Raw genomic sequence first — 57,671 nt, forward strand, 5'->3', positions numbered from 1 at the left:
AGTTTGCCGCTCTTGCTGGCGACCAACGCATCGGCGTCACCCTTGCTACCCAGAACGGCACGTTCGACGGCGCGCACCAAAGGGTTGTCGTCGGTGAACTCACGGGCGGCGGTCACTACCGCCACGGCATGCGGACCACTGAGGTGGAGACCGAATCCTGAAGCGCGATCCAACAATCCGACGACGTCAGCGCCGCCGGTCAACAAGTCGTCGACGAACTCGCGGCGTGCCGATACCTGCGAGCGGACCAGAGAACGTCTGGCCAACTGAAACCCTTCGGCCAGTTCGGCGACGGCATCGTCGACGGCACGCAGCATCACTTCGCCGGCCGCGACGACGGCATTCGGATCCGATTGTGCCGCAATAACAGCAGGCAGTTCACGCCACAGACGCCAGGCCGAGGAGAGATACAGATCGAGCAGGGCTCGCAAGGCGACACCCTGCTGCGCTGCTTCTTCCCCGCGAGCGCGGAAGCGGTGCAGCTGGCGACGCTGCAGCGGTTTCCCTTCACAGACAGCGTCGCTGAGCACGTCCAGGAAATCACCCAGCAGTTCGACGGGTAGGCCACCGGCGTCATCGGCCCCCGCCGCGGCAACCCGGCGTATGGCGTCGTCAGGTACCCCGGTTCGGCTCACCCTCGCATTCTCTCACTGCCGGCAGCATTGCCTGGCGTCACGAAAGGCGCATCGAACCCGTGTCGATGTACCGCTGATGGAACGAGAATGCCTCGCCCAGGATGTGCGGCGTCTGCCCCGCACCCGGTTGAGCGTCGGCGCGAGCGATGTAATCGTGGAGCAGTGGCCGGAACTCCGGGTGAGCACACTTGTCGACGATCAGGCGCGCGCGTCGCCGCGGCGACAGACCGCGCAGATCCGCCAACCCCTGCTCGGTCACCAACACCTGAGTGTCGTGCTCGGTGTGGTCGACGTGCGGAACCATCGGCACGATCGCCGAGATCTCACCGCCGCGGGCCGTCGACGGGCTCAGGAACATGGACACGTAGCCGTTGCGGGCGAAGTCCCCCGAGCCGCCGATTCCGTTCATGATCTTCGTCCCCATGACGTGCGTCGAGTTCACGTTGCCGTAGATGTCGGCCTCGAGCATGCCGTTCATGGCGATGATTCCGAGCCTGCGCACCACCTCCGGGTGGTTGCTGATCTCCTGCGGACGGAGAGTGATGTGGTGGCGGTAGAAGTCGATGTTCGCGGTCAGTTCTTCGATGCCCTCTTCGGTGAGCGCCAAAGCCGTCGAAGACGCATGCGCGACCGTTCCGTCCTTGATCAGCTTCAGCATCCCGTCCTGGATGACCTCGGAGTAGCAGGTCAGGCCGCGATACGGCCCCCGATCGAGCCCTCCAAGCACCGCGTTGGCGACATTGCCGATGCCCGCCTGCAGCGGAAGCAACGTATCGGCCGGCATCCGTCCGGCGCGCACCTCGAAGTCGAAGAATTCCAGGACGTGGCCGGCGATCGCCTCACTGACGGCGTCGGGTGCAGTGAGAGGGCTCGCGCTGTCACGGCAGTTGGTCTCGACAACGGCCACAACCTTCGTGGGATCCACTCGGAACGTGGTCTGGCCGATCCGGTCCTCGACACGAATGATCTCGAGCGGCTTGCGATGCGGCGGCAGCGCGGTGCCGTAATAGACGTCGTGAATACCTTCCATCGCCTCGGGCACCCACGAGTTGACTTCGAGGATGACCCTGTCGGCGACGTCCAGCCAGGTCTTGTTGTTGCCAATCGACGCGGAGGGAATCAACTCCCCTGATTCGGTGATACCGGCGACCTCGACCACCGCGACGTCTACGTTGCCGTAGTAGCCCTCCCACACCTGCTGAGCCACGTGGGAGAGATGGATGTCCACGTAGTCCATACGACCGTCGTTGATCCGGCGACGTGCGGTGGCCTCGGACTGATACGGCATGCGCAGCGCGATTCCGTCGACCTCCGCGAGCAGCCTTTCGGTCTCGGTGGACACAGAAGCGCCGGTCAGGAGATTGATCGTGAAGTTCGATCCGTTGCCGCGGGTCCGGTGAATGCGCTCGGCCAGGGCCGGAATGACAACCTTGGGTGTACCGGCGCTTGCGAAACCGCTGATCGCGACGGTGTCGCCCGGGTTGATGAACTTCACGGCGTCGGACGCGGACATCACCTTCGACGCAAACGCTGTGGCGCGAATGCGGTTGGAGGTGGCGTTGTGCCCGGTCTCACCGAAGGTTGAACTCACGGCACCAGGATAAACAGGGCACGTCGAAGCGATTTACGGGGATAACCCAGACAGAATCGCTCCGACGTGCTATGAGCACCGATCAGTTGACGACGCCGTACACGCCTTCGCCGACCAGGCTCGCAATTCGATATTTCTGGATCTTGCCCGACCCTGTCAGTGGGAACGCCTCCGCGCTGAACCACTCCTTGGGCGCCTTGTGGCGCGCCAGTCGCTCGGTGCAGAACTCGACCAGTTCAGCGGCGGTCGGTTGGTCGGACTCGTCCTTCCAGCGGATGACGGCGACAACTCGCTCACCCCACACCTCGTCGGGCACACCCACGACCGCCACGTCGAGAATCTTCGGATGTGTGAAGATCACGGACTCGACCTCACGCGGATAGATGTTCTCACCGCCGCGGATGATCATGTCCTTGAGGCGGCCGGTAACCCGGACGTATCCACGTTCGTCCATCGTCCCCAAATCGCCGGTATGCAACCAACCGTCCTTGTCCACGGTGTCGGCCGAAGCCTCCGGATTACGGAAGTACTCGGTCATGACGAGGTACCCGCGCGCGCAGATCTCGCCTTGTTCGCCGAGCGGCACGCTGTCCCCGGTCACGACGTCGGAGATCTTCACCTCGACCTGCGGCAACGCGAGTCCGACCGTCTCCGACTTGTCTTCGTGGGTGTCGGCCGGGCTGGTCTGTGTGATGACGGGGCTGGCCTCGGTTTGTCCGTAGACGATGCTGAACCCCGCCCCGAAGGCCGACTCCACCGTGCTGACGAGTTCGGGCGGGACCGACGACCCGCCGGATACGACCACCGAACAGGCCGAGAAGTCGCGGCTCGCGAAGCTGGCGTCGTTGATCATCGCGATCAGCATCGTCGGCACTCCACTGATCACGTCAGCGTGAAAGCGTTCCGCCGCATCGAGAACCGCAGTCGGATCGAAGTACTGGATCAGGCCGATGGACATTCTTCGCTGCGCGGCGCCGAGAACCAGGATGCCGCACCCGGCGGTGTGGAACAGCGGCATGGCCGACACAACCGAACCCCGCTCAGGGAATCGGCCTCTCCGACTCACGAAATCGGCATTGTTGACCAATCCTCGGTGATGCAACAGAGCACCTTTGGGAACCCCGGTGGTTCCCGACGTGTACTGGATCTGCGCATTGTCGTCAGGCGAGACTTCGGGCAGAGCGCCCCGCTCGCCCGCCCAACCTCGAACCTGGCGATCCCACTCCTCGAAGTTGACTGCGAGAACTTCTTCTCCCGAAATCGAAATCGCCTCGGATGCAACCGCTGCCATATCGCCACCGCGGAACTTTCCGGTGTGGAAGAGCCCCCGAGACTGGGACTGCGACAGGACGTACGCGAGTTCCTCCGCACCCAACGCCGGATTGGCGGTCACCAGAACCATCCCGGCGAGCGCGGCGCCGTATTGCAGAATCATCCATTCCGGAACGTTCGGAGCCCAGACAGTGATCCGATCTCCACAGTCGAACCGAGACAAGAGGTAGTGCGCACACCCCTCTGCTTCGTCGAGAAGCTCCGCGAAGGTCCACGTGCGATCGGTTTCAGCCGCCCCGGAAAGCGAATGCGATTGCGTCGGAACCACTTCTCTGATTGCAATCAGATTCGGCGAGTCCGCGGCGCACTCTCGCAGCAGCCCACCCACCGTTTGCTCCTCTATCGGGTCAGACACGTCAGCGGGGAAGTACGACGTTTCGAGAACACTGCTCATCTCACATCCACTTTCTATCGAGGAGGGGTGTCGGACGCGGGGAGCGGCCCGCCTCCGTCTGGAATCTTGCGTCCGGAATCGCGGTACTGAACCGCGGCATGGAATCCGTCGCGCTCGGCAAAATCCTTGAACCAGCGCCCCTCCGGGGAGTGACGCGTAATTCCGTCGAACAGGGTTGCCAGTACCTGGGTGCCTTGCAATCCCATGTTGTCGTACGCCTGGTTGATCATCATCTTCTGCATGGCCAACTGATTGAGCGGAACACCGGCGATGCGATCCGCCAACGCTTCCACCGCCGAGTCCAATTCGTCGGCCGGCACCGCTTCGAGCGCCAATCCCCAGTCAGCCGCAGTGACACCGTCAATGGTGTCTCCCGTCAACAGCATTCGCTTGGCACGCTGGGCTCCGAGCCGGTACACCCACATCGCCGTCGTCGGGCAACCCCACACACGCGCAGGCGGGTATCCGATGCGAGCGTCGTCGGCCATGATCAGCATGTCGCAGGACAGCGCGATGTCACTCCCACCGGCAATCGCATATCCCTGAACCTTGCAGATCGTCGGCTTGAGCGATCGCCAGAGCGTAAAGAAGTCGTCGGTGTTCTGCTTCATCCCGCGAAAGTCCTTGATGGGGTCCCAGACCGGGCCCTGGTTCCACTTTCCGTCAAGGTCGCCTTCGGCAAACTTCTTGAGGTCGTACCCGGCACAAAACGCCTTGCCCGCACCTTGCAAGACGATCACACGGACCTCGTCGTCGTCATTGGCTGCTGCCACCGCGTTTCGAATGTCCGACGGCATCCGGTCGTCGATCGCGTTGAGCCGATCGGGACGGTTGAGCGTGATATACGCTTTACCACCGGACGTCTCGTACTTCAGGGTCGCAAAATCCGTCATCATCGGTCCTGTCGACAGAGCGCGCCTCGCTCGGAACGAGTTGCGCTAGTTCTGGGTGAGGAGCAGGCGAACGACGCCTGCCCATTGACTGATCGAACGACGCGCAGACGCGTCGCTCTTCTGCACTGCCCGGGACAGCGCCAAACCACGGAGCATCAGCACCGTCAGATCTGCAATCTGCGAATAGTTCTCGGAAGCAACAATTTCGGGACCGAAAGCGTCGTGGACAACTCGCCGCAGATCCCGTCCGGCGATTCGCTCCGATTCCCGGAGCACCTCGGCCAACACCGGATCCGTCCGCGCTGCGGACCACAGTTCGAGTTCCGCTTGAAATGGCGGCTGAGTCAACGCCGAATACAGAGCGGAGATCGAGTTCTCGATCGTGTCAACCGACGAATCCTGCCGAGACATGGCAGCTCTTACCGCCACCTCGTTCCGTACGACGATGTTCGAAACCAACGCCGCAGTGAGCTCCTGCATGTTCGGAAAGTGGTGCAGCAGAGCGCCCCGACTGACTCCGGCAGCGGTTTGCACCGACTGCGCCGTCAGAGATGAATAACCGTCCGCTATCAGTAAATCCGTTGCCGCATCGAGAATCCGGTGGCGCGTCGCTTCGCGCTGCGCATCGCGCAGGGTCACGGTCTCACCTCCAACTTCTCGAGTGGCATGGATCACAGTTTCACAGTCCATTCAGACTGTCAATGGCCGAAAGCCTCCGGCGTACTCTCGATGCACCGGCCCTTCGGACTGATCGGAGCAACACGTGACGACCTCACCGCCGACCGTCTCGCTGACGCTCGACCAACTTGCTTCACGCGCTGCTTCCCTGATCACCGACGACGGTCGGAGAATCCTCGGCATCACGGGCGCACCGGGAGCCGGAAAGTCGACGGTGTCACAGGCAATTGTGCGGAAATTAGGTTCTCGTTGCTCCATCGTCGAGATGGACGGTTTTCATCTTGCCAATCGGGAACTCGACCGACTCGGCAGGCATGAACGCAAAGGCGCACCGGACACCTTCGACGTCGACGGCTACGCGGCTCTACTACGCCGACTCCGAGCCTCGAACTCGACGGTCTATGCTCCGGTCTTCGATCGCGAGTTCGACGAATCAATAGGCAGCACAACGGCTGTCGATCCATGTACACCGCTGATAGTCACCGAGGGGAACTATCTCCTCCTACCCAGTGGTGGATGGCAGGAAGTGCGAGCAGCACTCGACGAGGTCTGGTATCTCGACGTTCCGGAGGAAACTCGGACGAAGCGCTTGGTGAAACGCCACAGCCGCTTCGGAAAGAGTTCCGAAGCGGCTGCAGAGTGGGTGAAACGGGTAGATCAGCCGAACGCCGAGTTGATCAGCGCAGTCAGGCCACGCGCGGATCTGATCGTCAGAATCGAACGGTCCGAGCCTCACTGATGTCAGCTGAAAACCTAAGAACCGCCGCCGGTTCCGAGAAAAGTGGCCAGCCCGGCAACTCCGGCGATTCCGCCGAATATCGCCGCCAATGCACCGGCGACGGTGATAACGCTGTCGAGCGCTTTGAGATCGGTGTCGGATGAACCCATGGCAGTCTCCTGGAGTCAGAATTGAAAGTGGGGTTGAATGTGCGCCGAAGTGCGCAATGTTGCACACGTCACTTTACCGGCATTCGCGACCCGAATCAACGAAAATTCTCTCTAAACATGTTGCACTGCAACATATTCAAACAGCAGCTTGCAGGTCCACCGAGGCACGACGACGGCCACCGTCCCGCAGCGCGGGCAGGTGGCCGTCGTTGGATATTGCCGAGGAGTCAGACGCTCGTCACATGCATGACGTGCTTGGCCCTCGTGTACTCCGCCAGTGCGAGCTCCGACAGATCCTTGCCGTAACCCGACCCGGCGAAGCCACCGTGAGGCATCTCAGCGGCGAGCATTCCGTGGGCTCTCACCCAGACGCAGCCGAAATCCAGTTCGGCCGTCATCCTCATCGCGGTGCCGTGGTCGGACGTCCACACGCTCGACGCGAGAGCGTACTTGGTCCCGTTCGCAAGTTCGATCGCTTCAGCCTCGGTGGAGAACGACTGTACGGTGACAACCGGCCCGAATATCTCTTCCTGGACCAGTTCATCTTCCTGCTGCACCCCGGAAATAACAGTCGGCAGATAGAAAAACCCTGGTCCAGCTGGCTTTCCCCCGCCAATACATACGTTCGTATTTGCTGAGCGTCTCTCTACCAACTCCGCCACTCGATCACGGTGAGCGCGGCTGACCAGGGGGCCGAGACAATCGCCCGATTCCGGTCCGCCCAACCTCAAGTCCGCGGCCGCAGCCGTCAACTTCTCGGTGAACTCCTCCGCAACCTCCTCTTGAACGAGAATCCTCGTCGCAGCGGTGCAATCTTGACCGCTGTTGTAAAAGGCCCCGGCAACAATCCCCGCGACTGCGCCGTCGAGGTCCGCGTCGGCGAAAACAACGGCGGGTGCCTTGCCTCCGAGTTCGAGATGCAACAGCTTGACGTCTTCCGACGCGGCCTTTGCGACCGAAATACCCGCTCTCGTCGATCCCGTCAGCGCAATCATCCGAGGAACCGGATGAGCGACGAGCGCGGCTCCGGTATCGCGATCGCCGCACACTACGTTCAACACCCCGGGCGGATAGATCTGCGCTGCAAGCACTCCCAGCATCACCGCGGTTTCCGGCGTCTCCTCGGCCGGCTTGAGCACGAGGGTGTTTCCCGTCGCGAGTGCCGGCGCGATCTTCCAGACCGCCATCATCAACGGGTAGTTCCAAGGAGCGATCGCACCGATCACGCCAATGGGTTCACGTCTGACATAAGACGTAGCACCCTCCGTGTACTCCATTGCGGCAACGCCCGGCAGAGAGCGGGCAATACCCGCGAAGTACCGCAGAAAGTCAACACACTGCGGGATCTCGTCGTCTCGCACCTGCCTGAGAGGCTTGCCGGTACTGCGGCATTCGACCTCGAGGAAATATTTCGCGTTTGCTTCCAGCGCGTCCGCGAGGGCCAGCAGCAACTCCTGACGGCGCGCAGGGGTGGACCGGCGCCAGGACCGCGCAGCCTTCTCGGACGAACGGCAGGCTCGGTCGACGTCATCGGCGGAACCGACGGCAGCACGGGCGTATACATTGTCGGTCACCGGATCGACCAGCACGGAAAGTCTACCTGCCGGGCTCTCGCACGTTCCGTTGATCACGTGACCAAACGCTGCGACAGTCATCGAAGTTTCCACCGTCATGAGCGCGATCCGGGGAGCGCGACGAAGAACTTCTTCGACGGCTCAACCGTCTCCCAGGTACCGCGAAACGACTGCGGCACGAAAAATGCTTCCCCAGCGGAGAATTCGCGACGGTTTCCATCGAGGTCGATCAGCGCCACCCGGCCGCTGATCATGATGCAGACCTCGTCGTACGGATACGGGTCGCACAAGAGCGTGCCGGGCTCGCCTTCCCAACCACCGCCGAAGTATTCCCCGTTCGGATCTCCGAACGACCTCCATTCGGATTCCGACCAGTTCGGGCTCGCGTCGTCACCCCACTCCGGGATGAACCGCGTCCCCTGCCCTGGCCCGAACATTCGAATGTCGTTGACACTCATGTCATTTTTCCTTCGTGTTGGAGCTGGAAATTCGTGCAGCAAACAGATTCAGTACGTTTGCAGTTATTCGTTCGGTGAACGGATCGTGATGGATCAGCCCGTTCACCCATTCGGTGGAACCTGCGTTGAACACGGAGCCGAGACCTCGCTTGTGACAGGCGACCATTCCCGATCCGTATTCGAGATCACGAAGGTGATCTGGAGGCTCACTGCCATAGAAGCATTCGATGATTCCCTGCACTTCGGCGAAAGGCGCACCGATCGGAACTTTCCCGTTCCATTTGTCCCGCGAACCCGAAACTGCCGGCGCCATCGCGATGATCTCCAGATCCTCGGGAGCGCCGTCGACGCCGGTCGCATACGGCTGGCCCTTCCGGAACGTGAAATCCACGCCGTCCATCTCGAATCCGGCAACACAGATCGGGGCGATCCCGAAGTTGTCTCCGTAGTACAGGTCGGTTCCGTTCAACGCCCAATGATCCGGCCGGTATACCGTGAAACCGCCCGAAGACCTGGGAGTTGTTGCACCGTAACGATTGTAGACACCGGCCATGCCGGTCAATCCCATCGTCCACGCCCCCGGTCGGGCAACCTCGGGCGAATCCCACGCCGTCGTCACCCGGGTCGGGTCGACTTCTCGCATCGGATCGTCGAACGGATTCTTGTAACAGACTTGTGCGTCGTTTTCGAGGCGTACCTGCCACAGGAAGTTCCCGCCGAATCGCGCCAGACCACCACCCTCTTCGACGAAATCATCTATGCGGTCACGCATCTCCCAGGACCAGTACTCGTCGTGACCGACGACAACTGCGCATGAATATCCATGCAGCGCTGACGGATCGTTATGCAGATCGTGTTGTGTCACGTGGTGGACGCGGAACCCCTGCTCTTCCGCCCAGACCGTGAACGGCCTCTCGTAAGTGGCCCAGAAGGCGTCCGCATGGTGACGCGAGTAGCCGTTCACCCACGCCCATTCGTACGGCGGGTGACGGGGTATCCATCCGATTCCCGGTGTGTCGGTGTGGATGTTGCGTGCTGCGCCCTCGGGTTTGCGCAACATCCCCCGCGCGACGGGACGCTGCGTCGAGGAAATCGGTGTCGGCACATCGCCGGAGCCGTCCGGAACACCTCGGTAGTGGTTTGCCCCACCCCAGTCGTTGTAGGCCAACATCGTGCTGGTGGTGTGAATGAGTACGAAGTCGGCATGCTCGGGTTCGCGCGCCTTGACGACGAAGAAGCCCTCCCGCTCAATAGTCACCCCTTCGTGGAGCATCCGGACCAGAACCAAGTACATGCCGGACGTCCATTTCGGATCTATCTCGACGGCAAGGGATTCCGACCAGTCGCAGCCCACTGCGTACGCGTCGGCAGGCGTCTGCTGCTGCTTGCCCGGCAGACCGACGTATTGCGCGACCTGTTGCGGCCGGGCGCCGTCTCGAACAATTTCGAGGTCGTATTCTTCTGCGGTGGTATGCACTCGGATCGAGACGGTGTCACCACCGAAGTACGAGAACCTGTCCGCATAGACCCATATCTCGGGAGCGCCCGGAACAATTCCGGGACGTTCGACCAACCCTCCGGGGACCGACCATGCGTATTCGCTCATGCCGACAACTCCTCGACCGAGTGTTCACGTACGCGCATCCCGCGTCCCACGCCGAATGCGAAAGCCAACAGCAATGGCACTGCCAACAAGAAGTTTTGCGCGGTGGTCAACCCGGTCAGGTCACTCATGTTCATCAAGAGGTATCCGAGCGCGACGATCAACGCCACTGCAGCGAGCGAGGGTGCAATCAACCTCTGCCACAGACCTTCACCGCGAGAATCCTGCGAGAAGAACCTGAGCACGGCGACGGAAGTGAGAACCTGCAACACCAGCACACCGATGATCGTTGGTGTATTCGTCCACACGACTACTTGGGTGTACGGGTCTGCGGGCGTCAGCGCAAAGCCGGCGATTGCCGCGAATACCAGTGCGCCTTGTGTGATTCCGGCGACGCTCGGCGTTCCAGTGGTCGGCGAAACCCGTGCAAGCGCGGCAGGAAAGACTTTCGCGCGCCCCATGGTGAGCAGATAGCGACTGCAAGCATTGTGGAGGGCAAGGCAACCCGCGAAGAAGCTCGTGACGATCAACAGATGCATCACGTCGGTCATCATGGAGCCGGCAAATTCATTGTTGAGATCGAAGATCAGCTCGGACGGGTCACCGCCGAGTAGGTCGCCCATCCGACTCGGGCCGACGGCCTGCACGATCACCCAAGCACAGAATGCGTAGACCACAGCCAGAACAGTGACTGCTGTGTAGGTCGCACGCGACACTGTGCGTTTGGAATCGACAACTTCCTCGCTGTAGATCGCCGTTTGCTCGAAACCGACGAAGGAGGTGAAGGTCAACACGAAGACGCTCGCCAGTCCGGCTGTCATGAAGGTCGACGGCGAAAAACTGTCGAGCGACAGTCCTTCGTGGCCGCCTTTCAACAGAACCGCCACACAGAAGACTGCGAGGACGCCGAGCTCGAGCGCCATCAAAACGGCCAGCACCTTCGCGCCGATATCGACCCTGCGATATCCCACCACCACGACCAGAACTGCGACCGCCAATGCGCAGGTGTAGACGGAAACGGTTACTCCCAAGAACAACTCGATCGTCGACGAGAGAAAGATGCCGCAAGCGACGACGAATCCGATCTGGCCACCGAGATAGCCGATGTAAGCCAGCACAGAGGCGCCTGCGCCGACTGTTTTTCCGAGCCCTTCGGTGATGTAGGCGTAGAACGCGCCCGCGCCGCGGATATGCCTGCTCATCGCTGTGAAGCCGACGGCGAACAGTAGATAGACGATCCCGGGAACGACGTACCCCACCGGAAGCGCAGCGCCGGAAACCATCAGGCCCAGTGGCGCGAATCCCACCAGGATCGTCAGTGGCGCCGCTGCGGCGATGACGAAGAAGACCAGATGACGGCTGTTGATAGTTCCGGCGCGCAGGCCCGAGGATGACGTGGGAGAACCGGATTCAGAATGCGTTCCTGCACCGGGAGGGTCGGTTTTTTCGGTCATGGGGAGGCTCCGCGAGTTAAGGCAAGTATGCGCCTGCCTGGTCAGGTTTCCCGAGGTTCGCCCGAATTTCTCTCGACGTTCGCCCGGTGTTCCTAAGAGAGTGCCGAATCGTTTCATCAGTGTCAATACCTGCGCTGAAACGATTCGACGTTTTGTTTTGAGGTGCCCCTCACCGGTGCACGCAACATGCCGAAACGATTGATCGATAGGCTGGAGACAAACCGACCAACGAGTAGAAACGATCCGCAGTGGCTACCCCTGTTTCGCCGACGCTTCGTGATGTCGCCAACGCCGCCGGCGTCGCGGTGTCCACGGTCTCCTATGCACTCAACGGCAAGGGCCGGGTCGACGCGGCCACTCGCGCTCGGGTTCAAGAGGTTGCCGACCGCCTTGGATACCGTGCCAATCGGTCGGCCCAGAATCTCAGGTCAGGCCGGACTGCCACCCTCGGGTTGATGCTCCCCGCTCCCGACCAACTGTCATCGGCCGAGTACCTCAATTTCGACTGGTACGGGCGCGTGGCGACCGCCGCGACCCAGGCTGCATTCCACGCCGATCACTCACTCCTCCTACTGCCGTCGATGAAAGATCCGAACGGACTGCGGCGCATCGAGATGGACGGCGTACTGGTCGTCGACCCGATGGTCGACGACCCGCGCGTCGAAGTTCTGCAGAAGATCGGAATCCCCTCTGTCGCAGTGGGTCCTGGACAATCCGGGCAGTTCGGATACTCCACCTCACCGGACCTCGTCTCCACCACGGAGACTCTTCTGAACCACCTCGCCGAACGTGGCGCAAGGGACATTTTCGTCCTCACTCCCGGAATGCATTCGGAGTGGACCCGCGCAACGACTTTCGCTTACTTCGAGTGGTGCCGCGCCCGAGGCGTGGCACCACGCACCAGCGAGGAATTGACGTCGTTTCCGGGCGCCAGCACCGTCGGAGGCCTCATCGGGGCCGCGTATGCGGCCACCCGCGAGGCCCTCGACTCCTCGACTCCGCCTGACGCGATCCTGTCGTTGATTCTCGGTTGCGCCCCGGCAGCGGCGCGAGCGGCCCTCGATCTCGGGCTGTCGATTCCGGGTGACGTCTTGATTGCACAGGACAGTGACGAACCCGCCCTGCTGGTTTCCCAGCCCCCGATCACTGCCTTCGACTTCTTCCCCCAAGAACAGGCGGCAGCGGCCGTAGATGCACTGTTGGCTCTGGTCAACGGTGACGAACCCCCAGTTCAGAGCTATACGCGTAGCGAACTCCGCGTGCGAGCGAGCACGGCCCATTCGCTCACACCATAAATTCACCTGGCACCGATAGACTGATTTCCGAATTATCGTCCGTCGCCTGCCGAGAGGAATCAGGTCATCGCGCACCGCTCCCGCGACCGCTTGGCCGGGTATCTCGCCGTAGTGCTGGTCTGTGCACTCGCCCTCCTCGCATCTGTCAGCAGTGCGACCGGCCTCGACCGCGACGTCGCTCCGGTCCGCATCGCCTACGCCGCGGCCGCAGACACTTTCGGCGATCTGTATCTTCCAGAAGGATCGGACGGTGACCTGCCGGTCGTCGTACTCATTCACGGCGGTGGATGGGCCCAGAAGAGCAATCTCGAATACGCGGGCGCGTGGGCAAAAACCCTGACCCCGTACGGAATTGCGGTCTGGAACATCGAATACAGACGCGTCGGCGGTCAGGGTGGTTGGCCGACCACGCTCTCCGATACCGTTACGGCCACCAACGCCCTGGCCGGCATCGTTCAGGAAAAGGCCTCCGGGCGACTGGATTTGAGCCGTGTACACATCGCCGGCTACTCCGCGGGTGGACAACTTGCCGCCTGGGTCGCATCGCGATCCCAACAGGGTGCAGACGCCCCGGAACCAAACCTCTCGGTGCCGGTTCGCTCGACGACGATCATGGCCGGCGTCTTCGACATGACGCTCGCCGCAACCGCGGGCAAAGATCGATTTGTTCGAAATCTTCTGGGCGGCATGCCTACCGATCATCCCGATCGCTACCGCATCGCATCACCGATCGAGCACCTCCCCACCGGCCTCCCCGTCACGGTGATCCACGGACTCGGAGACAAGGTCGTGTCGGTCGAACAGAGTCGGCGCTATGCCCGTGCCGCCCGAGCAGCAGGCGACGTGGTCGATCTGATCGAACTTCCCGGCGTCGGCCACGGCGAGTTCGGCAACCCGACGACCGACGCCTGGGCTACCACCAAGCAAGCAATAATCGGCCACATAAATGCCTCTTGAGCAGGTAATACGGGCCACAGTGCTCTCAGCCGCTCGAAATAGAATTAGCTGAAACTCAATCGATGACGTACGGTGGGGTTATCAGAGGGCAGCCGTCAGTCAGGCAGCCGGTCGCTTCGCCCGGAACAACAGTTCCAGTATTCGTTCCAGGGGCAGACTTCCAGTTCGGTGCAAATCCGCGCCTTTGATCACTACGCACTTTCATCAGTCCCGCAGATTGTTGACCAGGCCGAAGGCTCCGACGGAGTCCGCCGCCAATCGCGTACCGACTGCACCAGTATCAACATGCGCTACACACCGCACGGGCCCAAAGACCCTGCGGTTCAAAGGAATACCTTGATCAACACCATGATTCACCCCGACGACACGAACAACCAGACGAACAGCAACTCGACGAACGGTCTACGGATCCCGACTACTTCGGGCCGGATCCGCGAGCGCGGTATCGAAATCGTCTGTACCCTCTACCGTTGCAGCACCGACGAAGCCGCCGAGCTGTTGCTCCGACATTCTCAGACCAACAACCTCAAGGTCACCAGCCTGATCAAAGCGCTTGTCGCCCTGATCGACGAAGACACGTCCGGCACTGGTTACGGAAGCAGTAACACGCTGGCGTCTCACTTCTGGCTGCGTGAGATCAGAAATCTCAGCCAGGCCCACCGACGCAGCGATCATTTTCATCGCCATCTCGTCGGCGCGTAACCGGCGCTGAACGACAACTGACCTGAAACGACAGCTGGGGCAGTACACGGAAATCGTGTACTGCCCCGGCTGTCGTGTTTTCAGTTGTCAGGCGGAAGCCGACTCTCGGCAATCAGGCGGAAGCCGATTCCTTGTTCAGGCCCTGCGGAGCACCGTCGGTATCTGTCGCCTCGTCCACATGCTGCGGAGCGAAGAGCAGGCAGACGATGCTCAGGACGCACATGCCGATCAGCAGTGCGATGACCGGCCAGATGCTGCCGGTTGCCTTGTACATCAGCGTCGACACCAGCGGAGACAACCCACCGAAGATCGCGCCTGCACCCTGGTACGCCAACGAAATGCTTGTGTAGCGGGCCTGCGGCTTGAACATCTGCGACAGGACGGCGGCGATCGGGCCGTACGTGGCCGCCAGCACCAGTCGCATGACAGCGAAGGTCAGGAAGATCAGGAACACGGATCCGGACTTCAGCACCAGGAACTGCGGCGCTGCGAGAATCGCGACTGCCGCAAGGCCCCAGATGACGACGCGGACGCGTCCCACCTTGTCGCCGAGCCACGCCACGCCGAGAGTCGCGATCAACTCGACCACTGCAGCGACACTGAGCGCGTTGAGAATCAACGTCTCCGACAATCCGACATCGGGGTCGGTTGCGTATGCCGTGATGAAGGTCGTCACGAGGTAGTAGCCGCCGACTGCGACGGGCAGAATGCCGATGCCCAGGATGATCGGGCGCCAGTTGGTCACCAGCGCGTACTTGAGCGGCAGCATTTCCGGTACGTCCGCGGACTTCACCTCGGATTCGAAAACCGGGGACTCTTCGACCTTCAGGCGAACGACCAAGCCGACGAGAATCAGCAGCGCCGAGCAGAGGAACGGCAGTCGCCAAGCCCACTCGCGCAGAGCGTCGTCGCCGAAGGTGGAGAGAATGCTGAAGAAACCTGTGGCCAGGAGCGCGCCGGCCGGGTTGCCCAGCTGAGCGAAACCGCCGTAGAAGGTCTTCTTGTCCTCGGGTGCATGCTCGACGGCCATCAGGACCGCGCCGCCCCATTCGCCGCCGACGGCAAAGCCCTGGACGAAGCGGAGCAGTACCAGCAGTAACGGCGCCCAGAACCCGATCGACGCGTAAGTGGGCAACATGCCGATGAGGAACGTGCCTGCACCCATCAGCGTCAAAGTCACAACCAAGGCGGTGCGTCGGCCCATCTTGTCACCGACATGGCCGAACACGATTCCGCCGAGCGGGCGAGCGAAGAAACCGACGGCGTATGTCGCGAACGCCGCCGCAACGCCGGTCAGGCGGTCGGTTCCGGGTGGGAAGAAGATGTCACCGAACACCAGGGCGGCTGCCGTGGCATACACGTAGAAGTCGTACCACTCGATAGTTGTACCGACGAAGGCTGCAAATCCCGCCTTGCGGGCCTTCACGATCTGTTGCTCTCGGTTCATTACTTTTCCTCGGTGGTCGAAGTGCTCGACAATAGGTGGTTATGACCTGAATGTGCGAGTTCGCCGTCGATCCAGGTCTCTCGGACCTCGATCTGCGCAATCGCGTCGGCCGGAACCTCGAGGGGATCCGCGCCCAGAATGACGAAGTCGGCCCGCTTGCCGACCGAGATGCTGCCCAGCTCTGCTTCGCGGCCCAGCGCACGCGCACCGTTGAGGGTATGAGCCTGCAATGCCTGGTCGGCGGTGATGCGGAGTGCATCGGAGCCGAGCTGATGGCCCTGACGCGTCACACGAGTAACGGCTGCCTGAATTGCTTCGAGCGGCTTCGGCTCTGCGACGGGGGCGTCGGAGCTGATGGTCACGGGAACTTCGGCAGCGATGAACTCGCCGAGCGGGTTGAACCGCTCGCCCGGAGTGCCGATCGCAGCGGTGACGCCCTCGCCCCAGTTGTAGTAGTGCTGTGGCTGGTTCACCGGGTAGACGCCGGCCAGGTTCATCCTTGCGATCTGCTCGGCCGTCGGGAGTCCGCAATGCTCGATGCGGTGACGAGCGTCGGCGTCGGGGTGAGCCTTCTGCGCAGCTTCGATGGCATCGAGCACCATGTCGATGGCGGTCGGTGACTGAGCGTGCGTGGCGGTCTGCAGACCCACCGAATGTGCCTTGGCAATCAGCTCCGAGTAGTCCGCCGGCTCGTGGTAGAGCTGCCCGGTGCGACACGGGTCGCCCACGTAGCCGTCGGGGAAGTATGCGGTCCAGCCTCCGAGTGTGCCGTCGGCGTAGAACTTGATGCCGCCGAACGCGAGCCGCGAATTGCCGAAGGCTCCGTGCATTCCCGTGTCGATGACGTGATCGAGGAGGTGGCTGAGCATGTACATGCTGACGCGGGTCTTGAGCTGATCCTGCTCGGCCAGACGCAGGTACATGTCGAATTCACGCCGGGTCACCTGGCAGTCACCGATGGTGGTGACGCCACCGGCCAGGAACTTGTCCTGAGCGACCGACAGCTGGCGAAGGTGCTCTTCCGGCTCGTCCTCGAGATGGAAGTTGGGGCCGTGATGGCCGACCTTCACTCCGTTGACGCCGGTGAGAATGTTGCACGCGGCGTCGGAGAGCTCACCGGTGAGTTCGCCGTCTTCATCTCGGAAGAACTCGCCACCGGCCGGATTCTCGGTGCTCGCGTCGATACCGTGCTTGTCGAAAGTGAAGGAGTTGACGACGCCGCCGTGACCGCTCGCGTTCATGAGGTAGACCTCGCGATCGGTGGCCACCTGATCGAGCTCTTCCTTGAGCGGGTGACGCCCTTCGATCAGGTTGCGGTGCTCGTAGCCGTATCCGCGAATCGGGACGCCCGCAGGTGCTGTGAGCGCCGCTTCCTGAAGTAGCGCAATGATTCCGGGGATGGAATGTGCCTTCTCCGGCCCACAGTCCACCCAGCTGAGCATCTGCCCGTACATCAACGGGTGTGCATGTGGATCGACGAAGCCGGGGACGACGGTGGCGCCGTCGAGTTCGACCACCGCGGTTGTGCGAGTGCTCAGCCGACGCGCCTCGGTGCGGCATTCCTCGAGCGTTCCCACCGCTGCAAAGCGGTTTCCGAACACCAGGAACGCTTCGGCTCCCACCGTGCTGTCGTCAACGGTGTGGATCTTGGCGCCGGTGAAGATCGTGCCGGTGGCGTCGAGAGGCGAGGCTTCGTGCGTGTGCAACTTGCGCATGGTGGTCCTTCGTCGAGATGGTGGTGCAGGTCACTGCGTGTTGAGCGAAAACTACGCCCTGACCTGGAGCTATGCAATGCATCAAAGTTTCAGACCAGGCGGTATACAACTTTTTTGTATGAGTTTTCGAGCATTTCTGCACTTATCCACATCATCCATGGCCACATGCGACTGTTCTAATAGGAAGCTCATACAGAAAAATCTTTGGAAAAGTTGGGGCAACCATGACGGTCGATCTCGATTCCAAGCTCATTGCCGCACTTCAGCGCAACGGGCGAGCGACGTACCGCGAACTGTCCGTGGCGGTCGACGCCCCACGAGCGGCGGTGTCCACCAGAGTGCAGGCGCTACTCGACTCGGGAACGGTGTCCGTAGTGGCCGTCGCGCACCCCGAACTTCTCGGGCTGAAGGCGCTTGCACACGTCTCGATCGCAGTGTCCGGACCGATGACCCCGGTGCTGGACGCGTTGATCGCATCCGAGGCCGCCGTCTACATCTCGGCAGTCAGCGGGCAGTACAACGTGATTGCGGAACTTCGGGTGCCCAGTCACGACGATCTGTACCGTGCCATCGCCGAACTCCGCTCACAACGTGGCGTTCGATCCGTGAGCACGCTGGTCTACGTCGACGTCATCAAGGGAATCTTCATGCCCGAGACCGCTTTACAAGCCGATATCCGACTCGACTCGACAGATGTCGCGTTGATCGAACTGCTCGAGCGCAACGGGCGAATGCCCTTTCTCGAGCTGGCCGAACACACCGGACTGTCGCCGAGCGCCGTGCGCAACCGGGTCAATCATCTGATCGCGAGCACGGCACTGCGCGTCGGCGCTGTCGTAAAGCGGCGAGGTGGTGGCCGAACGCTGGCGATGGGCATCGGCGTCAATCTGGGCTCACGGGACGACAACGCGGTATCGGAGATCGAGTCGCTGCCCGGAATCGAATTCCTCGCCCGGACCCTCGGACGATACGACGTGATCGCGACGGTCGCCGCCAACTCCTCGAGCGACCTGCATGCGCTGTCCGAGCGAATCCGCGGGATCGACGGTGTCAGCGGCTTGGAATCTTGGGCACATCTCGAGGTATTCAAGGAGCACTACGCCCGCAGCCTGGACGTACGCGGGTAATTTCCGAGTCATTGACCCACTTGGTCGGGCTCGCTAACCTCGATCAAGTCATTGACCCACTTATCCGAGGTGACATACATGGCCGATTCCGGACGCAAGGTAGACATCGTCGCCGCGGCGATCGAGGAGGCGATCTCGACCGGTCGATGGCCCGTCGGATCGAAACTCCCGCCGGAGACCGCATTGGTCGAAGAATTGGGAGTCGCCCGAAACACCATGCGCGAAGCGGTACGGGCGCTTGCACACGCCGGAGTTCTGTCCGTACGCCACGGTGGCGGCGTGTACGTCATGGCGGCGTCGCCGGTCGAAGGACTACTCGGGCGCAGGCTCGCCAGAGGTGACGTTCTCGACGTACTGAGCCTGCGACGCGGACTCGAGGTCGAAGCCGCGCGACTTGCAGCGCAGCGCCACACCCCCGAAGATCTCGCGCGGATACATGCAGCCTGGAATGCCCACCCCGGTCATGTCGGCGGCTTCACTGTCGAAGCCGGCATGGCCCTGCACCTTTCGATCGTCGAGGCGTCCCACAATTCCGCACTGATCGACGTCTACCGGGGAGTCCTTGCCGCCGTGACGGATTCGCTGTCCGCAGTCAGTGTCGGTCCAGGTTTCCACGTCGACGAGCACCGACCCTTGATCGCAGCCATCGAGGAACGCAACCCCGACGAAGCAGCGCACGCGGCAGGCGCAGCGCTCGACACGGTCATCGACGCCGTCGAAAGGAGCTTGGCGTGAATCGGGGAAACTGGAACGGTACGACCTATTCGCCTCTTGCCGAGCAACTCTCACCGGCATCGACGGAGGCACTGCGCTCGATCGGGCATGTGAGCACGGTGTACGACGTCTGCGCCGGAACCGGGAACTTTGCGCTCCCGGCGGCTCAGTCAGGCATGACGGTCCACGCACTCGACCTCTCCGCCAGCCAGCTCGAGGTCGCACGCGAACGCTGGATTCCCCACCCCGGCACTACCCAACCCAACTTCACGATCGGCGATGCGCAGTCTTTACCCTGGCCGAATTCGAGTGCCGACGCCTGCGTCAGCATCTTCGGGATCATCTTCTGTCCCGACCCCTCGATTGCCCTCGCAGAGATGATGCGGGTGACCCGGCCAGGCGGAAAGATCTGCGTCGCAACGTGGTCGGAGAACGGGTGGGCAGCAGCACTCCGCCGGGAGGCCGCCTCGGCGTGGAATGGCATCACACCACTACCGACGACATGGTCGAGCTCGAGCGAATTCGAGAAGGCAGCAGCCGGATTGGAGTCGGTGAGCTCGGCCTCGCACCTGCTCGAGTGGCAACTACCAGCCGGATCGGATCCCGTCGAGGAACTGTGCGACCAGGCACCGGCGTTGAAGAACTTTCGCGAGGCCGTTCGAAGCACAGGGAATTGGGCTTCGATGTCAGCGCACCTCCGCTCGACGCTCGAGCCCTATCTCAGGTCGAGCGCGGCCGGCCCCGTCGCCACCAGCGAATACGTCCTCCACACGGGCACTGTCCCGAACTCTGACACCGCGCTCTTCCGAACGCGCGGGTAACCCTCTTGGCCGGATACGGTCTCTTCACCGTCCACCGAACCGAAGAGGCCCGCTTGATGTCTGAATCGAACTCCCTACCTGAATTGAAGCAAGCATCGCAGCAAGCATCGAAACAAACCTTGTCCATGTCCGTCCTCATGACGCCGGACATGTCAAACTTCTCGGGCAACGTGCACGGCGGAACGATTCTGAAGTTTCTCGACCAGGTTGCCTATGCGTGCGCGAGTCGATATGCCCAGACCTACGTCGTGACTCTGTCGGTGGATCGTGTGGTGTTCCGCGAACCGGTGCATGTCGGCGAACTCGTCACGTTCAGCGCTTCCGTCAATTACACCGGGCGCACCTCGATGGAAATCGGAATTCGAGTCGAAACCGAAGACATTCTTCTCGGAAAATCTCGCCACACCAATAGTTGCTATTTCACGATGGTGGCGATGGGAAGCGACGGGAAACCGGCTGAGGTACCCCAACTCCGGCCGACCGGAACAATCGCCAGGCAGCGATTCGAGGCCGGGCGACGGCGTCGTGAACTGCGCAGAGAGAACGAGCTTCGTGAACAGTCCATCCGGGCCGCAGTTCGGGACTTAACGCCCGAACACGATGACTGAATCCAGTCATATTTAAGTTATAATCTTATGCATTAAGCTGATCGAGTGACTTCGAAGGCACGGGAAAAGTATGACGTTGTGATTGTCGGCGCGAGCATCGCGGGATGCGCGGCCGCAATCATGTACGCCCAGCAAGGTCTGCGGATAGCGCTTCTCGACGCTCGCTCCGACATCCGGGCGCACAAAGTCCTGTGCACTCACCACCTGCAACCGTGCGGTGCCCCGATCTTGCAACGACTCGGCGCCACGGAAAAACTGCTCGCCCTGGGAATGGTGGAAACCGTTCCGACATTCTGGACCCCGTGGGGAATGATCACCCCTGATGCCGCAGAGAACTCACCGCCACCTGGGTTCAACGTCCGAAGGGAAACTCTCGACCCCCTACTGCGCCAACTCGCGAACGACTACCCGAACGTCGACCTTCTTCTCGGGCATCGCGTTTCCGGACTACTGACCGAGAACGGCACTACTGCAGGCGTCTACGGCACCGAACAGGGTTCGGTCTTCACTGTCGAAGCACGATTGACCGTCGGAGCGGACGGCAAGGATTCGACCGTCGCACGATCCGCTCGTTGTGACTCCGTGACTGCATCCAACGGGCGTTTCAGCTATTTCGCCCAACTCTCCGGACTTGAACGACCCGGCGGAGAAACGTCATTGTCGTGGTTCATGGATCCCGACGTCGCCTATCTGCTCCCCAACGACGGCGGAATCAGCGTGCTGGTGGTCTTCCCTGCCCTCGACAAGCTCGGCTCGTTCGCTGACGACCTGTCTACTGCTTTCCTCGAGTACGCCAACGCATTACCCGGCGCTCCGCTTGTTCGGCGAGAGCACATCGTCGGAAAGATCGTTGGTACCAAACACTTCTCCACAACCCTCACCGAACCCGTAGGTAACGGGTTCGCACTCATCGGCGACGCTGCGGCAACCAACGACCCGTTGTGGGGTATCGGATGCTCGTGGGCACTCGAGACCGCTCAGATGCTGGTCGATGCGACCGCGCACATGCTGACGGAGACGCCGGCAGACACACTCGACTCACATCGGAACGTGAACGCTGCATTGACCGAATACCGTAGCGCCAGAGCGAGTATGACGAATCACATCGACTACATGAGTGGTTACGCCGGTGGGCGAAAGTTCACCGCGATCGAACGTCTGCTCATCTCCGCGGCCACCCACGACCACGACGAAGCCCGAAGGTTCTACTTGTTCGGTTCCCGGTTGATACCGGCCGAACAGTATCTCTCGACTCGCTCGGTCGCGCGGGCAGCACAAAAACATCTCAGGCACCGTCTGCGTCGTAGATCTGTGGCCGGGACGTAATCTGACAAGCGTTTTTTCGGCGCCGGCAACGGGGAACCCTCCGATCGCAACCGAGCCGGAGGAGCGACCATGCGTGCACACATCGCCATTCCGAGTGAATCGACTTGTCACAGGTACGTAGTCGCCGTCGCCAGCTCCACCTTCGCCGAATCGGTCATCTGGTGCGACGGCCCCGCGTTCGACGCAGTACTCGTTCTGGGCAGCGAGATTCCGCAGCACAGTGGCCACCGAGCCGTACTCGCCTGGAATCACTACTTCGGGTGGGCGCTCGGCGTGGAAACCACACCGGATGCGTCGTTCGCCGTTGTCGAATGCCTCGGTATCGGGAGAATGCCGGATCCTGAACTGTGCGCCGACCGCGCTGTCGAGTTGATTGCCCAGGCGGGTAGTTAAGGAACTCGTCGCGCGGCGCACAATCCGGCGGGCATAAGATCGAGCGCGAGTTTCGCACGCCCGACGAAAGAGAGCCCGACATGGACCCGCTGAACAGGCCTGCCGGTCAGCTGGCTCTCGAGAACGAACCGGACGGCAGGGCGACTTTGCGGGCGCGTCAGACGCCCCGCAGTGAGCGTCGCAAGATCGGGAAAGGCCTGCGCAAGCGAGTGGCGCGATCGTCGCTCGGCGACTGGACGCCCCCATCCGATCGACGTGACCCGGTCGATCAGGTCAACACGGCACACGAGGGAAGACTCGACTGGTTGGTTCCGATCCGTGTGGGGCGAATGGTCGCTTCGCCATACGGATTCCTGCGCGGTACCGCCGGATTGATGGCAGAGGACATGGCGCAGCTGCCGTCCACCGGCATCACTCCCGTCATCTGTGGAGATGCGCACGTCGGAAACTTCGGGTTCTACGGATCTCCGGAACGCGAACTTGTCATAGACCTCAACGATTTCGACGAAGCACATCCCGGCCCCTGGGAATGGGATCTACGAAGGCTGGCTGCGAGCATCTGGGTGGCCGGTCGGCAGAACGGTCTCACCGAAGCTCAATGCGAAACAGCAACAACCTCGTGTGTGTCCGCGTATCGCCTCCACTTGGCGAAGCTGTCCGAGCGTCCACTGTTCGATCGCTCCTTCGACCGGGTCGATCTCGACGGACTCACCGACCACGTCACCGATCCTGGGTTGCTGGCCGAGATCAGGCGCGCCGCGGAGCGCGCCCGGCGGCGTACGAGTGACCATGCGGTGCCGCGGTTCACCGTCGAGGATCACGGACGGCGCCAGTTGGTCGAGAACCCGCCGCTCACAACACGACTCACGCCGCAGGACACCGACTTCCTCCTGGAGGGTCTGGACGAGTATCTCGAAACCCTTGCACCACACTGGCGCCGAGTCGTCTCGGGATACAACGTCATCGACGTCGCGCACCGGGTTGTCGGAGTCGGGAGTGTCGCTCTGCGCGCCTATGTGGCCCTGTGCGAAGGGAGCATCCCGGACGACGTCATCTTCTTGCAGCTCAAGCAGGCTCGCCGATCCGTCGTTGCACCCTTCGTGCACGGTGACTCGGCCTGGCACGACCACCAAGGACGACGCGTCGCGGAATACCAGCAGGCTCTCCAGACAGTCAGCGATCCACTGCTCGGGTGGTGCACCGTGGACGACCGCCAGTACTACGTCCGTCAGTTCCGGAACATGAAAGGTTCTGTGGACCTGAACAATATCGATGCAGCAGCCTTGACCGACTATGTCGCGATCTGCGGTCGCCTACTGGCCAAGGGACACGCACGAACCAGTGGCGCGTCACTGATTTCCGGTTACCTGGGAACCTCGGACACGGTCGACACCGCCCTCACCCGGTTTGCTCGGCTCTACGCCGATCAGACCGAGCGTGACCACGACGCTCTGTGCCGGGCGGTGTCGGCCGGCACGATCGCCGCGGAGCCGGGAATCTGATCCCTCACGCCGCGACAATCCTGCCCTGCTCGAACTTCACTCCACCCCAGATTCCGGTCTGACCAGTGGCAGAGGCGAATTCACGACACGAAGCCACAATCGGGCACCTGTTGCACACGTCGGTCGCGTAGTCGTATCCCTCGGACGGAAAGGGAAACCACCGGTCCGGCTCGGGGTCTCCTCGGCATTCCGCCTGCCACCACGTCCGGTCGTCCGAGATCGGCAAAAGCTCAGCCAAATTGGAGATTTCGTCAGCGCACATCACTGGCTCCCTTCGACTGTCACGTCCGACTCAATTCGCGCCAGATCTTCTGCTGCACTTTCTCGATGCGCCGAGGTGCCTTCGGCTCCCACAGCAGCCGCATACCGGCCTCGGCCGGAGTGCGATCCGCCTTGCGCTGATTGCAGGAACTGCAGCACGCCACCAGATTTCCCCACGTGTTGGGCCCGTTACGGCTCCGCGGCTGGACATGGTCGATGGTCGTTGCCCGGGCGGCGCAGTACGCACATTGACGACCGTCCCGGTCGAAGACACCGGCAAAAGTGGCCCGACTGGAATCGGTGACCGTCACCCGGTGAGCAACGTACACGTACTCGGCGAGCAGGATCGTCCTCGGCAGTGGGATTTCGACGTGCTTGGAGCGCACCGGAAATATCGGGGTCACGTCTTCGGTGGACTGCGCGGAGCCGGTGGCGATCAGGACGACCGCACGATCGGCGCTCACTTCACCGAGGTACTCGTACGTGGCGTTGAGTACCCGGACGGGGCGGTTCATCCAACTGTGAGCAAGTGCGCGGTTCGGGTTCCGCATGAGAGTTCTCAGTTCGTGTCGAGGAGTGAAACTCCTGGACACGAAGACGGGTCAGGAGCAAATGCAAGAAATGGGGAACGGCATATATCCAGCGCCGCTCTGTTCCCCGAATGCGGGATGGGAAATACCGCGGGGTGAGTGCCCGCGCAGGTGCAACGCTTGCTTCCAGTCGCGCATGCCTGTCCCCTTCCACTTCTTGTTCTCGTCACCGGCGATTGCCGACGCTCATCATCACACGGAAGGCATCCTCAGCGATATCGATTTATCAGGCCGGAAGAGCCGTCCTGGAAATACCGCGGTTTGACGCCGGAACACGCGGCTTGATCGAATGAGCCATGACTTCGTCGTACATCGACCTACGCTCGGACACCGTCACCAAGCCTGATGCGGAGATGCGGAAGGCGATGGCCGACGCCGAGGTCGGTGACGACGTCCTCGATCACGACCCGACCATGGCGGCGCTCGAGGAAGAGGTGGCGCACACTCTGGGTTTACCGGCGGCACTGTGGGTGCCGAGCGGATCGATGGGCAACCTGATTGCGCTGATGCTGCACCTTCACCGCGGCGATCAGTTCCTGGCACCGGAACACTCTCACGTCTTGGGCTCCGAATTGGGCACCGCGGCCTGGCTCGCCCAGGGAATGCCGATGGCGTTGCCGCACGACGGCGGACCCGGACGTCCCACCCCCGAGACGGTCGTGAAGGCGGCGGGCTCCCCCGGCCCGTACTTCGCGTTGAACACCACGCTGCTCTGTCTCGAGAACACTCATAACTTCGCCGGCGGTGCCGTCATGAATCCGACCGAATGGACGAAGCTGGTCGACGCAGCGCGATCACGCGGCTTGAAGATTCACCTCGACGGCGCCCGTCTCTGGAATGCCGCTGTTGCACTCGATGTTTCGCCCACCGAATTGACTTCCGGCGCCGATACCGTTCAGGTGTGCCTGAGTAAGGGACTCGGTGCGCCGGTCGGCTCGATACTCGCCGCATCACCCGAATTGATCACCGAAGCCCGAAGGATCCGCAAGATGCTCGGCGGCGGCGTTCGTCAGGGCGGAGTGCTGGCCGCAGCCGGCATCGTCGCGTTGCGCTCACAAGCTCGCCTCTCCGACGATCACGACAACGCGCAGCGCCTCGCGTCGGGGCTTCGTGAACGCGGTTGGGCCGTCGACGAACCTGCCACCAACATCGTTCTGGCCGCGACAGCCGATCCGTCGGTCACCGTTGCTCAGCTCGCCGCTGTCGATGTCGGCGCGGTCACCGTTGCCGGGAAGGTTCGGTTCGTGACACATCGCGACGTGAGCACTGCCGACATCGACGCGGTTCTGTCCAGAGTAACCTTCTGAACTACGCCACCAGGGGTTGAACCTCCTGCGCGACAAAGCGAATGAACTCGCGGACATCCGGCTCGTCAACAGTCGGTTGGAGTACCACGGTGGTTGCACCTGCTGCAACCCATCGCCGTGCTGCTGCCGCGACTTCGGCCGCGTTGCCCACGGCAATCGCATCCTCCGGCGACTCGCTACCGGACGCTGCGGCCTCGGCAAGGGCGCGCTCACGACCGCCGGAACCGAAAGCACAGATGACGTAGACGACGACCTCGTGATCCGACGCCCCGATGTGAGCGATCGCCCGACGCACGCCGTCCGGGGTCGTCCCACCCGAGAGCACGGTGCCCTGCGCCAACTCGCCACTGAGCGCCAAAGTCTTTGGCCCCGTGGCGCCGACGAGCAACTGCGGCACCGTCTCCGGTGGCCACGCCAGCGTGACGTCCGTGAGATTCACGTATCGACCGGACACCGTCACCGACTCACCGCCCAGTAGCCGCTCGACTGCTCCGAACTGCTCCCGCAGGAGGGTCAACGGCGATTCGGCTTTGGCCCCGATCTGCCGCATCCAACTCTGAACGCCGTGACCGAAGCCAACCCGTAGTCGATCCGGATGAACTCTGGCCAGCGCTGAAATCTCCATCGCCGTGATCGCGGTGTTGCGCATCGGCGTCGGCAGCACACCGATCGCCACACCCATGCGATCGGTCTCAGCCAATACAGTTGCAGCAGTGGCTATTCCTCCGCCGAAGAAGCAGTCTTCCCACAACCAGACCTCGTCGATACCGACTTCGTCTGCATACCTGGCATGTCGAACCAGATCTTCCGGAGATTGCTCCGGGCGCACGACGACGGCAATCCGTGCGGCGCTCATGCCGTCACCAGAAACGCGGCGATCTCGTCGGCGGTTCGACGGCCCTGTTCGCGGCCGAGTTCGGCTGCGGGGCGCCTGGTTGTCGGTGAAAGCGAGTTCGTTCCGATCGCTTCGACGACGGCGTCGTCGGCGAAGACAGGCAGCACGGGCAAGGGCGTCATCACGTCGATTTCCTCTCGTAGGCTGCCGCCAAGCAGATTCGGGGCGGGATCGGCAGCAGGTGAAAGAACCACGACCACATCGCAGTCGGCAGCCAGATGAACATTCGAGCCACTCGCCATTCCGCCGTCCATGTACCGGTGACCGTCGATCGTGACTACCGGCCACACCCCGGGGACAGCGCAACTCGCTCCGACTGCGTCGATCAGGTCGACGCCGGAGGCATTGCCGAACACCCTCAACTCACCGGTCTGCGCGTTGATCGCCGGGATGCGCAACTCCCGGTCGGGCCACAACCGATTGGGCAGCCGCGCCTCGATGACCGCACGACGCACGGCGGGTTCGACGGTATCGGCTCTCATCGCTGCCTCGCCGAGCAAACGGAGCTGCTCGGCCCGGTCCTGCGATCCTGCAATCGCGTCGACGAACATCTGACCGAGTACCTCGACATCGACCTTCGGGTCGATTTCGCCGGTAGCCTCCGCTGTTTGTGCGTCGAAAAGTTCTTGCAGTGTCACGCCGCTCGCTATCTGAGCGCTCACCGTGGAACCTGCGGAAGTGCCGATCAACACGTCCGCCGTCAGCAGCGCAGCGGCAGTGTCCGGTGATTTGTCCTGAAGGCCCAACAGAAAACCTGTTTCCCAGGCGATTCCCGCAACGCCGCCACCGGCAAGTACCAACCCCAATTTCACGCCGTCCACCTCTCGTCGATCGTGATCCGTGCCCGAAGTCGACGTTAGACCTACTCTGAAGTGATGTTCATGCGCAGCGCAAAGACATTTGTTCCCGACGCACTCCGTGGGTTGATCGCATCCACCGACGACATCGCGTGGAATCCCGATCCTGGGTACCTCACACGCGCAAGGCCACTTCCCCGCGGACGGGTCGCGCTCGTCTCCGGCGGCGGATCAGGCCACGAACCCATGCACGCCGGATTCATCGGCGAAGGAATGCTCACAGCCGTCTGCCCCGGATTGGTCTTCAGCTCACCCAATGCACTTCAGATCCACGAGGGGTCCAAGGCTGCCGACGCCGGCGGCGGCGTCCTTCACATCGTGAAGAACTACACCGGCGACGTGATGAACTTCGGTATCGCCCGAGAGTTGCTACGCGAGGACAAGATCGATACGGACGTCGTCCTGGTCGACGACGACGTCGCGACCGAACGCGCAGACGGCAGTGGCCCGGGGCGACGCGGTACTGCGGCAACCATCGTGGTGGAGAAGGTCTGCGGCGCATCCGCCGCCCGCGGCGACGACCTGGCCGAGGTGACCCGGATCGGACAACACGTCGCGCACTCCGCTCGGAGCATGGCCGTCGCTCTTCGCCCATGCACTTTGCCGGGGGCTGACGAGCCGTCGTTCGACTTGCCGGCGGGTCAGATGGAACTCGGTATCGGCATCCACGGCGAACGCGGCACAGAACGCGTGGATGCCCTGCCCGCACCGGAATTGGTGCGGCGGCTGACAGACCCGATCATCAAGTCCCTGAGTCTCGCCGAAGGCGACCGCGTCATCGCCGTCGTCAACGGTCTCGGCGCCACCCACCCGCTGGAGTTGCAACTTCTGTTCGCCGAACTCGGAGATTATCTGGACGAACAGGGAATTCACATCGAGCGGACACTGATCGGAACCTTCGTCACTGCATTGAACATGGCAGGCGCGTCCATCACCCTTGTTCGCACAGACAAAGAAATCCTCGAATTATGGGACGCACCAACAAAAGCGCCCGCCTGGCCGAATGCTATAGCGCGTGAGTACACCGGCATGGGCACGCGCGAATCTTTCGGTCCCACATTCACACCCGACACCTCACGCACCGCCGAAAGCAGCTTCGTCGGAAGCTGGATTGCGGACTGGGCCGAGAAGGTACTGGATCAGGAACCGGCACTGACCGATCTCGACCGACGAGCGGGCGACGGCGATTTCGGGACCAACATGGTGGCCGCACTGGATCAACTCGACATCTCGGCGATCCGTGACACGTACTCCACCGCAACGATATTCGATGCAGTCTCACAGGCGTACCTCGGCCACGCCGGTGGCACCTCCGGCGCATTGTTCGGCATCTGGTTCCGGCATTTCTTCCGCGTTGCCGCAGACTCGGCGGACTCCGAACTCGACCTCGGCGCGATCGCGGCTGCAGCGCGAGCGGGACTCGACAACATCACCTCGCTCGGCGGCGCACGCGTCGGCGACAAGACGATGGTCGACGCGATAGTTCCGGCGGTCGAGTCGTTGGAGCAATCCGTGAGCTCGGAAGCCGATCGAGATGCTGCGCTGGCGAGCGCAGCGGAAGCCGCAGCGGCCGGGGCGGAGTCGACCGAAACCATGCTCGCGAACCGCGGACGTGCAAGTTATGTGGGCGAAGCCGCTCGCGGAGTAGTCGATCCGGGAGCGCTACTCATAGCGTGGTTCTTCGCCAGTGCAGTGGGTCACTAGCGAGCACTTCGGGGCTGTGACTAATCTGGCAGCCACAGCACATCGTTTGTGACGACCCGTGGGCAAAAGCACCGGTCTCACACACCACACAGGAGCAGCCCATGCTGAGCACCATGCAAGACGCCCCCCTCTCCATTGCTCAACTTCTCCGCCACGGTGCCTCCGTTCACGGCGCCTCCGAGGTTGTCACGTGGACCGAGTCCGGCCCGCGCCGTGTGTCCTACGCTGACGTCGGCAAGCGCTGTGCTCAGCTTGCGCACGCCCTGCGCGGGCTCGGCGTCGAGGGTGACGAGCGAGTCGCCACGTTCATGTGGAACAACTCCGAGCACCTCGAGGCGTACCTGGCGATCCCCTCGATGGGCGCTGTGCTCCACACCCTGAACATTCGTCTGTTCCCCGAGCAGTTGATCCATGTCGCCAATCACGCCGAGGACCGCGTGATCATCGTCGACCCGTCCCTGATTCCGCTTCTCTCTCCGCAGCTTCCGTCGCTGACCACCGTCAAACACATCGTCGTCACCGGCTCCTCCACTGCAGGACTCGAAGCTCCCGAGGGAGTGCAGGTTCACACCTACGAGGGCTTGATCGCCGATCAGCCCACCGAGTTCGACTGGCCCGAGGTCGACGAACTGAGCGCTGCCGCAATGTGTTACACGTCCGGCACCACGGGTGACCCCAAGGGCGTCGTCTACTCCCACCGTTCGATCTACCTGCACTCCATGCAGGTCTGCATGAGCGACGGCCCCAACCTCGCGCAGGGCGATCGTGCACTCGCCGTGGTGCCTCAGTTCCACGCCATGTCGTGGGGACTTCCCTACGCCGCGTTCATGATCGGCGCCTCGCTGATCATGCCCGACCGCTTCCTCCAGCCTGCCCCGTTGGCTGCGATCATCGCCAGCGAGCAGCCGACGTTCGCCGCGGCCGTACCCACCATCTGGCAGGGCCTGCACCTCTACCTCGAGCAGAACCCGCAGGACATCTCCTCGATGCGTGAGGTTCTGATCGGCGGCTCCGCGGTACCGCCGGCCCTCATGCACGCATTCGAAGCCGACCACAACGTCTCCGTCCTGCACGCCTGGGGCATGACCGAAACCTCCCCACTCGGATCCGTCGCCCGCCCGCCGGCCGGTGTCACCGGCGACGCGATGTGGAAGTACCGCTACTCTCAGGGCCGCTTCCCGGCATCCGTCGAGGCACGTCTCATCGACGATGACGGCAAAGTTGTTGCACACGACGGCGTTTCCGTCGGCGAGCTCGAAGTGCGCGGCCCCTGGATCACCGGGTCGTACTACGGCGTCGATGCGGAAGACAAGTTCAACGACGGCTGGCTCAAGACCGGTGACGTCGGATCCATCACGGCCGACGGCTTCCTGAGCCTGTCCGACCGCTCCAAGGACATCATCAAGTCCGGCGGCGAATGGATCTCCTCGGTCGACCTCGAGAACGCCGTCATGGGTCACCCTGACGTCACCGAAGCTGCCGTCATCGGCGTGCCGGACGAGAAGTGGGACGAGCGCCCGTTGGTTGCGGTTGTTCTTCGCGCTGGTTCCGAAACCACCATGTCCGAACTGCAACAGTACCTTTCGGACAAGGTTGCCAAGTGGCAGCTGCCCGAGAACTGGGCCGTGGTCCAGGAAGTCCCGAAGACGAGCGTCGGCAAGTTCGACAAGAAACGCCTTCGCGCCGACTACCACGAGGGCGGACTCGAAGTTACGCGACTCTGACACCGAGTGAATGCCGAAGTATGAATACTGAAGGTGGGCAACAGGTTTTCACCTGTTGCCCACCTTCGTTCACGAGCGATGCACTTTACGGCCGATAGCCGACCGTGTGAAAAGCGATATCGACGTACTTCTCCGCCAATTGCGACGGTGACATCGGACCGCCGGTCTGGAACCAACGCGGCAGTGACTGCGCCATACCGAGTATTGCCCGGACGGTCTCTTCGGTATCGGTGACCGCGAAATCTCCCGATGCCACACCGTCGTCGACGATCCTGCGCATCAGCAACTCGAGCCGCTTACGACTGGCGGCGTATCGACTTCGGCTTTCCGGTGAGACATGCCGAATCTCGGTGTCCAACGCAGCATGCCGCGACCGGTGGGTCATATAGAGAACTATCGCCTCCACCACCAAGGCGAAGCGTCGTACCGGATTTTCGCCGGCCTCCGCTTCTGCCGCTTCGGTTCTGGTATTCAGCTCACTCATCGAGACCTCGAACAAAGCGACGAGAATTGCCTCTTTGTTCGCGTGGTGATAGTAGAGCGCGGGAACGGTTACCCCGACATGATTGGCAATCTGGCGCACCGTCGTGCCGTGGTAACCATTCTCGTCGAACAGCTCGAGCGAAGCCATCAGGATGTCGGTCATCACCAGCGGCGGGAAGGACCTCCAGTCCACTGCCACCGAGCTCACCGACTCCACCTCGCCAGTCATGTGATAGCCGAAATTACCGCGGTGCCATACGGATTGCACCGTCGAGGCGGATCGTCTCACCATTGAGCATGGGGTTGGAAACGATGTGCGCAGCAAGCGCGCCGTACTCGCTGGGATCACCCAGGCGAGAGGGGTGAGGCACCTGCTGACCCAACGACGCCTGGGCTGCTTCGGGCAGTCCGGCCAGCAACGGGGTCTTGAACAAGCCTGGTGCAATGGTGTTGACGCGGATCAGCAGCGACGCGAGGTCACGGGCGATGGGAAGCGTCATACCGACGACGCCGCCCTTCGACGCGGAGTACGCAGCCTGCCCGATCTGGCCGTCATACGCTGCGACCGAAGCGGTGTTGATGATGACACCGCGTTCACCGTCGATCGGCTCGGTCTTCGAAATACGTTCCGCAGCAAGACGAAGGACGTTGAAGGTGCCGATCAGATTGACGTCGATGACCTTCTTGAACGCGTCGAGCGGGAAAGCGCCCTTCTTGCTGACCGTCTTGACTGCGTTGCCGATTCCGGCGCAGTTGACTGCCACGCGCAGGGGTCCGAGGGATTCGGCCACGTCGAGTGCCGCGGTGACCGCAGCCTCGTCGGTGACGTCTGCAGCCGCGAAGCGGACCCGGTCGCCAAGTTCCTTGGCGATGGCTTCACCGTTGGACGACGGAAGGTCGATGATGACGACGCTGGCGCCGTCGGCAAGAAGGGCTTTGGTGGTGGCCAGGCCGAGGCCGGATGCTCCACCGGTGACGACGGCGACGCTGTCGTTGACGATCATGAGAGTTCCTTTCGAAAGGTTATGTGTTTCAGATGCGTTCGATGATTGTGGCGTTGGCCATGCCGGCGCCCTCGCACATGGTCTGCAATCCGTAGCGTCCGCCGGTGGCCTCGAGGTGGTTGACCATCGTGGTCAGCAGGCGAGTACCCGAGGACCCCAGGGCATGGCCGAGTGCAATCGCGCCGCCCCACGGGTTGAGCTTTGCCGGGTCGGCGCCGAACTCGTGAGCCCAGGCGAGCGGTACGGGAGCGAAGGCTTCGTTGACCTCGTAGGTGTCGATGTCGTCGATGCTCAGACCCGCGCGAGCGAGCACCTTGTGGGTGGCTGGGATGGGTGCGGTGAGCATGAAGATCGGGTCATCGCCCGCAACGGAGAAGGAGTGGAAACGAGCTCGCGGCGTCAGCCCCAGCTTCGACGCCATTTCTTCGCTCATGATCAGTGCTGCGGACGCGCCGTCGGTGAGCGGCGACGAGTTACCGGGAGTGATCGACCACTGCGCCTCGGGGAAGCGCTGCGCGTACTTCTCCGAGTAGAACGACGGCTTCAAACCGGCGAGTCCCTCGGCGGTAGTAGACGCGCGAACCGTCTCGTCGACGATATGCGAGACGGTCTCACCGGCGGCGTTGGTCACCGAGATCGGCAGAATCTCCTTGTCGAAGAGCCCCTTCGCCGCTGCCTCTGCTGCCCGCTGGTGGGACTGCGCGGAGAATGCGTCGAGAGCGTCGCGGTCAAGCTTCCACTTGGCGGCGATCAATTCTGCAGAGATTCCCTGGTTGACCAGGCCTTCGGGGTAGCGAGCCGCGACGCCCGGACCGGAAGCGTCCTTCCCCATCGTCGTGGTACCCATCGGGACACGACTCATGGATTCGACGCCTGCCGCGATCACGATGTCGTAGGCCCCGGCGATCACGCCCTGCGCCGCAAAGTGCGCAGCTTGCTGACTTGATCCGCACTGGCGATCAATCGTGGTGGCGGGTACCGACTCGGGGAACCCTGCCGACAGGACCGCGCTGCGGGTGATGTTGAGCGCCTGCTCACCGGCCTGGCCGACGCAACCGCCGATCACGTCGTCCACCAGGGCGGGGTCGAGGCCGTTTCGCGAGGTGATGGAACGCAGAACGTGGGCCATCAGTTCGACAGGGTGCGTCCCGGACAGTGCTCCGCCCGGCTTTCCCTTGCCGGACGCGATCCGGACTACATCGACGATCACTGCCTTGGTCATCTTCGTTCCCTTCGAGGACGTGCATTGCTGGGGCGGTCCGGCATCCGAGTTTCGTGGCGCCGGGTACCGGACCGAGATCGAGGGAGCACCCTGACTTAGCGCTCGCTAAAGAACTACCACCGACTTGATCCTCTCGTCAAGAGGGGACCTCCGAACTCGAAACAAATGCGGCCGACTAAAAGCTGGGCGATCAGTGACCTCGCCTGGCCCACGCCATTCATTAGTACTTTCGAATGATAGGTTTTCAATCTTCGCCCGAAATGTCCGGAATCGGATAACCTTCCGCCACAAGCAATCCAAGCCACAGGGGATTCGGGGCGTGGCACCAATCGATGACAACCGCAGGGGGACTGACCGGGAGGTTTGGCGTGGACCTGCGATACGTTGCCTTCACGCGTGCCGACCCGCATTTCTACGACCGAATCAGAACGGTCACCCGACCAGATACATCAACTGACCAGCACTTTATCCCCGCGAAGTCGGTGGATTGGTCGCTCTGGCGGCGCGGTCCCCAAAGTGGACCGTGGAACTACTTCCAACCGCCCGACGGTCTGCTGCCAGAACAAGGATGGAAGATTCACTGCTCCGCTACCCGAGCCAACGCGCAGGAGCTGCTCGATACCGTTTCCGTGTATTGCGGTCACAATCATGTGCCGTTCAAATTTCTTCGGACGGCAGCAGACCTCATGTTGTCCAACAGCAAGCAGGCCAATCGAACTTCCAGCGGAAAATTCATCACGATCTATCCGGCGGATGGTGTTGCCACACAACGTGTCATCACCGAACTGGACAAGCTTGTCGCCGGTGCCGACGGGCCGTACATCCTCAGCGATGTGCGATGGAACCGGGGACCGCTCTACTTACGGTACGGCGCGTATCTGCCCATGCAGACCTACGATTCATTCGGCGATCGCGTCCCCGCAATTCGGCGTCCTGACGGATCGCTCGAACCCGATGTGCGCGGCACTTCCTTCAGAACTCCGGACTGGGTACAAATCCCGGACTTCGTTCGCGCGCAGCAAGACAAGCTGAAATCACATGACGAATTCCCCTATTCGATCAATGAAGCCCTGCACTTCAGCAACAGCGGGGGGATCTACTCCGCATTCGACGACGCCGGCATCGATCTGGTCATCAAAGAAGGCCGTCCCTTTACCGCCCCGGACGCAAACGGCCGGTACGCAATCGACCGCATCCGTAACGAGTACGACAAGTTGACTCACCTTGCCGACAACCCGTACACACCTTCTGCGATCAGCTTGTTCGAGCGCGAGGGACACCACTTCCTTGTCACCGAGCGCGCTGCCGGCACTCCCCTGAATCAGGAAGTTGCGCTCCGCCACCCACTGATACGCGCGGACCAGACACTCAGTTCCCGAACGGAATACAGAACCTGGGCACTCGACATTGCACAACAGTTGACTACCGCAGTCGAGAGCTTCCACAACGCCGGAATCGTTCATGCCGATCTTCACCCTGGCAACGTCATGTGCTCACCGTCCGGTATTCGGATCATCGACTTCGAGATGGCCCACAACATCGACGAGCATCCGCCCCGGTCCACCGGAGCCCCCGGATACACAGCACCTCGACAGTTGACAGGAATCGCGGCGGATCGATACTCGTTGGGATGCATCGAGCTGGGACTCTTTGTCCCACTTACTACATTGTTCCCTCTCGATTGCAACAAGATTCCCGAACTCATCGACTATGCGGTGTCTCGATTCGATCTTCCTCGTGCCTTCGGTGCCTCGCTCTATTCGATGCTCGACGTACAGGCGCCGGAACCGGAGAATCGCCCGCATCGTTGGGGCACGTCGCCCGGGGAAAACCTGCAACGGGCGGCCGCTCTATTGCGCTGCGGCATCCTCGCCTCGCTTGATCTCTCCCGCCCTGATCGACTCTTTCCCGGTGACATCGCCCAGTTCGAAGTGAACGGCTACGGCATTGCTCACGGCTCGTGCGGAAACCTGCTCGCCGATGTACTTCCCGCAGACACCTTGGAGTCAGTTCTGGAATGGACTGAACATCAAGTTGATTCGGATACTCAACCAAAGTTCGGCTTCTTCGACGGGCTCGCGGGTGCGGTGCATACCTTTCGGCATCACGGGCGACATTCGACAGCCGACAGGTGGGTCGAGACTTTGCGTCGAGCCCCACTCGACGACATCGACTCCAGCCTTTTCAGCGGCCTTTCCGGAATCGGTTGCCTCCTACTCGAGGAATCGGTTTCACGACCGACTGTGTCACCCACTCTCGCTGTCGTGACCGAGACTCTGCGCGAACGAATTTCAGCTGCTCGCTTGCATGTCCGCGACGCCGGCGGAACACCTTGGGCAGTGGCCGGCCGAGGTGGGCTGATGCGGGGACCGAGCGGACAAGCACTGTTCTGGACTCGCCACTACGAACTGAGTGGTGATCCTCGATCGCTGGAACACGCACGCCAGCTCGTCGACATCGATCTGTCTGTGATGTCGATGTGCCCTGACGGGTCGATGCAGCTGAGAGAGGAGCGCCGGACGATGCCGTATCTCGGATCCGGGTCTGTCGGTGTGGGCCTGGTACTTCTTCAACTTGTTCGACATGTCGACGAACCGCGCTACGCGTCTGCGCTACTTGCCATATCCCGCGCTGCCGCCGTCGAATTCACTGCCCAAGCCGGACTACTCAACGGGCGAGCCGGGCTGATTCTGTTCCTCAGCGAACTCTCCAAGACTCCATACGCCGGCGCCGATTGTGAACAGACGCTTGCACAGCAGTTTCAGCTTCTGGGCTTGCACAGCCTCAATCACGCAGGAGGCCTGCACTTTCCAGGTGAACAGAACCTGAGACTCTCGACAGACTGGGCAACCGGATCCGCGGGAATACTGGCATTGCTCCGTCATGCCGGATTGCCAACTGTCCGACAGTCGTTTCCACTGATGTGCGCGTCGAACTGCCACATCTCCTAGTTGTTCGGAAAGTTATCACCCCGGAAGATTGGAGCACAGAAGCATCAGGCCAAAAATCTGAAATGGAGTCAGCACCGCAAGACAATTCGATCGATCAAATCCATCGGTAAACATGCCGATCAACAAAGGAAATGACAATGGACGCTATTCTCTCCCTTCAAGATCTGTCAGTCGCCGCCGGCAACGTCGGAGACGCAGGCCAGCTCGAGCAGAACGCGGCAATCAGTTCGCTCAGTTTCTTCTGCCTCTGACCTCAGGCCGATACCTCGGAGCAGGTCCGGGGTATCGGCTTTCGGAATCCGGCCGGATCATCAGACGAACAATATTGTTTCATCATGAGACGCATCCGCACTTCACCGAGCTGTATTCGCCGATGATGTGTGCGACCTGGCGGCAATGCCGAGGGTAGATCGCATGGTCACTGGCGACGATATTCCTACTGATCCTGACAGCCGCACTTTCGGGTTGGTTCGTTCAGCGTTGGGGCGAGAGTTGGGACTTCGGCGACATCTGCTCACGCTGGTACGACGGGGGTGGCGGTTGCCGTGCCAACACCGCTCTCACCTTGACGACGCTTCTCGTACTCCTACTACCGTTCGCCTCAGGAATGCTGGTCGGCGTCACCACATTCGCCCGAGACTTCGAGCGGAGGGTCTGGTGGTTTGAGTTTCAATAGCTGTCAACGACAAGATGAGGGAATCGGTACCATCCGCCCCCGATGTCTTCCAGCCGGAGCTGATTGAAGGTCTTGTCGGACACACCATCGGGTGCGTACACCCAGCCGGGATTGTCCAAGATGTCCAATCCATTTCGTGCGTCATAGAAATAGACGTGGCCTTCACTGCTGACGTTGGCATAGGAGATATCGAATCTGCCGATTCGTAGATCACGATGATACCCATCGGAATAGGGATCGTCAGGTTCTTGAAGTAGTTGCTGTGCAACGGTTTCGAAGTCTGCCCGATACTGATCGAAATGTGGCTGCCCCGCGGCCGCGATCCCGAGTGCGATCACCACGAGAACCGGAACAGCGACATCGGACCACAACCATCGGCGTCGCTGCCACCAGCACACTCCGAGCAGCACGATTGCAACACTCGCCGTGAGGACCCAGAGAACGACCGCACCGGCGATCGAGAGTGCACTATCCGCAGGTTCGGGCCAGGTGAGATGGCATTTCGCTGCGACATACATCGCCGACGCCGACGCTGCGATAAGTGCGTTTACCAAAACAACCCAACGAAGAGCACCGGACCTTCTCGTTGCCTGCGAGTTCGACACTGCCTGATCCATTCGATGAGAATAGCGAGCTGTTTGTCGCGGACTAGCAGTAACCACTTCCCCGATCTCACGATCGATTGTTTCTCGGCACGGAGAAAGTGTCCACGGTGCTATCTTTGCTGGCTATGGGAGGCAGGGCTGCGAGGATGGTCGATTTGAACTACCGATGTCAGGAGAGCTCGGCGACTCCCAAAGTCGACAGGTCAATTTTGAGCACGGCTGGATTCGGTGGATCGCAGCAACCAATACCATCGTCACCCCATGATGACGTGACTGTTGCGGGCGAGTCGTGAAGATTCGATTATTACGAGCAAGCCAAGCGTCTCTAGCAATATCGCTGATCGCACTAACCTTGGTCTATTTGTTGGACGCATTTTCTTTGCGCCTCCAACATCAGCCCAGCTGGTGCATTGATCACTATGGAATCCCATCACGATTCAATTATCTCCTTCCCGGCCGGGCGGAGAGGGTAGCGGCAGGAATTACAGACTTCTGGGGATGGTTCCCTCCAGGCATAAGCTGTACATTCACTGATGCAGTGACCAAAGAAAGCGAAACGGTGGCACCGGCCGCGGACAGGTCGTACATCGTCGTCGTTCTTGTGGCGCTGATCATGATCTCGACTGTCGGCGTATTGTTCGGCCGCCGGAAGCGCTGAAGATTGGTTTTGGCTCGGGACTGCAGATGCGCACTCGACACCAGACCGATGAGTAATAAATCGGTGTCCGTCGTGTCCGGCGCTTCCACCACTCGTCGATCTTCGCGAATCCACCAGCCTTGTTCGAGGGCATTTCTTGCGGGTCCTGGTGGTCTTCGTTCCCATCACGCTGGCGATGACACTCCTGGGCCTGGTGCTCGGCTGGACCCATGCGCTTGCCGGGGACAGGCGGCAACATGATCGACGCCGATTGCAAAATGTGCTGGGGCTCAGACAATTCCGACGTGATGCTGTTGCGCTCCGGGTTGATGGTGGCGCTCGCACTCGTCGGCGCACGTGGACTACGTCGGCGACCCGCCTATAACCGACTGTCCGAAATGTCGAAATCGATTTGATAGCAGCAATTTTCGATCCACATTCTCTTGTGTTCGAAACTTTGTTCGATTATGCTTTCGGCATGGACAGTCGGGATGCGTGGCAGCTGGATGGCGAGGGCCTCAAGGGGGAGGTTCTGGATCTGGTGCGTGTCCGGCACGAGTTGCAGTCGCGGTTGGTGTTGCTGATCGTGGAGATGTTTTCCCGGGAGGTTCTCGGTGGGAAGGGTTTTCGGGCGATCGCGCAGTGGTTGCATGGTTCGACGAATTTGGAGATCGGTGAGTGCAGTCTGCTGGTCGGGTTGGCGCGGTTGTTGATGCTCGAACCTGTTGTCGGCGATGCGTTTCACCGCGGGGATGTTGATGCGTTGAAGGCGCGGCAGGTGGCGTCGTTTTGTCAGCATCCGCCGAAGAACATGACCCTGGCGGATGTGGACAAGGCTCGCGGGATTTTGTTGTCGTTGGCGTCGAAGAACATTGCGGATTGCGATGCGGTGCGGGCGGCGATTCGGCGGATCGAGAAGCAGTACGGCAAGCGCGAGGACGGCGTCCCGGTCGGCGAGGATTCCGAACGTAACGAGTTCTACGCCTCGAAAGGCTTGTACGGGCGGGTCACTGTGAAGGGTGATCTGGATGCGATCAACGGGGCCCGGTTGATCACGTTGTTGTCGAGTCTGTCGGCTCCGACGCCGGAGAAGGACGGCGTCAAGGACACCCGCACGCCGGCATTACGGCGGGCGGACGGGTTTTGCGAGTTGTTGCGCCGGTACGAGCGGGCGGGGTTGGGCCCGATCGAAGGCGGAGTGAAACCGCACATCACGGTCACCGCGTCCGCGAAAGACATGACCGACCTTAAAGTTCTGAAAGACCTGTTGCCGTCCACCGAGGAGCTGGGATTTGCGTGGACGGATTGGGTGGGCCCGATCAGCATCGACACCGCCCGGATGTTGGCGTGCGACTGCACAGTCACCCGGATCCTCCTGGATGAGAGTGGTGTTCCGCTCGACTGCGGTAAGGAAGCGAGAATGGCGACCGTTCCGCAGCGGCGGGCTCTTGCGGTTCGGGATGGTGGGTGTGCGTTTCCGGGGTGCGGGACTCCGTCGGGGTGGTGCGATGCCCATCATATTGTTCACTGGAACGATGGTGGCCCAACAGATCTCGACAACCTGGTTCTGTTGTGCGGTCATCACCACCGGACGATGCACCACACCGAGTGGCGTGTCGAGATCGGCCCGGATCGGAAGACGGTGTTCTATCCACCCATGTCGATCGATCCGTATCAACAGCCGATCGGCGGGAACAGCCCACCCACAGCAGCCTGAACCGCGACAATCGAATACATCAGCACCGGGGACGAACCATGCCCCGGTGCTGGTGCACGTTTCTGGTCAGATCCCAACCCCTCAAATCCCAGCCCCTCAGATCCCGGCCCTTCGCACGAGAGCGTCAGTGGCAGAAGGGGATACAACGTCAATCGCTCGTAACAGCCCCGCGTACCGCGGATACAGCTCGACGGGACGCGTATTGATCGCCCTCAAGATCCACGATGCAGCTTGATCGGCCGTCAGCGCCGGCTGGCTCACGTAATCCGCCGTCGGCGCGATCATCGGTGTTCGTATGAGTGGGAACTGCACTGTGGTGACATCGACACCGGTGCCGTGACATTCCGCGCCGAGGCTTCGGCCGAATGCACTGAGAGCAGACTTCGACGCGTGATAGGCACTGAACCTCGGCATCACGCCCGCAGTGACTCCCCAGGTTCCGACGTTGATGATGTGTCCGGACTTCGCCTCGAGCATCGCGGGCAGTAGCCGCAACGTCAGTCTTGTCGGCCCGAAGTAGTTCAGCGCCATGGTGCGCTCGTAGTCATGGAATCGGTCGACCGAATCCAACGCGGTACGCCGGATCGAGCGACCCGCATTGTTGACGAGGATGTCGACCGACCCGAATCGATCCGCGATCGTCTCCGCGAGTTCGTCGACGGCTTCACCGCGGGAGAGGTCCGCAGGCACGATGTGTGCCCATCCTCCCCTGCGGTGAATCTCGTCCCGTACGTGTTCGAGGTTTTCCTCACCGCGCGCGACCAGGATCATCTCGGCTCCCCGACGAGCCAAGAGATGAGCTGTCGCCTCACCGATCCCCGAGGAAGCCCCTGTCAGAACGATCGTCTTGTCGGAGAGCGTGACGCCGCGTGACGGAACAAGGGAGCGCAGACGCGTCGGCGGACTCAATGCAAGATTGCTGAGAATCGATCTGATCACGTCGGCCTCGGTTCGATCTTCGCGTGCGATTCGGTGCGAACCCGTCCCTGAACAGCCCACTTCGGACGCACCGCGGAAATTACTCAAAAGTAAGTTATGGCGCCGTTTCGGCCGTGTCAAGAATTCGTCGGGATTCAGGAGTATCTGCCACTAGCTTTTCCTGATACCTCGGGTTACATTAAATCCAGACCGAGTGCCAGCGATCACACAACCGGCCCTCGATTCCACCGAACACCGCGAGAAATACCAGCGGTGACCGAAACGAAGAGGAGACGCCATGACGCTCACATCGCCGCTCGACAAGCGCGGAGAAGCATCCGACGACTCGTACAACGAGACGCTTCGACTCCTGTCCGAGGGCTCGGTGCACAAGCACTTCGACCCGTACCTCGACATCGACTGGGACTCCCCCGAGTTTGCCGTCGTCCCGAACGATCGCCGCTGGATCCTCCCGGCCGAGACTGACCCGCTGGGTGCACACCCGTGGTACCAGTCGCAGTCCGAGGCCAGGCAGATCGAAATCGGCATGTGGCGCCAGGCCAATGTCGCGAAGGTCGGTCTCCAGTTCGAGAACATTCTGATCCGCGGCATGATGCAGTACGTCTTCTCACTGCCCAACGATTCGGCCGAGGCGCGCTACTGCACGCACGAGTCGGTCGAAGAGTGCAACCACACGATGATGTTCCAGGAGATGGTCAACCGCATCGGTGCCGACGCTCCCGGGATGAGCCGTCCGATGAAGATGCTTGCACCCTTCATTCCCCTCGCTGCGGGTCCGTTCCCCGAACTGTTCTTCGTCGGTGTCCTCGCCGGTGAAGAGCCGATCGACCACATTCAGAAGAGCATCCTGCGCGCCGGCGGCCAGATCCACCCGATCATGCAGTCGGTCATGGCCATCCACGTAGCCGAGGAAGCGCGTCACATCTCGTTCGCGCACAAGCTTCTGAGCCGTCGCATCCCGCTGATGTCACGCCCGAACCGGTTCGTCCTCTCGCTGCTGTTCCCGATCGTCATGCGCATTCTCTGTGACGCCATCGTCATCCCGCCGAAGTCCTTCTGGAAGCAGTTCGACATCCCGAAGTCCGTGAAGAAGGACCTGTTCTGGGATCTGCCCGAGTCGCGCCAGACCCTGCGCAACTACTTCGGTGACGTCCGCATGCTGGCCACCGACACCGGCCTGATGAACCGTGCCTCGCGCCTGGTGTGGAAGGCCTGCAAGATGGACGGCCGCGCATCACGCTTCCGTAGCGAACCTCACCGCAGCTCGCACAACGCCGCCGCGTAGCTCCCGGACAGTCGAGATCGGACTCATAGCGCCATGCCACACGTAGTCACGCAGTCCTGTTGCAGCGACGCCTCGTGCGTCTACGCCTGCCCGGTCAACTGCATCCATCCGACGCCGGACGAGCCGGACTTCCTCACCGCCGAGATGCTGCACATCGATCCGCAGGCCTGCGTCGACTGTGGCGCATGCGTCTCGGCCTGCCCGGTCGACGCCATCGTCCCCGAGTCGAAGCTGACCGACCCGCAGCGAGTCTTCCTGTCCATCAATGCGGACTTCTACAAGGAAGAGCGACCCAGGCCGCTTCTCGCCAAGGTCATCCCGGCAGCCCACGTCGACAAGGGCCGACCGCCGTTGCGCGTTGCGATCGTCGGTTCCGGACCGTCGGCGATGTACGCCGCGGACGAGTTGCTGACTCAGCCTGACGTGCAGGTCAACGTCTTCGATCGCCTTCCTGTGCCTTACGGCTTGGTTCGCGCCGGCGTTGCTCCGGACCATCAGAAGACCAAGCAGGTCACTCGCTTGTTCGACAAGATCGCCGCACAAAAGGGTTTCGAGTTCTACCTCAACGTCGAGATCGGCAAGCACATCTCGCACAGCGAACTGCTCGAAAATCACCATGCGGTGCTCTACGCAGTCGGCGCTTCGTCCGACCGTGGTCTCGGCATTCCGGGCGCTGATCTGCCTGGCACGGCCTCGGCCACCGACTTCGTAGCCTGGTACAACGGCCACCCCGATCACGCCGACGACGTCTTCGACCTCTCACATCGCCGCGCGGTCATCATCGGAAACGGAAATGTCGCGCTCGACGTCGCTCGCATTCTGACGGCCGATCCCGAGAAGTTGGCCGGTACCGACATCTCCGCTCACGCACTCGCCGCTCTGCGGAAGAGTCGCGTCGAAGAAGTTGTCATCGTGGGTCGACGCGGAATCGCGCAGTCCGCGTTCACGGTCCCCGAGTTCACCGGCCTGATGGCACTGCCGGACATCGAACTCTCTGTCGGACCCGACGACATGGTTCTCGACTCGGCCACCGAAGAACTGGCAAAACGCGGCGAACTCCCGCATGCCGTCGAGCAGAAGTTGCGTCTCCTCGAAGCCCTGAAGAACCGCGATCACGTCGACGTCGGCAACAAGCGCATCACGTTGCGCTACCTGCTCACGCCGACCTCGATCACCGGCGACGATCAGGTCAGCGGAATCGAGTTCGCTCGCAACGCTCTTGTCGACGCAAACGGAACCGTGCAGATCGAAGCAACCGGCGATACTGAGACCATCGATACCGGCTTGGTCCTCACCTCGATCGGCTACCGCGGAGTGCCCATCCCCGGCGTCCCGTTCGACGAGCGTGCGTCGGTCATTCCGAACGAGAACGGCCGAGTCCTCGAAGCTCCGAACGGTGATCCCGCCACCGGGGTCTACGCGACCGGTTGGATCAAGCGCGGACCGAGTGGGTTCATCGGCACCAACAAGTCCTGCGCGCAGGAAACGATCAGGATGCTCGTCGACGACTTCAACGACGGACGCCTGACCAACCCGGTCGCCGACGACTCCGCAGTCGATCGTCTGGTCCGGGCGCGACAGTCCGACGTCGTCGACCGCGAGGGCTGGCATGCCATCGACAAGGCGGAACTGGAACGCGGCGCTGCGCACGACCGTGTCCGCGAAAAGGTTCTGGATCAGGTCGAGATCACCTCCATCCTCGACGCTGCGGCCCGGGTGAAACCGACGCGTCGATTCGGTCGACCCGTTCGCGCCCGCTGATCCGCTACAGGTAAACAGCTACTTTCACGCACACGGCCCCGCCTGCAGACTCGTCTGCCCGGCGGGGCCGTCTGCGTTCCGGCAGCGTCCCACTCAGCGAAAATTTTTGCCCGTCAGCGGCCGAAATCGTGTAATACTGCAACCTGTTCCAGTAAGCGGCACAGCGGGCCCACGATCCCCCGGATCAGGCTCGCCAACCAGATGAGGATTGCATGAGCGAGACTGCAACGCCGGCGCCGAACGGGAGTGTGACGCCTGCAGTAGAGGGTTGGTTCACCACCGGCGACGAACCTGCTCTGATCGGCACGAAGTGCCAATCCTGCGGCACCATTTCCTTCCCTCGTGAGGCGACGTTCTGCAAGAACCCGAGCTGCTTCAGCGAGGAGTTCGACGACGTGGAACTCTCCCGCCGCGGCACTGTCTGGTCGTACACCGACGCGCAGTACCAGCCCCCGCCGCCGTACATCCCGCGCTCGGATCCGTACGAGCCTTTTGCTCTCGCAGCAGTCGAACTGCCCGAGGGCATCGTCATCCTCGGCCAGGTGGCCGACGGATTCGGCGTCGACGATCTCAAGGTCGGCAATACCGTCGAATTGGTTGTCGAGCCGCTGTACACCGACGAAACCGGAGTACGTACGACGTGGCGCTGGAAGCCTGTCGCCGCAGCTGATCAGGAGTCGCAGTCATGAGCAAGGACGTCGCAGTACTCGGTGTCGGAATGCACCCCTGGGGCAAGTGGGGGCAGTCGTTCGTGAAATACGGCGTTGCCGCCGCTCGCGCCGCGCTCGCCGATTCGGGCGTGAATTGGCAGGACGTCGACTTCATCGTCGGCGGCGAGACCGTCCGCAACGGGTACGGCGGATACGTCGCCGGAGCCACCTTCGCGCAGGCACTCGGCTGGAACGGCGCTCGCGTCGCCACGTCGTACGCCGCGTGTGCGACGGGAGCCCAGGCACTCGACACCGCTCGCGCACGAATCCTGGCCGGCCTCAGCGAAGTTGCCCTGGTCGTCGGCGCCGACACCACGCCGAAGGGCTTCCTCGCTCCCGTCGCCGGTGAGCGTTGGGACGACCCGGACTGGCTGCGCTTCCGCCTCATGGGTATGACCAACCCGGCGTACTTCGCGCTCAACGCGCGTCGTCGCATCGACCTCTACGGCGCCACCGCGGAGGATTTCGCCAACGTGAAGGTCAAGAACGCCAGGCACGGGCTGAGCAATCCGAATGCGCGCTACCGCAAGGAAGTCACCGTCGAGAACGTGTTGGCCTCCCCCGTGGTGTCCAATCCCCTTCACCTGCTCGACATCTGCGCGACGTCCGACGGCGGCGCCGCAATCTTGCTGACGTCGATGGAATACGCCCGCAAGATGGGCATCGCGGAACCTGTTCGCATCAAGGCTATTTCGACGGTCACGCCGACGTTCCCCCAGACGATCATGGACATGCCGAACTTCTCCACCGATTCCAGCTCCGCCGTTCCCGCTCCGGAGCGCACGTTCAAGGAATCCATCGGCTACGCCGCATACGAAGAAGCCGGGATCTCTCCCGAGGACGTCGACGTCGCCGAAGTCTACGACCTCGCTACCTCCGTGGAACTGGACTGGATCGAAGACCTTGCCCTCTGCAAGCGGGGCGAGGCCGAGCACCTCCTGCGTGCGGGTGACACCAGTATCGGAGGCCGCATCCCGGTCAATCCGTCCGGCGGTCTCGCGTGCTTCGGCGAAGCCGTTCCCGCACAGGCACTTGCGCAGGTGTGCGAGCTCACTTGGCAGCTTCGTGGACAGGCCGAAGGCCGTCAGGTCGAAGGCGCCCGCATCGGTATCACCGCCAACCAAGGTCTGTTCGGACACGGCTCCTCGGTAATCGTTTCCGCCTGACCCTGTTCTACTTTCGTGGCGGTCGCACACTCACCCGTGAGCGGCCGCCACGATCACGTCTGCCACTGCCCCTGGCTGGGAAACCAGCGATGCGTGCGAGGTCGGGAGTTCGCTGGTGTTCGCGCCCATCCGGTTTGCCATGAACCGCTGCGCCGATGCTGGGATCACGCGATCCTCACCGGCAACCAGATACCAGCTCGGTGTGTTCGCCCACGACGGTGGCCCGCCGAGCTCGAGGTTCGCCCACAAAGCCGCAGACTTCTGATGCGCCAACATCGTTGCCGCTGTCTCGTCGGAAACATCCTGAGCGAAGACGGAATGGAAATACTCGTCCGTGACGTAGCCGTCGGCGTTCTTCCCGCCGATCGCGTGAGGATCGTCGACGATCTTCAATCCCAGAGCCGGAGGAAGCAATTGGCTGCCAGGAAACCTGATGGGATCGATCGTGATCTGCACCGGCTCACCCTGAACCGGAGCAAACGCCGCGATGTACACCAACGACTGCACCTTCGGGTCGTGAACATTGGTGATCACCGCGCCGCCGTACGAGTGTCCGACGAGCACGACAGGTCCGTCGATGTCCGCAACCGTCTTCTCGATCACGGACGCGTCGTAAGCGGGCCCGCGTAGAGGATTGTCCGGCGTCACGACGCGATAGCCACGCGAGCGTAGGTCGGCGGCAACGCCGTCCCAACTGGTCGCGTCGGCAAAAGCGCCGTGGACGAGAACGACGGTTGGCTTGGGGCTCGCCACCGCAGCGCCGGAGCCGAAGATCACTCCAGCCGCGACTGTCATGAGTAACGCCAGAACTGCGGTGAATACACGTGAGATCTTCATGCGTTTCCTTCACTCTCGTCGAAAAGCGAGAAACTGCGGTAGGCCGGGACACGCCCGTTTCGATCCTAGAAATACCTGCTGCGACGGACGTGACTGTCCGTGCAGACTTTTGAGCTCACACTGCACAACTTCTGGTTGAGCGTCCGCATCGCGGGGTATCAGGGCTGCATGGCTTTGCTCCTGGATACTTCCGTGTTGGAGCCTGACCAACGCGCGGACGCCTTTGTCGACGCGATGGGTCGTGCCTCGGTCCCGTGTGCAATCCACTTGGAGAACCCGGAACGGGTGAGCGCGAGAATGAACGTGTGGAACCTCGGTGCAGCATCACTGTTCCGCTCCGAGTCGACCGGTATGCGGTTGACCCGAACACCACGTCACGTCCGGTCCGCGTCGATGCCCGTCCTTGCGATTGCCCTGCAGGAGATCGGGATCGGCCATCTAGATCAGCACGACGAACAACGCAGAGTGCCCGCCGGTGAGCTGTTGATGACGGACCTGACGTCGACCTACGATTTCTCCTGGCCGGGAACGGGCGCTTCCCAGTGCCTCTACGTTCCGATGGATCGGCTGGGACTGCCGATCGACACCGTGCGGGACGCAGCTACCCGGCCTCATCACAGCAATCTGTACCCCGTGATGATCGCGCACGTTCGTGAATTGTTCCGCAGCGCCGCTCTGTTGGAGACCGATCCTGCCGCCGAACAATTGGGCGAGGCCTCGATCGAACTCGCACGTGCTTTGGTCGCTTCGATCGCACATGCGAATCCTGACGCATCCGCTCCGAGATCGGCCCTTGCCATGACTTCGATCCGTCGATACATCCGTGAACACCTTCACGATCCGACACTGAATCCCGCACGAATTGCTCAAGCCCACAACATCTCACTGCGACAGCTGTACAAGATCTGCTCGGACAACGGCTTTCGGATCGAACAGTGGATCATCACCCAGCGCCTGCAGAAGGCTCGGGACGAACTGGCTCGACCCGCTACCGTCGATCTGCCGATCGCGACCGTTGCGCACCGGGCGGGGTTTGTCGACGCCGGACACTTCAGCCGACGCTTTCGACAGGCCTACGGGCTGAGCCCGACTCGTTGGCGTCAGCTCCGCGATTGAAGCAGCGCCACAACGTCCGACTGACCACGACTTTCGGCATTGTCCAACGCGGTCTTCCCCGATGCATCCCGGATCGAGGGATCTGCCCCCGCGTCGAGAAGCTGAGTGATCACGTCGATATAGCGCACCGAACCATCGCCGTACACAACGGCTTCGAGTAGCGCCGTCCACCCGGGATCGTTGACGTGATTGACCGGAACCCCGGCAGCGATCAGCATCCGGACGCTCTCGACATGCGCGTGTTCACTCGCCGGAATCAGCGCCGTACCGCCGTAACGGTTCACGCTGTCGACGTCCGCGCCGTGGGAGAGCGTGAGCGCCAGAATCTCGTTCAAACCCTCGGCTCCGGAATACAGGAAGGCCGAATCCTGCATGGAATCCTTCGCGTTCACGTCTGCTCCGGCAAGAATCAACGTAGAAGCCGCAGCGACAGCGTCGTTCTTGGCGGCCTCGACGAGTGGAGTCCGTTCGCCCTCGCCGCGAGCTTCGATGTTCGCGCCCGAAGCCAGGGCCGCGGTGATCGCTGCCGGATCATTGCGGTCCACCGCATCGAAGAGCGCCCGTTCGGATTCCGGCGTCGATGGCGGCTTTACGCCCGTAATCGATACAGCTGCCGCTGTCGTCGCTGACGCGGCGATCGTCGACGTCACCGGGGTGTCGGACGAACTGCAGCCGGCCAACGCCCCGGTCACTGATACCGCGAGGATAACGCAGACGAGGGCAGACCTACCCGGAAGCGCCGTCACAGCGGATTACTTTCTTGGACAAGAGTTTCAAGCGTCAGCCTAACGGCGTCGAGATGTTCGGCCATCGCTCTGGAGGCGTGGTCGTAGCTGCCGGATGCGATTCCTTCGACTATTCGTTCGTGTTCCTCGTTCGACCTTTCCTGGCGACCGGCAACAAGATTGAGTGTCTCGGACTGCCTTGTCAACGCTTCACGAATATCGACGATTACCGACTCGAAGACCCGATTCCTACTGGCTTTCGCGATCAGTCCGTGGAACTGCGCATCGAGTGCGACCCATACGAGCGGATCATCCTCGTCACGCATCTGCTGGACCAGTCCGCGGAGGGCCGTCAGTTCCTCCGCTGTGTGCCGTTGGGCAGCCCATCCTGCGGCCGGAATTTCGACATGCGGCCGCGCTTCGACCAACTCGTTGGCCGCGTAGCTGCCGAAGTCGAGGTCTCGCGCTATCGAATCGCTGACGACGAAGGTGCCGAGCCCGGATTTCGTCTCGGTGAGCCCGAGGGCATGGCACGAGCGCAGGGCTTCACGGATGACCGATCGACTGACCCCGTGTCTTTCGGCCAGGGACGCCTCGGACGGGAGACGCTCTCCGACTGCCAGTTCGCCGGAGGTTATTGCGGCACGGAGGTCGGCGAGAACCGCCTCGGCAGCACTCACCCGCGAGGCGACGGGTCGCCTGGTGGCCCAGCTGTCTGACAGGTTCATGCCGTCATTGTTGCGACTGCCGAAGTCCCGCGTCAAACATCGCACTTGATGAAGGGTTGACGTGCCGGAGTGAGCGAGGTAACAATTACACCTGTCAGACAGCCTGATAGCCCGATAGCAGGGCGGGACTATAACTCGACCGTCAGCGCTGCGATCCCGAAATACACCCACCGCGCAGAGTGATGCTTGCGCGAAGAGACACGAGGAATTGATCAAGTGCTCGAAACGCGAACAGAACACGATCTGCTCGGCGATCGCGAGGTTCCAGCCGATTCGTACTGGGGTATCCACACCTTGCGCGCAATGGAGAACTTCCCGATCACTGGTCGAACAATCTCCACGAACCCGCATCTGATCCGCGGCATCGCTTACGTCAAGTGGGCCGCAGCCAGCGCAAACGAAAAGCTGGGCATCCTCGACCGCCCGCGCGCGGAGGCCATCTCACAGGCATGCAAGGAGATCGTGGACGGGCGGTGGCACGAACAGTTCGTGGTGGACGTCATCCAGGGTGGCGCCGGCACGTCGACGAACATGAATGCGAACGAGGTCATCGCCAATCGCGCGTTGGAAATCCTCGGCCACCAGCGCGGCGACTACGAACGGCTTCACCCCAATGAACACGTGAACCTGAGCCAATCGACCAACGACGTCTACCCCACGGCCGTGAATATCTCGACGATCTTCGCGATCGATGACCTGCTGGATGCACTTCTTACACTCCAGAACGCATTCACGACCAAATCTCTTCAGTTCGCCGACACAGTGAAGATGGGACGCACCCAACTGCAGGACGCCGTGCCGATGACCCTGGGTCAGGAGTTCGGGACCTACGCGGTCATGATCGAGGAGGATCGGGCGCGTCTGGCTGAGGCCGCTCTTCTCGTTCACGAGATCAACCTCGGTGCGACTGCTATCGGCACTGGCCTCAACGCACCCGCCGGCTACGCCGAGGTGGCCTGTTCCGACCTGGGCGCACTGACCGGACTGCCGCTGGTGTTGGCAACGGATCTTGTCGAAGCGACCCAAGACGTGGGCCAGTTCGTCCACCTCTCCGGCGTCCTCAAGCGGGTCGCTGTGAAGTTGTCCAAGGTGTGCAACGATCTCCGGCTGCTCTCTTCGGGCCCGCGAGCCGGATTGAACGAGATCAATCTTCCACCGGTGCAGGCAGGTTCGTCGATCATGCCGGGCAAGGTCAATCCTGTCATTCCCGAAGTCCTCAATCAGGTCGCGTACGAAGTCATCGGCAACGACGTGACGATCACGATGGCTGCGGAATCCGGTCAGCTCCAACTCAACGCTTTCGAGCCGATCATCGTGCACTCACTGTCCGAAGGAATGCGACACCTCGGTGCGGCTTGCCGCATTTTGGCGGACCGGTGCGTACTCGGCATCACGGCTAACACTGAACTGCTGCGCGCCCGAGTCGAAGACTCCATCGGCCTCGTCACCGCGCTCAACCCCTACATCGGATATACCGCGTCCACTCGGATCGCCCAGGAGGCGTTGATTTCCGGGCGTCGCGTCGCCGATCTCGTAATCGAAGCCGGCCTGCTCGACCGCGAGGAACTCGATCGGTTGCTCAGCCCCGAACATCTCGCCAATCTCCGCGTTTCGGGGGAGAAGCCTCATGCCACCGCTGTTGCGGAGGAGGTTTGATGACCGTCGAACGGGAAGAGACAGGCCGCGCCGAAGTTGCCACTGAGGAGGATCTCGGATATCAGAAGGCGCTCGGCCCCAGACAAATTCAGATGATCGCGATCGGTGGCGCGATCGGAACCGGCCTTTTCATGGGGGCGGGAGGGCGACTACAACAGGCGGGCCCGGCCTTGGTTCTCGTGTACGCGCTGTGCGGATTCTTCGCGTTCCTGATCCTGAGGGCGCTCGGCGAACTGGTGATGCACCGACCGACTTCCGGATCCTTCGTTTCCTACGCACGCGAATTCTTCGGCGAAAAGATGGCTTTCGCTGCGGGCTGGTTGTACTGGATGAACTGGGCAATGACTGCCGTGGTCGACGTCACGGCTGTGGCGTTGTACATGAACTTCTTCAAAAAGTACTGGGCGCCACTGGGACACATCGATCAGTGGATGTTCGCCCTGATCGCGGTGTTGCTGGTTCTCGGACTGAATCTCGTGTCCGTGAAAGTCTTCGGAGAGTTGGAGTTCTGGTTCGCGTTGATCAAGGTCGTGGCCTTGACCGCATTCCTCGGGTTCGGTGTCTATTTCGTACTCTTCGGCACGCCCATCGAAGGGCATTCCTCCGGATTCAGCCTGATCGCCGACAACGGTGGGCTGTTCCCCAACGGAATACTGCCGGCAGTCGTGGTGATTCAGGGCGTCGTGTTCGCCTACGCTTCAATTGAACTCGTGGGGACCACGGCTGGAGAGACCGAAAATCCCCGGAAGGTGATACCCAAGGCGATCAACACAGTGATCATTCGGATCCTCGTCTTCTACGTGGGGTCGGTCCTGCTGCTCTCACTGTTGCTCCCGTACACCGAATACCACGCCGGTGAAAGTCCATTCGTCACATTCTTCGGTTCGATCAACATCCAAGGCGCAGATGCGATCATGAATCTGGTCGTTCTCACGGCGGCGTTGTCTTCCCTCAATGCCGGATTGTATTCGACCGGACGAATACTCCATTCGATGGCGACGGCCGGTTCGGCGCCTGCCTTCGCTGCCAGAATGAACAAAGCCGGAGTGCCGTACGGGGGAATCGCACTCACCGGCGTGGTCATCCTGTTCGGCGTCGGGCTCAATGCTGTTGTCCCAGCGCAGGCCTTCGAAATAGTCCTCAATCTTGCGGCACTTGGCATCATCAGTGCATGGGCGGTAATTGTGCTGTGCCAGTTGAGGCTCTGGCAACTTGCGAAACAAGGCAAAGTCACTCGCCCTTCCTTCCGCATATTCGGCGCACCGTACACCGGGATCGCGACACTGGTCTTTCTTGCGGTCGTTATCGTGTTGATGGCATTCGACAACCCCGTTGGAACGTGGACCGTCGGATCCATCGCGATCATCGCACCGCTCTTGATGATTGGTTGGTACGCCGCCAGGAATCGTATTCGCGAGTTGGCCATCCACCACCCCGCAGCTTGACGTGAAAGGACCACAGTGTCGAAAGTCGCAGTTGTCACTACCGGTGGCACCATCGCCAGCACCCGGGATGCGCATGGAATCAGCCGGCCCGCAATCACCGGTGCAGATCTGGTCGGCAACGAGCAGACCGACATCGAGCTTCGAGTCGTCGACGTGATGTCGAAGGACAGCTCGAGCATGACCTTCGCGGACATGGATCGTGTTCGCGACGCCGTAGCCGATCAATTGAAAGATCCCGGACTCGACTCGGTGGTCGTGCTTCACGGCACCGACACGATGGAGGAAACTGCGTTCTTGTTGGACCTGCACCACGACGACCAACGCCCGGTGGTCTTCACCGGCGCGCAGCGCACTTTCGACCATCCCGAATCCGACGCTCGTTCGAATCTCGCCGCGGCAATCTCAGCCGGACTGGACATCTCGTCACACGGGCGCGGTGTCCTCATCGCCTTCGGCGGTTCGGTCCATCCAGCCGCAGGTACGCGAAAGTCCGATACGACGGCACTCGATGCCTTCCGCCGCGTGCACATCGATCCGCTCCTGCTGCGTACTCCCGAACCATTGCCGTGGCATCCGATTTCGGACACCCGCGTCGACATCATCGCCGTGTATCCCGGGGCAGACCGCGTACAGATCGACGCCTGCGTGCACGCCGGGGCGCAGGGACTTGTTCTCGACGGACTCGGTTCGGGAAATGCCAATCCGACGATAGTCGAGGCCGTACGAGACTGCGTAGGCGCTCACATTCCGGTAGCCGTGACAACTCGGGTGCCCTCGGGGCCAATCTCCCCGGTTTACGGTGGCGGTGGTGGCGGGCACGACTTGATCGCCGCAGGCGCTGTATTTTCCACCGATCTTCGAGCCGGGCAGGCACGTGTACTTCTGGCAGCCTTGTTGTCAGATCCGGATCTCGTGGGCCTGGAAAAGGTATTCGACCGCTATTCGAGGTTTGCTCGCACCCCGCCGTTCGGGCGGTAGAACTGGCGACACCCTTCATTGTTCGAAATTCACTCCGCTAAATCAGGGACTTTGGTCCGAATATTCGACTTGGACGCTTATTTGGTGTCCGAATTGGGTAGTTTCACATCATCTAACTCGTTCAAAATTTCGATCCAGCGGTCACGTCCAGTGCAGCCAGTCGAACAGGAGTCGGATGAGCAGCCCATTTCGTGATGCCGCTGCAGTAACGCTCGACGCGTCTCACCGCGTCGGGCAAGCGCACGTGCCAGGCGCCGCACTCAACGGTCGTTTTCACCCGCCAACTGCCGTGAAAGGACTGGTCGCGCGTCCGCGCCTGCACCGCAAACTCACCGCATCCACTGCCACCAAAGGCTCAGGCCCCGGGCCTGTCGGGTTGCTCTCGGCTCCGGCCGGTGCGGGGAAGACCCTACTTCTGGCCGATTGGGCTCGCGAATATTCCCGAGCCTCCCCTGATGTTGCGCTGGCCTGGCTGACGTTGGCCGAGCGCGACAACAACGTGTCGATACTGTGTGAATCCCTCGCCGAGGCGATCGCGACCTCCGTCGATGCGGCCGGCCAGAGGCTCCCCGTGCAGACCGGATCCAGGCCGCCCGTCGAGCAGTGGCTCGCGCACTTTGCGGAAACCCTCGAAACGCACGAGCGCCGAACAACGTTGATCCTCGACGACGTTCACACCCTCCACGATCCGATGTCGATCGGTCTCCTCGATCGGATACTCACACAGACCCCGGGCAACCTGTCGATTATCGTTGCCGCCCGCTACGAACCACCGCTCACGTGGCATCGTCTGGCTCTCGACGGCCGACTCACCCGCTTTGCATCCACCGATCTCGCTTTCGATCGCTCCGAGATCACCGCGATATTCGGCGAGTACGACATCACGCTGCGCGACGACGAACTCGCAATCGTCGAGAACTTCACCAAGGGGTGGGGCGCCGTTGTTCGCCTGACCGCCGCGTTTCTGGCCGGCCGCAGTGACATCGGCGATGCACTGAACGAGTTCACGCACACACCCCGCCCGATCGCCGACTTTCTCGTCGACGAGGTACTGACGTCCTTGCCCGAACATGTCACCTCGTTCATGTTGCGAACATCGGTAGTCGATTCTTTCTCCGCCCAACTGGCGGAAACTCTGACGGACTCGAACGCTCGATCCGAGATCGACTCGCTGATTCAGTTCAACTTCCCCGTGACCCGTACCGACTCCGCCGACCACACAACGTGGTTCAGCTATCACCCTCTCTTGCGTGAGCACCTTCGGGCAGAGTTCCGTCGCGTCGATCACGTCGAGAGAAACCGCGTACACCTGCAAGCAGCAAGCTGGTTCGAAAGCAATCACTTCGAACTCGAGGCGCTCGAACTCGAGGTGTCGATCGGAGACCCATGCCGCATTCTCGCGTTTCTCGAACGCTGCGGGCTGGGCCTCGTACTCGACGGGCACTGCGGGGACGTCGTGCGAGTCCTGGAATCGGTGTCGACGCAGGTCTCGGAATCCCCGATCACCCGACTGGTGCTGGCGGCGGCCGCCCTCCATTCCGGTGACGTGACCTCGGCGACCACGTGCCTCGATCTTCTCGAGGCAACTCATCCACCGATTGCAGAAGATCCATTGTTCCTGGCGATGAGCCTGGAAATCTCCTGCGTTACGGCGACTTCCGACAACGAGCCGCTGGCGGCACGTCTGGAGCGGCGTCAGAAAAGCACCCACTCCGACATCGAAGCCTACGCACACATGGAATTGGCGACGGCACACTTACTGCGACGTGAGTTCGACAGGGCGACTGTCGAATACACTCAAGCCGTCGCACTCGGGACAATACGGGGCAGGGCGCGATTCGTCTTGAAGTCGCTGACCGGACTGGGCTACGTAGCTTCTCTCAGCGGAGACATCGGGGCGATGAGGGCTCACTCCGTCTACGCTCTCGACTACGCGGTCGAACATCGCATCACGACGACTGCGGAGTACGAGTTGTCCGCGTCGGTGGCCGCCTTTGCCACATATCTCTGCGCTTCGAGCGAACTCCCGTACCGCATCCCGACAATCGGAAACTACCGGAGCACAGACGTTCTCGGCGCCAGCGCGCCGGTGTTCGGGTGGCACTCCGTCGTAACCTTCGGCCTTCACAGTCTCGACGGCTCGACCGACCGACGCTCGACCGCCGCCGATGTCCGCGACGCGATGCTCAGCGCGATCGAATTACGTACCTTCGCGTTCGCGACCTTGGCTCTTCTACCACCCGTCGTCCACGCATGCCTTTCCGTCGGCGAGGTGGAATGGGCAGCGAGACTCGTGCGTGACGCAGCCGATCAATTCGGAGAAACGTCGGAGATACATCTCGCACGGGGTGCCGTCGCCTTCTCGTCCAACAAGTTCGCGGAAGCACTCGTCGAAGTTTCCGAAGCTCTCGGGTCCTCCGAAATCCCGTTGCTCGCACATCACGTCTACGCCTGGACACTCGAAGCCGGGATCCACGCTGCAACAGGTCACGAGCGCAAGTCGTTTCGCTCCCTCCACAAAGCGCTGCGCGCCGCGGAAGCCGGTAGCCTGCTACGCCCCTTCCTCGACTACGGCGCATCCCTGCGGCCGGTGTTCGACGAGTTCAGTGGACATTTCGGCGATCAGGAAGCATTTGCCGAACAGGTACGTAGCCGCATTCGCCCACAAGAATTGGTGAGTGCACCGATCCTCACGCCAGGCGAATACACCGTGCTCCGTGAACTGGCTTCCGGAGACACCACCGAGTCCATTGCCGACACGCTGTTCCTTTCCGTCAACACCATCAAGACGCATCTTCGCGGGATCTATCGCAAGTTGGAAGTGAGCAACCGACGCGACGCGCTCAAGGCTGCGCGACGCGGCGGACTCATCTGAGCAAGACTGCTTCCATGCCCCCGAAGCTGTATTCCGATACGCGCGATCGATTGACCGTGTGGGCGAGACGTACACCCAGTCGACGGTTGGCGACTGATGCAACCATCGGGGTCTTCGAAGTCGGGCTCGTGGACAGCGCCATGACTTTGGCGGCCCAGGCCTTTACGTCATTGCTCCCGGTCATGATTGCAGCGTCGACCTTGGAGAAGCTGAAGCCGTTGGCTGATGCCGCCAAAGACGACCTCGGCGTCCAACTCCCCGACACCGTATTGACCAGTACCTCTGCCGCGGCAGCGTTCGGGATTGTCGGCTTGCTCATGCTGCTGATCAGTTCCACGTCCTACGCTCGCGCTCTCGGCCGGATGTACGGACGGATCTGGAGCGTGCCGACGGCAACACTCCGTCAGGCGTGGCGGTGGTTCGCGGTAGTGTGCGTCGTGGCCGCGTCGGTGGTCGGTGCGGCCCTGTGCCGTGAACTGAATGGCGTTCCGGGAGTGGGCAGAGTCCTGGAATTCACAGCGGTCTACGTCGTGTGGGCACTCGTGTGGACAGCCGTGCCCATGCTGCTGACGGCCAATCGCATGACCACTCGAATGTGCGTCGGGTCAGGATTGCTCACCGCGACGGGCCTGACCGGACTGCACGTGGCCGGCACTCTTTTCCTCCCCCGAATGACAAAGACGTCGCAGGACGAGTTCGGTCTTCTGGGC

At 61.7% G+C, this 57,671-nt stretch carries 50 protein-coding genes (2 of these 50 only partly in view); 26 read left to right on the top strand and 24 right to left on the bottom strand.

The features are described 5' to 3' along the window. From AC1Q6C_RS07605 to AC1Q6C_RS07625, 5 genes are all read right to left on the bottom strand, one after another. Positions 1-635, bottom strand: partial view of a PucR family transcriptional regulator gene (locus AC1Q6C_RS07605; protein ID WP_007730515.1) — the 5' portion only. 577 nt of this gene lie to the left of the window's left edge; only the first 635 of its 1,212 coding nucleotides appear in the window; its start codon is at positions 633-635; its stop codon lies beyond the left edge, outside the window. A 37-nt stretch (positions 636-672) separates the two neighbouring features. After that, positions 673-2,226 carry a succinyl-CoA:acetate CoA-transferase ScpC gene (gene scpC / locus AC1Q6C_RS07610; protein WP_007730514.1) on the bottom strand — a complete coding sequence of 518 codons (1,554 nt, stop codon included), beginning with the start codon at positions 2,224-2,226 and terminating at the stop codon, positions 673-675. 82 nt (positions 2,227-2,308) lie between these two features. After that, positions 2,309-3,952, bottom strand: a complete 1,644-nt coding sequence (locus AC1Q6C_RS07615; RefSeq protein ID WP_007730513.1) for an AMP-binding protein — start codon at positions 3,950-3,952, stop codon at positions 2,309-2,311. A gap of 14 nt (positions 3,953-3,966) precedes the next feature. Then, positions 3,967-4,845, bottom strand: coding sequence for a crotonase/enoyl-CoA hydratase family protein (locus AC1Q6C_RS07620; RefSeq protein WP_223304467.1), 879 nt, complete (start codon positions 4,843-4,845; stop codon positions 3,967-3,969). A 45-nt stretch (positions 4,846-4,890) separates the two neighbouring features. Next, positions 4,891-5,484 (bottom strand): TetR/AcrR family transcriptional regulator, encoded by a 594-nt coding sequence (locus AC1Q6C_RS07625; RefSeq protein WP_007730510.1) that lies wholly within the window; start codon positions 5,482-5,484, stop codon positions 4,891-4,893. 124 nt (positions 5,485-5,608) lie between these two features. On the opposite strand from AC1Q6C_RS07625, the gene AC1Q6C_RS07630 reads away from it, so the two are divergent. Beyond that, positions 5,609-6,262: a nucleoside/nucleotide kinase family protein gene (locus AC1Q6C_RS07630; RefSeq protein ID WP_007730507.1), complete on the top strand. Its 654-nt coding sequence runs from the start codon at positions 5,609-5,611 to the stop codon at positions 6,260-6,262. Positions 6,263-6,276: 14 nt separating this feature from the next. Here AC1Q6C_RS07630 and AC1Q6C_RS07635 read toward each other — a convergent pair whose 3' ends face one another. The 5 genes from AC1Q6C_RS07635 to AC1Q6C_RS07655 form a co-directional block, all read right to left on the bottom strand. Then, complete coding sequence (locus AC1Q6C_RS07635) at positions 6,277-6,411, bottom strand: hypothetical protein (RefSeq protein WP_003942853.1); 135 nt, start codon at positions 6,409-6,411, stop codon at positions 6,277-6,279. Between the two features lie 227 nt (positions 6,412-6,638). Next, positions 6,639-8,084 carry an aminobutyraldehyde dehydrogenase gene (locus AC1Q6C_RS07640; protein ID WP_492666480.1) on the bottom strand — a complete coding sequence of 482 codons (1,446 nt, stop codon included), beginning with the start codon at positions 8,082-8,084 and terminating at the stop codon, positions 6,639-6,641. Then, the gene (locus tag AC1Q6C_RS07645) at positions 8,081-8,443 is read right to left on the bottom strand and encodes a cupin domain-containing protein (RefSeq protein WP_007730501.1); all 363 of its coding nucleotides are present in this window, start codon (positions 8,441-8,443) and stop codon (positions 8,081-8,083) included. Before AC1Q6C_RS07645 ends, AC1Q6C_RS07640 begins: the two co-directional genes overlap by 4 nt. 1 nt (position 8,444) lies before the next feature. Next, complete coding sequence (locus AC1Q6C_RS07650; RefSeq protein ID WP_007730498.1) at positions 8,445-10,049, bottom strand: N,N-dimethylformamidase beta subunit family domain-containing protein; 1,605 nt, start codon at positions 10,047-10,049, stop codon at positions 8,445-8,447. Beyond that, positions 10,046-11,500 carry an APC family permease gene (locus AC1Q6C_RS07655; RefSeq protein ID WP_007730482.1) on the bottom strand — a complete coding sequence of 485 codons (1,455 nt, stop codon included), beginning with the start codon at positions 11,498-11,500 and terminating at the stop codon, positions 10,046-10,048. The genes AC1Q6C_RS07650 and AC1Q6C_RS07655 overlap by 4 nt, the downstream gene beginning before the upstream one ends. Positions 11,501-11,748: 248 nt before the next feature. Between AC1Q6C_RS07655 and AC1Q6C_RS07660 the strand changes: the two genes are divergently transcribed. The 3 genes from AC1Q6C_RS07660 to AC1Q6C_RS07670 all read left to right on the top strand — a co-directional run bounded on the left by AC1Q6C_RS07660 (position 11,749) and on the right by AC1Q6C_RS07670 (position 14,454). Then, positions 11,749-12,795 (top strand): LacI family DNA-binding transcriptional regulator, encoded by a 1,047-nt coding sequence (locus AC1Q6C_RS07660; RefSeq protein ID WP_007730477.1) that lies wholly within the window; start codon positions 11,749-11,751, stop codon positions 12,793-12,795. A gap of 90 nt (positions 12,796-12,885) precedes the next feature. Beyond that, on the top strand, positions 12,886-13,752 hold the full coding sequence (locus tag AC1Q6C_RS07665; RefSeq protein ID WP_030536126.1) for an alpha/beta hydrolase family protein: 867 nt from the start codon (positions 12,886-12,888) through the stop codon (positions 13,750-13,752). A gap of 336 nt (positions 13,753-14,088) precedes the next feature. Then, positions 14,089-14,454, top strand: coding sequence for a hypothetical protein (locus AC1Q6C_RS07670; RefSeq protein WP_007730475.1), 366 nt, complete (start codon positions 14,089-14,091; stop codon positions 14,452-14,454). Between the two features lie 112 nt (positions 14,455-14,566). On the opposite strand, the gene AC1Q6C_RS07675 is transcribed toward AC1Q6C_RS07670, so the two are convergent. Together AC1Q6C_RS07675 and AC1Q6C_RS07680 are read right to left on the bottom strand one after the other, a co-directional pair. Next, the gene (locus AC1Q6C_RS07675; protein ID WP_003942898.1) at positions 14,567-15,901 is read right to left on the bottom strand and encodes an MFS transporter; all 1,335 of its coding nucleotides are present in this window, start codon (positions 15,899-15,901) and stop codon (positions 14,567-14,569) included. Further along, the gene (locus tag AC1Q6C_RS07680) at positions 15,901-17,616 is read right to left on the bottom strand and encodes an amidohydrolase (RefSeq protein WP_030536127.1); all 1,716 of its coding nucleotides are present in this window, start codon (positions 17,614-17,616) and stop codon (positions 15,901-15,903) included. Before AC1Q6C_RS07680 ends, AC1Q6C_RS07675 begins: the two co-directional genes overlap by 1 nt. 224 nt (positions 17,617-17,840) lie before the next feature. On the opposite strand from AC1Q6C_RS07680, the gene AC1Q6C_RS07685 reads away from it, so the two are divergent. The 7 genes from AC1Q6C_RS07685 to AC1Q6C_RS07715 all read left to right on the top strand — a co-directional run bounded on the left by AC1Q6C_RS07685 (position 17,841) and on the right by AC1Q6C_RS07715 (position 24,107). After that, positions 17,841-18,743 carry an Lrp/AsnC family transcriptional regulator gene (locus tag AC1Q6C_RS07685; protein WP_007730473.1) on the top strand — a complete coding sequence of 301 codons (903 nt, stop codon included), beginning with the start codon at positions 17,841-17,843 and terminating at the stop codon, positions 18,741-18,743. Positions 18,744-18,821: 78 nt separating this feature from the next. Continuing rightward, positions 18,822-19,478: a FadR/GntR family transcriptional regulator gene (locus tag AC1Q6C_RS07690; protein ID WP_054186998.1), complete on the top strand. Its 657-nt coding sequence runs from the start codon at positions 18,822-18,824 to the stop codon at positions 19,476-19,478. Beyond that, positions 19,475-20,278: a class I SAM-dependent methyltransferase gene (locus tag AC1Q6C_RS07695; RefSeq protein ID WP_065351558.1), complete on the top strand. Its 804-nt coding sequence runs from the start codon at positions 19,475-19,477 to the stop codon at positions 20,276-20,278. Before AC1Q6C_RS07690 ends, AC1Q6C_RS07695 begins: the two co-directional genes overlap by 4 nt. Before the next feature lie 56 nt (positions 20,279-20,334). After that, positions 20,335-20,886: an acyl-CoA thioesterase gene (locus AC1Q6C_RS07700; RefSeq protein WP_042451572.1), complete on the top strand. Its 552-nt coding sequence runs from the start codon at positions 20,335-20,337 to the stop codon at positions 20,884-20,886. A 45-nt stretch (positions 20,887-20,931) separates the two neighbouring features. Beyond that, positions 20,932-22,212 carry an NAD(P)/FAD-dependent oxidoreductase gene (locus AC1Q6C_RS07705; protein ID WP_030536131.1) on the top strand — a complete coding sequence of 427 codons (1,281 nt, stop codon included), beginning with the start codon at positions 20,932-20,934 and terminating at the stop codon, positions 22,210-22,212. A gap of 69 nt (positions 22,213-22,281) precedes the next feature. Then, entirely contained in the window at positions 22,282-22,605 is a 324-nt protein-coding gene (locus AC1Q6C_RS07710) for a DUF6292 family protein (RefSeq protein WP_003942947.1), read from the top strand. 80 nt (positions 22,606-22,685) lie between these two features. Next, positions 22,686-24,107: a DUF2252 domain-containing protein gene (locus AC1Q6C_RS07715; protein ID WP_030536132.1), complete on the top strand. Its 1,422-nt coding sequence runs from the start codon at positions 22,686-22,688 to the stop codon at positions 24,105-24,107. Between the two features lie 4 nt (positions 24,108-24,111). Here AC1Q6C_RS07715 and AC1Q6C_RS07720 read toward each other — a convergent pair whose 3' ends face one another. Together AC1Q6C_RS07720 and AC1Q6C_RS07725 are read right to left on the bottom strand one after the other, a co-directional pair. Continuing rightward, positions 24,112-24,369 (bottom strand): WhiB family transcriptional regulator, encoded by a 258-nt coding sequence (locus AC1Q6C_RS07720; RefSeq protein ID WP_007730463.1) that lies wholly within the window; start codon positions 24,367-24,369, stop codon positions 24,112-24,114. Positions 24,370-24,388: 19 nt separating this feature from the next. After that, positions 24,389-24,919: an HNH endonuclease gene (locus AC1Q6C_RS07725; protein ID WP_125052251.1), complete on the bottom strand. Its 531-nt coding sequence runs from the start codon at positions 24,917-24,919 to the stop codon at positions 24,389-24,391. A gap of 335 nt (positions 24,920-25,254) precedes the next feature. Here AC1Q6C_RS07725 and AC1Q6C_RS07730 point away from each other — a divergent pair, with 335 nt between their 5' ends. Beyond that, a complete protein-coding gene (locus AC1Q6C_RS07730) occupies positions 25,255-26,265 on the top strand; it encodes a threonine aldolase family protein (protein WP_007730456.1) in 1,011 nt (336 codons plus the stop codon). 1 nt (position 26,266) lies between these two features. Here AC1Q6C_RS07730 and AC1Q6C_RS07735 read toward each other — a convergent pair whose 3' ends face one another. Further along, complete coding sequence (locus AC1Q6C_RS07735) at positions 26,267-27,121, bottom strand: LLM class flavin-dependent oxidoreductase (protein WP_210377824.1); 855 nt, start codon at positions 27,119-27,121, stop codon at positions 26,267-26,269. Then, positions 27,118-27,981, bottom strand: coding sequence for a patatin-like phospholipase family protein (locus AC1Q6C_RS07740; protein ID WP_151098391.1), 864 nt, complete (start codon positions 27,979-27,981; stop codon positions 27,118-27,120). The genes AC1Q6C_RS07735 and AC1Q6C_RS07740 overlap by 4 nt, the downstream gene beginning before the upstream one ends. A 54-nt stretch (positions 27,982-28,035) precedes the next feature. On the opposite strand from AC1Q6C_RS07740, the gene AC1Q6C_RS07745 reads away from it, so the two are divergent. Together AC1Q6C_RS07745 and AC1Q6C_RS07750 are read left to right on the top strand one after the other, a co-directional pair. Then, positions 28,036-29,721, top strand: a complete 1,686-nt coding sequence (locus AC1Q6C_RS07745) for a dihydroxyacetone kinase family protein (protein ID WP_039973156.1) — start codon at positions 28,036-28,038, stop codon at positions 29,719-29,721. Between the two features lie 101 nt (positions 29,722-29,822). Continuing rightward, positions 29,823-31,445: a long-chain fatty acid--CoA ligase gene (locus AC1Q6C_RS07750; RefSeq protein ID WP_042451581.1), complete on the top strand. Its 1,623-nt coding sequence runs from the start codon at positions 29,823-29,825 to the stop codon at positions 31,443-31,445. An 85-nt stretch (positions 31,446-31,530) separates the two neighbouring features. Here AC1Q6C_RS07750 and AC1Q6C_RS07755 read toward each other — a convergent pair whose 3' ends face one another. Genes AC1Q6C_RS07755 through AC1Q6C_RS07765 form a run of 3 tightly spaced genes read right to left on the bottom strand, consistent with a single transcriptional unit; the run spans position 31,531 to position 34,154 of the window. Beyond that, the gene (locus AC1Q6C_RS07755; RefSeq protein WP_065455052.1) at positions 31,531-32,157 is read right to left on the bottom strand and encodes a TetR/AcrR family transcriptional regulator; all 627 of its coding nucleotides are present in this window, start codon (positions 32,155-32,157) and stop codon (positions 31,531-31,533) included. Positions 32,158-32,170: 13 nt separating this feature from the next. Then, a complete protein-coding gene (locus AC1Q6C_RS07760) occupies positions 32,171-32,932 on the bottom strand; it encodes a 3-hydroxyacyl-CoA dehydrogenase (RefSeq protein WP_003942978.1) in 762 nt (253 codons plus the stop codon). A gap of 28 nt (positions 32,933-32,960) precedes the next feature. Then, positions 32,961-34,154, bottom strand: a complete 1,194-nt coding sequence (locus AC1Q6C_RS07765; protein ID WP_030536138.1) for a thiolase family protein — start codon at positions 34,152-34,154, stop codon at positions 32,961-32,963. 368 nt (positions 34,155-34,522) lie between these two features. Here AC1Q6C_RS07765 and lanKC point away from each other — a divergent pair, with 368 nt between their 5' ends. Further along, positions 34,523-37,105 carry a class III lanthionine synthetase LanKC gene (lanKC, locus tag AC1Q6C_RS07770; RefSeq protein WP_210377825.1) on the top strand — a complete coding sequence of 861 codons (2,583 nt, stop codon included), beginning with the start codon at positions 34,523-34,525 and terminating at the stop codon, positions 37,103-37,105. 669 nt (positions 37,106-37,774) lie between these two features. On the opposite strand, the gene AC1Q6C_RS07775 is transcribed toward lanKC, so the two are convergent. Then, positions 37,775-38,398, bottom strand: a complete 624-nt coding sequence (locus tag AC1Q6C_RS07775; RefSeq protein WP_210377826.1) for a hypothetical protein — start codon at positions 38,396-38,398, stop codon at positions 37,775-37,777. Positions 38,399-39,501: 1,103 nt separating this feature from the next. Here AC1Q6C_RS07775 and AC1Q6C_RS07780 point away from each other — a divergent pair. After that, complete coding sequence (locus AC1Q6C_RS07780; RefSeq protein ID WP_218681165.1) at positions 39,502-40,740, top strand: HNH endonuclease signature motif containing protein; 1,239 nt, start codon at positions 39,502-39,504, stop codon at positions 40,738-40,740. 96 nt (positions 40,741-40,836) lie between these two features. Here the strand turns inward: AC1Q6C_RS07780 and AC1Q6C_RS07785 are convergent, their stop codons facing one another. Continuing rightward, a complete protein-coding gene (locus tag AC1Q6C_RS07785; protein ID WP_073512519.1) occupies positions 40,837-41,679 on the bottom strand; it encodes an SDR family oxidoreductase in 843 nt (280 codons plus the stop codon). A gap of 277 nt (positions 41,680-41,956) precedes the next feature. Between AC1Q6C_RS07785 and AC1Q6C_RS07790 the strand changes: the two genes are divergently transcribed. The 4 genes from AC1Q6C_RS07790 (at position 41,957) to AC1Q6C_RS07805 (ending at position 46,601) form a co-directional block, all read left to right on the top strand. Beyond that, on the top strand, positions 41,957-42,964 hold the full coding sequence (locus AC1Q6C_RS07790; RefSeq protein ID WP_003943163.1) for an AurF N-oxygenase family protein: 1,008 nt from the start codon (positions 41,957-41,959) through the stop codon (positions 42,962-42,964). A 33-nt stretch (positions 42,965-42,997) separates the two neighbouring features. Beyond that, complete coding sequence (locus AC1Q6C_RS07795; RefSeq protein ID WP_042921466.1) at positions 42,998-44,725, top strand: FAD-dependent oxidoreductase; 1,728 nt, start codon at positions 42,998-43,000, stop codon at positions 44,723-44,725. 212 nt (positions 44,726-44,937) lie between these two features. Then, positions 44,938-45,414, top strand: a complete 477-nt coding sequence (locus AC1Q6C_RS07800; RefSeq protein WP_019745839.1) for a Zn-ribbon domain-containing OB-fold protein — start codon at positions 44,938-44,940, stop codon at positions 45,412-45,414. Beyond that, complete coding sequence (locus AC1Q6C_RS07805) at positions 45,411-46,601, top strand: lipid-transfer protein (RefSeq protein ID WP_030536146.1); 1,191 nt, start codon at positions 45,411-45,413, stop codon at positions 46,599-46,601. The genes AC1Q6C_RS07800 and AC1Q6C_RS07805 overlap by 4 nt, the downstream gene beginning before the upstream one ends. Positions 46,602-46,631: 30 nt before the next feature. On the opposite strand, the gene AC1Q6C_RS07810 is transcribed toward AC1Q6C_RS07805, so the two are convergent. Further along, positions 46,632-47,438: an alpha/beta fold hydrolase gene (locus AC1Q6C_RS07810; protein ID WP_492666481.1), complete on the bottom strand. Its 807-nt coding sequence runs from the start codon at positions 47,436-47,438 to the stop codon at positions 46,632-46,634. A gap of 99 nt (positions 47,439-47,537) precedes the next feature. Between AC1Q6C_RS07810 and AC1Q6C_RS07815 the strand changes: the two genes are divergently transcribed. Beyond that, positions 47,538-48,554 (top strand): helix-turn-helix domain-containing protein, encoded by a 1,017-nt coding sequence (locus tag AC1Q6C_RS07815; protein ID WP_230587526.1) that lies wholly within the window; start codon positions 47,538-47,540, stop codon positions 48,552-48,554. Here the strand turns inward: AC1Q6C_RS07815 and AC1Q6C_RS07820 are convergent. Next, the gene (locus AC1Q6C_RS07820) at positions 48,539-49,300 is read right to left on the bottom strand and encodes an ankyrin repeat domain-containing protein (protein ID WP_492666482.1); all 762 of its coding nucleotides are present in this window, start codon (positions 49,298-49,300) and stop codon (positions 48,539-48,541) included. The genes AC1Q6C_RS07815 and AC1Q6C_RS07820 overlap by 16 nt on opposite strands. Further along, a complete protein-coding gene (locus AC1Q6C_RS07825; protein WP_030536150.1) occupies positions 49,297-50,007 on the bottom strand; it encodes a FadR/GntR family transcriptional regulator in 711 nt (236 codons plus the stop codon). Before AC1Q6C_RS07825 ends, AC1Q6C_RS07820 begins: the two co-directional genes overlap by 4 nt. A 216-nt stretch (positions 50,008-50,223) precedes the next feature. Here AC1Q6C_RS07825 and AC1Q6C_RS07830 point away from each other — a divergent pair, with 216 nt between their 5' ends. The 5 genes from AC1Q6C_RS07830 to AC1Q6C_RS07850 form a co-directional block, all read left to right on the top strand. Further along, entirely contained in the window at positions 50,224-51,663 is a 1,440-nt protein-coding gene (locus tag AC1Q6C_RS07830) for an aspartate ammonia-lyase (RefSeq protein ID WP_058038379.1), read from the top strand. Continuing rightward, positions 51,663-53,108: an amino acid permease gene (locus AC1Q6C_RS07835; RefSeq protein WP_007730398.1), complete on the top strand. Its 1,446-nt coding sequence runs from the start codon at positions 51,663-51,665 to the stop codon at positions 53,106-53,108. Before AC1Q6C_RS07830 ends, AC1Q6C_RS07835 begins: the two co-directional genes overlap by 1 nt. A 15-nt stretch (positions 53,109-53,123) precedes the next feature. Beyond that, on the top strand, positions 53,124-54,086 hold the full coding sequence (locus AC1Q6C_RS07840; RefSeq protein ID WP_007730395.1) for an asparaginase: 963 nt from the start codon (positions 53,124-53,126) through the stop codon (positions 54,084-54,086). Between the two features lie 175 nt (positions 54,087-54,261). Further along, complete coding sequence (locus tag AC1Q6C_RS07845; RefSeq protein WP_492666483.1) at positions 54,262-56,961, top strand: helix-turn-helix transcriptional regulator; 2,700 nt, start codon at positions 54,262-54,264, stop codon at positions 56,959-56,961. A gap of 14 nt (positions 56,962-56,975) precedes the next feature. Then, positions 56,976-57,671, top strand: partial view of a hypothetical protein gene (locus AC1Q6C_RS07850; RefSeq protein WP_492666484.1) — the 5' portion only. The gene runs 126 nt beyond the window's last position; the window shows 696 of its 822 coding nt (coding positions 1-696); it begins with the start codon at positions 56,976-56,978; the stop codon falls past the right edge of the window.

It is taken from the genome of Rhodococcus sp. MT28, assembly GCF_058792695.1.

Coding starts and splice junctions, on each gene's coding strand:
- AC1Q6C_RS07790 (WP_003943163.1), top strand. CDS start 41,957: ATGACGCTCACATCGCCGCTCGACAAGCGCGGAGAAGCATCCGACGAC.
- AC1Q6C_RS07725 (WP_125052251.1), bottom strand. CDS start 24,919: ATGCGGAACCCGAACCGCGCACTTGCTCACAGTTGGATGAACCGCCCC.
- AC1Q6C_RS07730 (WP_007730456.1), top strand. CDS start 25,255: ATGACTTCGTCGTACATCGACCTACGCTCGGACACCGTCACCAAGCCT.
- AC1Q6C_RS07635 (WP_003942853.1), bottom strand. CDS start 6,411: ATGGGTTCATCCGACACCGATCTCAAAGCGCTCGACAGCGTTATCACC.
- AC1Q6C_RS07700 (WP_042451572.1), top strand. CDS start 20,335: ATGTCTGAATCGAACTCCCTACCTGAATTGAAGCAAGCATCGCAGCAA.
- AC1Q6C_RS07845 (WP_492666483.1), top strand. CDS start 54,262: ATGAGCAGCCCATTTCGTGATGCCGCTGCAGTAACGCTCGACGCGTCT.
- AC1Q6C_RS07800 (WP_019745839.1), top strand. CDS start 44,938: ATGAGCGAGACTGCAACGCCGGCGCCGAACGGGAGTGTGACGCCTGCA.
- AC1Q6C_RS07795 (WP_042921466.1), top strand. CDS start 42,998: ATGCCACACGTAGTCACGCAGTCCTGTTGCAGCGACGCCTCGTGCGTC.
- AC1Q6C_RS07750 (WP_042451581.1), top strand. CDS start 29,823: ATGCTGAGCACCATGCAAGACGCCCCCCTCTCCATTGCTCAACTTCTC.
- AC1Q6C_RS07715 (WP_030536132.1), top strand. CDS start 22,686: ATGGACCCGCTGAACAGGCCTGCCGGTCAGCTGGCTCTCGAGAACGAA.
- AC1Q6C_RS07805 (WP_030536146.1), top strand. CDS start 45,411: ATGAGCAAGGACGTCGCAGTACTCGGTGTCGGAATGCACCCCTGGGGC.
- AC1Q6C_RS07835 (WP_007730398.1), top strand. CDS start 51,663: ATGACCGTCGAACGGGAAGAGACAGGCCGCGCCGAAGTTGCCACTGAG.
- AC1Q6C_RS07710 (WP_003942947.1), top strand. CDS start 22,282: ATGCGTGCACACATCGCCATTCCGAGTGAATCGACTTGTCACAGGTAC.
- AC1Q6C_RS07650 (WP_007730498.1), bottom strand. CDS start 10,049: ATGAGCGAATACGCATGGTCGGTCCCCGGAGGGTTGGTCGAACGTCCC.
- AC1Q6C_RS07640 (WP_492666480.1), bottom strand. CDS start 8,084: ATGACGGTGGAAACTTCGATGACTGTCGCAGCGTTTGGTCACGTGATC.
- AC1Q6C_RS07780 (WP_218681165.1), top strand. CDS start 39,502: ATGGACAGTCGGGATGCGTGGCAGCTGGATGGCGAGGGCCTCAAGGGG.
- AC1Q6C_RS07760 (WP_003942978.1), bottom strand. CDS start 32,932: ATGATCGTCAACGACAGCGTCGCCGTCGTCACCGGTGGAGCATCCGGC.
- AC1Q6C_RS07745 (WP_039973156.1), top strand. CDS start 28,036: ATGTTCATGCGCAGCGCAAAGACATTTGTTCCCGACGCACTCCGTGGG.
- AC1Q6C_RS07615 (WP_007730513.1), bottom strand. CDS start 3,952: ATGAGCAGTGTTCTCGAAACGTCGTACTTCCCCGCTGACGTGTCTGAC.
- AC1Q6C_RS07675 (WP_003942898.1), bottom strand. CDS start 15,901: ATGAACCGAGAGCAACAGATCGTGAAGGCCCGCAAGGCGGGATTTGCA.
- AC1Q6C_RS07655 (WP_007730482.1), bottom strand. CDS start 11,500: ATGACCGAAAAAACCGACCCTCCCGGTGCAGGAACGCATTCTGAATCC.
- AC1Q6C_RS07685 (WP_007730473.1), top strand. CDS start 17,841: ATGACGGTCGATCTCGATTCCAAGCTCATTGCCGCACTTCAGCGCAAC.
- AC1Q6C_RS07720 (WP_007730463.1), bottom strand. CDS start 24,369: ATGTGCGCTGACGAAATCTCCAATTTGGCTGAGCTTTTGCCGATCTCG.
- AC1Q6C_RS07735 (WP_210377824.1), bottom strand. CDS start 27,121: ATGAGCGCCGCACGGATTGCCGTCGTCGTGCGCCCGGAGCAATCTCCG.
- AC1Q6C_RS07680 (WP_030536127.1), bottom strand. CDS start 17,616: ATGCGCAAGTTGCACACGCACGAAGCCTCGCCTCTCGACGCCACCGGC.
- AC1Q6C_RS07620 (WP_223304467.1), bottom strand. CDS start 4,845: ATGACGGATTTTGCGACCCTGAAGTACGAGACGTCCGGTGGTAAAGCG.
- AC1Q6C_RS07755 (WP_065455052.1), bottom strand. CDS start 32,157: ATGACTGGCGAGGTGGAGTCGGTGAGCTCGGTGGCAGTGGACTGGAGG.
- AC1Q6C_RS07810 (WP_492666481.1), bottom strand. CDS start 47,438: ATGAAGATCTCACGTGTATTCACCGCAGTTCTGGCGTTACTCATGACA.
- AC1Q6C_RS07645 (WP_007730501.1), bottom strand. CDS start 8,443: ATGAGTGTCAACGACATTCGAATGTTCGGGCCAGGGCAGGGGACGCGG.
- AC1Q6C_RS07775 (WP_210377826.1), bottom strand. CDS start 38,398: ATGGATCAGGCAGTGTCGAACTCGCAGGCAACGAGAAGGTCCGGTGCT.
- AC1Q6C_RS07765 (WP_030536138.1), bottom strand. CDS start 34,154: ATGACCAAGGCAGTGATCGTCGATGTAGTCCGGATCGCGTCCGGCAAG.
- AC1Q6C_RS07825 (WP_030536150.1), bottom strand. CDS start 50,007: ATGAACCTGTCAGACAGCTGGGCCACCAGGCGACCCGTCGCCTCGCGG.
- AC1Q6C_RS07690 (WP_054186998.1), top strand. CDS start 18,822: ATGGCCGATTCCGGACGCAAGGTAGACATCGTCGCCGCGGCGATCGAG.